Genomic DNA, 57671 nt, shown 5'->3' with positions numbered 1-57671 from the left:
CAGCGGCTGTACCTGACCCGGTCCGAGTCCCGCAGCATGTGGGGCCAGAGCCAGTTCAATCCGGCCAGCCAGTTCATCGAAGAGGTCCCGGCCGAACTCATCGACTGGAAGCGCGAAGGCACGGCCCGCCCGACGTTTGCGTCCGCGGGCAGCTTCGGGTCCAGCCGCTACGGCGGATCGCACTGGGGTGCCGGGGCCTCCGGCGGCCAGGACATCAGCAACATGCGCGGATCGGTGCCCTCGATCACCAGCGCCAAGACGCGGGCCGGACGCGTGCAGCCGCAGAAGGAAGTCATTGCGCTGTCCATCGGCGACAAGGTCAACCACGCCAGCTTCGGCAACGGGACGGTTTTGGGCCTCGAGGGAGCCGGCGACAAGACGGTGGCCAAGGTGAAATTCGACGCCGGCGAGAAGCGGCTGCTGCTGCGCTATGCGCCGCTGACCAAGATGGGCTGACCTCCGCTGGGAGATTAGCCACGTTTGCGACCGCGCATTTGGCAGCGGCATGACGGGGCGCTTACCGTTCTTATCCATGGACCACGTGGACATTAGGACTTTGGAACGGCTGGCAACCCCCGATTTTTGGCTTGACAAGCCGCTGCGCGTTTCGCTGATCCTGCTGGGTGGATTCCTGCTGAACATGGTGCTGCGGATGGTGATCAAACGCGTCACCGGAAAGATCGCCGACGGCGAGACCGCCAAGCTGGACAAATTCGACCCTGCGGCGCCCAAGAACACAAAAGACCCGCGCTACTGGCTGATTCAGGACTCGCCGATCGCCGCGGTTCGCCGGGCCCAGCGCTCGAAGACGATCGGATCGGTGCTGCGTTCGATCACCACCATCGTGCTGGCCAGCATCACCGCGCTGATGGTGCTCACGGAGCTCGACTTCAACCTCGGCCCGGTACTGGCCAGTGCCGGCATTGCCGGCGTCGCCATTGGTTTTGGCGCCCAGACCCTGGTCAAGGACTACCTGTCGGGCCTGTTCATGGTGGCCGAAGACCAGTACGGCATCGGCGACGTGGTCGACTTGGGCGAGGCATCCGGCACGGTGGAGTCTGTCGGCCTGCGGGTCACCCAGGTGCGCGCCGTGGACGGCACGCTGTGGCACGTTCGCAACGGGGAGATCTTGCGGGTGGGCAACTCCTCGCAGGGCTGGGCGCGGGCCGTGCTGGACATCCCGGTACCGTACGACGCCGATGTGGAGAAGGTCTCCGAGTTGATTCTCAAGACCGCCATGGAACTGCGCATGGACGAGGACAACCGCAGGCTGATTTTGGACGACCCGGAGGTCTGGGGTGTGGAGGCGCTGACCGGCGAATCCGTGGTGATCCGGCTGGCCATCCGCACCAAACCGTTGGAACAGTGGGCGATCGCGCGCAAGATGCGGGCCCGCCTGAAGGAAGCCTTGGCCGCAGAAGGCTTGCGCATTCCGCTGCTGAACCAGACCGTGATCAGGGGCAGTGCACCGTCCGCCGCTATAGCGCAGGGTGGCGGCGCCGCACAGGCCGACGATGCCGCCCAGGGTGGGGACACCGCCGTCGCCCCTCGGGAAGATAGCGGCAAGCGTTAGCCGTGCCGCCCCGTTACCCCAAGCCGTGACGATTCTACAAGTTGTAGAAGTGTGCCCTTGGCCACTAAAGCGGTACTCTGGGACCGGCGCCCGAGGCCAAAGGGGCTAGAGTTCCCCATGGAGCACTGCAGGCATCCGCACCCCGTCCGTGGTCACCGCCACGGCCAACCGCGGATGCCGCTCCGAGTCAGAAACGACTTCGACGTAGAAGGACACAACCCGTGGACCTGTATGAATACCAGGCGCGCGATCTCTTCGAGGCACACGGAGTACCCGTGCTGGCTGGAATCGTTGCGTACACCCCAGAAGAAGCCAAGACCGCTGCTGAGAAAATTGGCGGCGTAGTTGTCGTCAAGGCTCAGGTGAAGGTCGGAGGCCGCGGCAAGGCCGGTGGCGTCAAGGTCGCCAAGACCCCGGACGAGGCGTTTGAACACGCTTCCAACATCCTCGGCATGGACATCAAGGGCCACACCGTCAAGAAGGTCATGATCGCCCAGGGCGCCGACATCGCCGAGGAGTACTACTTCTCCGTGCTGCTGGACCGCTCGAACCGCAACTACCTGGCCATGTGCTCGGTGGAGGGCGGCATGGAGATCGAGCAGCTGGCCGTGGAGCGCCCGGACGCCCTGGCCAAGGTTGCCATCGACCCGGCCGTGGGTATCGACCAGGCCAAGGCCGACGAGATCGTCGCCGAGGCCGGCTTCGCCGAGGACCTTCGCCCCAAGGTCGCCGAGGTCATCATCAAGCTCTGGGACGTATTCATCAAGGAAGACGCCACCCTGGTTGAGGTCAACCCGCTGGTCAAGACCGGCGCCGGCGACATCGTCGCCCTGGACGGCAAGGTCTCGCTGGACGAGAACGCCTCCTTCCGCCAGCCCGGCCACGAGGAGCTCGAGGACAAGGACGCCGCAGATCCGCTCGAGTCCAAGGCCAAGGAACTGGACCTGAACTACGTCAAGCTCGACGGCCAGGTCGGCATCATCGGCAACGGCGCAGGCCTGGTCATGTCCACCCTGGACGTCGTCGCCTACGCCGGCGAGAAGCACGGCAACGTCAAGCCCGCCAACTTCCTGGACATCGGCGGCGGCGCCTCGGCCGAGGTCATGGCCGCCGGCCTGGACGTCATCCTCAACGACCAGCAGGTCAAGAGCGTGTTCGTGAACGTCTTCGGCGGTATCACCGCGTGCGACGCCGTGGCAAACGGCATCGTCAAGGCCCTGGAAATCCTGGGCGAGAAGGCCACCAAGCCGCTGGTTGTCCGCCTGGACGGCAACAACGTGGACGAAGGCCGGCAGATCCTGCTCAACGCCAACCACCCGCTGGTCACCCTGGCCCTGACCATGGACCAGGGCGCCGACAAGGCCGCCGAACTGGCCAACGCCTAAGGACCGAGGAACTAAAACATGTCTATCTTCATCAACAAGGACTCGAAGGTCATCGTCCAGGGCATCACCGGCGGCGAAGGCTCCAAGCACACGGCACGCATGCTGCACGCCGGCACCAACATTGTTGGCGGCGTGAACGCGCGCAAGGCCGGCACCACGGTCACCCACGGCGAGAAGACCCTGCCGGTGTTCGGCACCGTCAAGGAAGCCGTCGCCGAGACCGGTGCCGACGTCTCCATCGTCTTCGTCCCGCCGGCCTTCACCAAGGACGCCGTGGTCGAGGCGATCGAGGCCGAAATCGGCCTGGTCGTGGTGATCACTGAGGGCGTGCCGGTTCAGGACTCGGCCGAGTTCTGGGCGCTGGCGCAGTCCAAGAAGGACGCCGACGGCAACCAGATCACCCGCATCATCGGCCCGAACTGCCCGGGCATCATCACGCCGGGCGAGTCGCTGGTGGGCATCACCCCTGCGAACATCACCGGCAAGGGCGGCGTGGGCCTGGTCTCCAAGTCCGGCACCCTGACCTACCAGATGATGTACGAGCTGCGCGACCTTGGCTTCTCCACCGCCATCGGCATCGGCGGCGACCCGGTCATCGGCACCACCCACATCGACGCCCTGGCTGCGTTCGAGGCCGATCCGGATACCAAGGCGATCGTGATGATCGGCGAAATCGGCGGCGACGCCGAGGAGCGTGCCGCCGAGTACATCAAGGCCAACGTCACCAAGCCGGTTGTCGGCTACGTGGCCGGCTTCACCGCGCCGGAGGGCAAGACCATGGGCCACGCCGGCGCCATCGTCTCCGGCTCCTCGGGCACGGCCCAGGCCAAGAAGGAAGCCCTTGAGGCCGCGGGCGTGAAGGTCGGCAAGACGCCTTCCGAGACCGCGCACCTGCTGCGCGAGGTCTACCCGGACCGCGAGGAAGCCTCCAACCTCTAGGCCCCTCGCCAACAGCACCGAAGCCCGCCACCTGCGCAAGGTGGCGGGCTTCGCCGTTTCCGGCCGGCCACCGGGAGAGGTGGCTGGCTTCGCCTGTTCCCGGCGGCCACCGGGAGAAGCGGCTGGCTTCGCCTGTTCCCGGCGGCCACCGGGACCCGGCTAGGCTGGAAAGACACCCACTGCACAGGAGGTTACATGCGCGCTGCCATCATCCACGGACCGGGCGACATCCGGGTCGAGGAACGCCCCGACCCGGAAATCCTTGCCCCCACCGACGCGATCGTGCGCGTGAGGGCCACCTGCGTCTGCGGTTCCGACCTGTGGCCCTACCGCGGCATCCGCGAGCCGGGCAAACCGCATCCCATCGGCCACGAACTCATCGGCGTCGTCGAGGCCACCGGCGACGCGGTGCGGACGCTGTCGGCCGGCGACTTCGTGGTGGCCCCGTGGGCGATCAGCTGCGGCGAGTGCCCGCCCTGCCGCAACGGCGTGCAAACCTCCTGCGAACACCGGGCCAGTTGGGGAGGCCGCGACGAGCACGGCCTGCCGGTCGACGGCGGCCAGGGCGAAGCCGTGCGCGTGCCCCACGCCGACGCCACCTTGGTGGCGGTGCCGGGCGTGACCGATCCCGGCGAAGAACTGGCCAAGAGCCTGCTCACGCTCTCCGACGTGATGGGCACGGGACACCATGCGGCCATCAGCGCCAAGGTTGGTCCGGGGCGCACCGTCGTCGTCGTGGGTGACGGCGCCGTCGGACTGTGCGGAGTGCTGGCAGCCAAGCGGCTGGGGGCCGAGCGGATCATCGCGATGTCCCGCCACGACGACCGGGCGGCACTGGCGCGCGAATTTGGAGCGACAGACGTCGTGGCGGAACGCGGCAAGGCCGCCGCCGAAAGGGTCAAAGGGCTGCTCGGCGGCGTGCTGGCGGATTCTGTGCTCGAATGCGTGGGCACGGCGGAGTCGATGGACCAGGCGCTGCGCTGCACCAGGCCCGGCGGATCCGTCGGTTTCGTGGGTGTCCCCGCAGGCGGCGCCGAACTGCCCATCGGGGTGCTGTTCTCCAAGAACATTGCCGTCGCCGGCGGCGCCGCGCCCACCCGCGAATACCTTCCGGAACTCCTCGAGGACGTCCTGGCCGGGAAGATCAACCCCGGCAGGGTCTTCGACGTGGTCATGCCCCTCGCCGACGCCGCTGAAGCTTACCGGGCCATGGACGAACGCCGCGCCATCAAGGTGCTGCTGCGGCCCTAGCCGCGGCCAGGCTCCCCGCCAGCGCAGACAGTCAGCCGCGCAGGCGTTCCATGCCGGGATCGACCAGCGGTTCGGCGGCGACGGTGGCCGGAATGCGGCGGCCGAAGTACTCGATCTCGACGCCGTCTCCCTCCGCGGTTTGGGCAGGAAGCCAGGCGTACGCGATCGGCCGACCCACCGTGTAGCCGAAGGCCGCGCTGGTGACGTAACCGGACGGGATGTCGTCCACGTATACCGGCTCCTTGCCCAGCACCACCGACCGGCCGTCGTCGATGGTCAGGCAGCGCAGCCGGCGGGCCGGAGCGCCCGCGGCGGCCAGCGCGGCATCGCCGACGAATCCGCCCTTGTCCGACTTGACCGCAAACCCGAGACCCGCCTCCTCCGGCGTGTGCTCGGTGGTCATGTCGGTGCCCCAGAGCCTGTACCCCTTTTCCAGCCGAAGGCTGTTGAACGCGGCCCGCCCGGCGGCGATGATCCCGTGCTCCTGCCCGGCCTCGAACAGCGCGTCCCAGAGCCTGAGCCCCTGGTCGGCCGTGGTGTACAGTTCCCAGCCCAGCTCGCCCACATAGGAGAGCCGCATCGCGGTGACGGTCAGGCCGGCAATGCGCACCTGGGCCGTGCGGAAGTACTTGAGCGAGTCGTTGCTGAAGTCGTCGCTGCTGACCTTGGCCATCACTTCGCGGGCCAACGGCCCCCAGAGCCCGATGCAGCAGGTGCCGGCGGTGATGTCCTCGACCCGCACCCACTGGGCCGGGTCGGCGTGCGACTGTGCCGCTGCCTCGCCGCGCAGGTACTCGTAGTCGGCGTTGTTGTTAATTCCTGCCTGGAACCGCTCCGGCGCCAGCCGGGCCACCGTGATGTCGCTGCGGATGCCGCCGCCGGAATCCAGCAACAGGCAGTAGGTCACCGCCCCGGGTTTCTTGTTGAGCTGCCCGGTGCCCAGCCGCTGCAGCAAGGTCAGGGCGCCCGGCCCGGACACCTCCACCCGCTTGAGCGGGGTCATGTCATACATGGCGACGGCGATGCGCGTCCTCCAGGCTTCGGCCGCGGCGATGGGGGAGTGGTAGCGGGCCGCCCAAGCATCGCGCTCCGGTTCCCGCCAGTCCTGCGGCAGCGCCGCCAGCAGCGCCGCGTTGGCCTCGTACCAGTGCGGCCGCTCCCAGCCGCCGGATTCCAGGAAGACCGCGCCGAGCTCTTGCTGGCGGCCGAAGAACGGGCTGGTGCGCAGGTTCCGCGGGGATTCGCGCGGCTGCAGCGGATGCAGCACGTCGTAGATCTCCACGAAGTTCTGCTGCGACGTCTGGCTGATGTACTCCGGCGCCAGCTGCACATCTTCGAACCGGCGCACCTCGCATTCATGCAGGTCCGTCCGCGACCGTCCGTCCACCAGCAGCTCTGCCACTGCCTTGGCCACGCCCGCCGAATGGGTGACCCAGACGGCTTCGGCCAGGTAGAAGCCGGCAACCTCCGGGGACTCGCCGATCAGCGGACCGCCGTCGGGGGTGAAGGAAAAGACGCCGTTGAAGCCGTCGGCGATCTGCGCGCCGTGGAGTGCCGGCAGCAGCCGCAGGCTTTCCCGCCAGGACGGTTCGAAGTCCTCCGGCGTGAAATCCAGCCGCGACGGCATGCGGTCTTCGGACACGTCCGCCGGCGGGACGGCGGAGAGTTCGCCCAGGTTCACCGGCATGGGCCGGTGCGCGTAGGAACCGATGCCCAGCCGGTCGCCGTGCTCGCGGAAGTACAGGTCTGCGTCCTGATGGCGCAGGATCGGCAGCCGGGCGCCGTTGGGCAGCTCGTTCCGACCGGCCAGCGCGGGCAACGCCGAGGTCTTGACGTACTGGTGAGCCAGCGGGAGCAGCGGCACCGTCATGCCGGCCATGGCGCCGATCTTCGGCCCCCAGAACCCGGCACAGCAAACCACGATGTCGGCGGGCACCCTCCCGGCGTCGGTCGCCACCGCGGTGACCCGTCCGCCGTCGTGCTCAATGCCCGTCACGGTGGTGGAACCGCGGAACTCGACGCCGGCGGCGGAGGCGCGGGCGATCAACAGCCGGACGGCGCGGGCCGCGAGGGCCAACCCGTCGGAGGGGATGTGCAGGCCGCCCAGCACGCTCCCGGCCGGCAGAAGCGGATGGTGCTTCTCGCACTCATCCGGATCGATCAGCCGGGCCTCGACGCCCCAGGACGCGGCGAAGCCGGCCTTGCGCTTGAGGTCTTCGAACCGCGCTGGCGTGGTGGCCACCTCCAGCCCGCCCACCTGGTTGAAGCAGGAGATGCCGTCGGCCGTGAGCGAGCGCATTTTGCCCACGGTGTAGCCGGCGAATTCGGTCATGGTCTTGGACGGATTGGTCTGGAACACCAGGCCGGGGGCGTGCGAACTCGACCCGCCGGCCAGATGCAGCGGGCCCTGCTCCAGGACGGTCACGTTCGTCCAGCCGCGGGTGGCCAGTTCGTCCGCCAGATTGGCGCCGACGATCCCTGCTCCGATGATGACGATGCGCGGGGTAGTGCTCATGCGGTAATGCTCCTTGAGGTAGCAGGGCGGGGCAAGGGATGAAGGGTCAGGCGTTTGTGAGGTGCGGCGGGCGCCCCGGTTGCACCGGTCCGCCCGCCGCAGGGCGGCCTAGGCGGGCGGAGACGCTGCCGGGCACTTCCCTTCGGGACAGGTGTCGTCGCATTCATGCTTGGTGACCAGATCGAACCTGCTGCCGCCGTGCTGGCCCACCCCGGAACGGATGGCGCGCTCCACCACGGAATCGGCCAGCCGTCGGCGCAGCGCCAAGGGATCACGGCGCAGGTCCTTGGCCAGCGCGATGCACATCAGCAGCATCACCAGGACGAACGGCAACGCCACCACGATGGTGATGTTCTTGAGTCCGTTCAAGGCTTCGGCCGGCTGGTCTCCGCCGGCGAGCAACATCACCGCAGCCACCCCACCGGTCAGCGCACCCCAGAAGATCACGACGCCGCGGGAGGGCTCTTCGGCCCCGTTGGAACTGAGGGAAGCCATCACCAGCGAGGCCGAATCGGCGCCCGTGACGAAGAAGATCCCCACCAGCACCATCGCCAGGATCGCCACCGCGCCGGCCAGGATGTTCGGCAACGGCAGGTTTTGCAGCAGATCGAAGAGGGCGCCGTCGAAGGAGATGGTCGGTTCGCCGTCGACCATGTCCACCAGCCCGTCGCCGGTATCCGGTGTGGCATCCGCCGCGGCCTGCACGCCGAAGCTGGCGCCGCCGAAGATCGCGAACCAGGCGACGCTCACGATGCTTGGCACCAGCAGCACGCCGGTGACGAACTGGCGAATGGTGCGGCCGCGGCTGATCCGGGCAATGAACATGCCGACGAACGGTGTCCAGGACACCCACCAGGCCCAGTAGAACACCGTCCAGCCGGACATCCAGCTGCGCAGCGCCTCGTCGCCCACCGCTTCCGTGCGGGAGGCCATCTCGGCCAGGTCGCGGGCGTAATCCCCGACGGCGGCCGGCACCAGGTTCAGGATGAACAGCGTGGGGCCTGCCAGGAACACAATCAGCGCCAGGATTACGGCCAGCACCATGTTGATGTTGGCCAGCCACTGGATGCCGCGGCGGATTCCGGAGACGGCCGAGGCGATGAAGCATGCCGTGAGCACGGCGATGATGACCACGAGCACGCCCGTTGCCAGCTCGCCAACCCAGCCGTTGAAGGCCAGCCCGCTGCCGATTTGCAGGGCGCCAAGGCCGAGCGACGCGGCGGTGCCGAAGAGGGTGGCGAAGATGGCCAGGATGTTGATGAACTTTCCTGCCGGTCCCTCCACCGTCTTGCTGCCGAACAGGGAGGTGAAGATTGCCGAGATCAGCTGTTTGCGGCCCAGCCGGTAGGTGCCGTAGGCCATGGCAATGCCGACGACGGCGTACATCGCCCACGGATGCAGTGTCCAGTGGAACAGCGAGGTGGCCATCGCCGTCTGGATGGCCTCTGGCGTCTGCCCGTCGACGGTTCCGGGCGGCGGGGCGATGTAGTGGTACATCGGCTCCGCCACGCCGTAGAACATCAGGCCGATGCCCATGCCGGCAGCGAACATCATGGAGATCCAGGAGATGGTGCGGAACTCCGGCTTTTCGCCGTCCTTGGACAACGGGATGTTGCCGAACCGGCCGATCGCCAGCCACAGCACAAAAACCACGAAGAGCGAGGCCAGCAGAATGAACAGCCAACCGGTATTCTCCATCACCCAGTTCAGGACGGTGACCGAGGTGGTGCCGAGGTGCTCGGTGGCCAGGAAGCCCCAGGCTACGAACGCGACGGCGAGGACGCCTGCCACGGCGAAAACCGTCTTGTCCAAGCCACCGCTCGTCCGCTGCCTGCCCGCGACAGCCTGCTCGTTCTCGCTCGCACGAAGCTCGGCCAGGATCCGGGCGTCGTCCTCGGTGTCCTCTCGCCCCGGCGGCGCGGCAAGCGGTCCGCCCGAGGGCTCCTGGCCAAGCACCTGCCGGACCTCGTTGTCGGGTGGGCCATCATCAACTGCAAGATCTTTGTTCACTGACATGTAAGTTCCTTTGTTGGATGACGAAGGCCCGGCTACACGTGCCCGTCGACCCGCAGGCCGGGCGGGAGATTCGGGACCTCTTCTGATTCCTGGACCATGATGATGCCGTCCACGACGGAGACGCCGTGGACGCGGACCGGGAGTTTGGCCGGCGGCGCGTCTACTACGCCGGTGCGCAGATCAAACTTCGACGCGTGCAGCGGGCACTCGACTTCGCAGCCCTCCACCCAGCCGTCCGCAAGCGAGGCGTCTTGGTGCGTGCAGGTGTCGTCGATGGCAAAGAGTTCGCCCTCTTCTGTGTGGAAGACAGCGATGGGAGGCGAGGTATCCAGCCGGATGGCGTCGCCGGGGGCTAGTTGGCTCAACGGGCAGGCTTTGTGCATGGAGCGGCTTCTTTCGCAACGCCACAGCGTGGCAAGTTCCGTCATGAACAACGTTGTCCACGATAGGCAACAGTGTGCCGGGTCACGATCTGTTGTCAAGGGTCTTGGGAAAATCTTCATCCACTTGACGTCGTGAACCCTTGACACCAGGGGAATCTTTCTTCACTCTGTTTCACATAGCGCATCGAGTTGCGCAGTGTGCTGCTTGTTGGAACTGCCGTCGATCCTCCTGCCGTGAAAGGCCTACCCATGCAGACCCTCGTCATCATTGGAGCTTCGCTGTCAGGGCTCTCTGCCGCCCGGGCAGCACGCGCCCAAGGTTTTGCCGGCCGCCTGATCGTCGTTGGGGAGGAAATCCATCCGCCCTACGACCGCCCGCCGCTGTCCAAGGACTTCCTGGCCGGCCGGATTTCGGAGGCGGACTTGGCGCTGGTCGCCGGGGACGACGAGTTGGACGCCGAATGGATCCTCGGTGTGAAGGCCGTAGGCCTCGACCCTGAGTCGATGACCGTATCCCTCAGCGACGGACGGAATCTCTCCGCGGACGGATTTGTCGTGGCCACCGGCTCCTCCGCCAGGGTGCTGCCCGAAGTCGATGGCTGCAAGAACGTGTTCACCCTCCGCACGCTGGACGACGCCCGGGCGCTGCGCGGGCACCTGCTGCCCGGTCGGAAAATGGTGGTGATCGGGGCGGGTTTCATCGGCGCCGAAACAGCTTCGACGGCCCGTGCAGCGGGACTCGACGTAACCGTCGTGGAGCGGTCCGCTGCTCCGTTGTCCGGAGCCTTGGGCGCAGAGATGGGGGCGGCCGTCGCCGGACTGCATTCGGCCGGTGGGGTGGAGATGCTGTGCGGCAAATCCATCCGGTCCTTCCGGACCAGCGGCGGAAACGTCAGCCACGTGGTGCTCGACGACGGACGGGAGCTTCCCGCGGACATCGTGTTGGTGGGCGTTGGTGGGCAGCCGAACACCGACTGGCTGCTCGGCTCCGGAATCCGGTTGGGCAACGGCGTGCTCTGCGACTCGATGGGCCGCACCAATCTCCCCTCGGTGGTGGCCGTCGGCGACTGCGCGGCCTGGTGGAACCCGCGGGCAGGGGCGCACGAACGTGTTGAGCACTGGACCGGAGCCCTTGAGCAACCTGCCGTGGCGGTGGCAGCGCTGTTGAATGACGCAGCGGCAGCGGCGCCGGTGAATCCGCCCTATTTCTGGTCCGACCAATACGGCTCGCGAATTCAGTTTGCCGGCCATGTGCACGGACACGACCGGGTTGAGATTGAGCACGGCTGCGTCGAAGACAACAGTTTCCTGGCCGTCTACTACGCCGGAGCCGACCCCGTTGCCGTGCTGGGCGTCAACCAGATCCGCCAGTTCACCAGATGGCGCAAGTTCCTCAACCGGGAAGCCGAACGCTCCATGGACGCACGGTCGGGCGAGTTCGCCACCGCCTCCTGATCCGCATCACCAATTCCCTCCCTGCCAGTTCTGCCCAAAGGAGTTCGCATGACCGCCGAGATGGTTTCGGATAGCTTGATCGCCACCTTGCCCGGCCGGACTTACGTCGACGACGACGTCTTCCGTGCTGAGCAGGAACACATCTTCGAAGAGATGTGGTTCTGCGCGGTCAGGTCGGCCGATCTGGACAAGCCCGGCGCCTACCAAACCGTGCAGATCGGGCGCGAATCGGTCATTGTCACCCGCAACCGCAAGGGTGCGGTTCGGGCGTATTACAACATCTGCCGACACCGCGGCGTCAAACTCTGCGTGGACGAAAAGGGGGAGGCGGGACGTTCTTTCCAGTGCCCGTACCATGCCTGGACGTACGACTTCGACGGCAAGCTCATCGCTGCGCCCAACTTGACCAAGATGCCGGACATCGACCGGCAGAAGTACGGGTTGGTGGACGTCCCGGTTCGCGAATACCTGGGCTACGTGTGGTTGTGCCTCGCGGATGAACCGCCGTCGTTCGACCAGGATGTGGTCGGGGCGATCGAAGAGCGGTTGGGCGACGCCGGCGCAATCGACGGCTACGACATCGCCAACCTCAGCCTGGGCCGGCGGATCACCTACGACGTGAAGGCCAACTGGAAGCTCATCATTGAGAACTTCATGGAGTGCTATCACTGCGCAACCATCCATCCGGAGTTGACGGAGGTGCTGCCGGAGTTCGCCGACGGACTGGCCGCACAGTACTTCGTGGGCCACGGCGCCGAATTCGGCGAGGACGTCAAGGGCTTCACGGTGGACGGGTCGGAAGGCCTGGAACGGATTCCGGGCATCGCCGACGACCAGGACCGGCGGTATTACGCCGTCACGATCAAACCCACGGTCTTCGTCAACCTAGTGCCGGACCATGTGATCATCCACCGGATGTTCCCGCTGGCCGTGGACCGGACCGTGGTGGAATGCGACTGGCTGTACATGCCCAGCGTGGTGGAAGCCGGAAAGGACCTCACGGCCTCCGTGGAACTCTTCCACCGGGTGAACCAGCAGGACTTCGATGCGTGCGAACGCTGCCAGCCGGCGATGGGATCAAAGATCTACGCAAACGGCGGCGTGCTGGTGCCCAGCGAGCACCACATCAGCGCCTTCCACGCGTGGGTCACGGACCGCTTGTCGGTGGAACCCGCGGACGCCGTCGTCAGCTGCCAGCGGCCGGCGGCGGGGCGGTCAGATTTCCCGTGAGTGGCCCATCCGGGCGCTGATGTCCTGCCCGGCCTGCTTGATGTCCTCGACCAGCCCGTCAATCTGCTCGGGCTTGAACCGGAAGGCCGGGCCGGAGATGCTGACCGACCCGATAACGGTTCCCAGGTGGTCCCATACCGGAACAGCAATGGAATTCAGGCCGATCTCGAATTCTTCCTCGACGACGGCGTAGCCCTGGGCGGAGACCTGGAGCAGTTCCTTTTCCAGTTTCTGCCGGGAGGTGATGGTGTTCGCGGTCTGCGCCGGCAACCGGGTTTCCTTGACGATCTTTAGCCGGTCTTCGGACGTGAGCCCCGCCAACAATACTTTCCCGCTGGATGTGGCGTGCAGGGGCGTCAGGCTGCCGATCCAGTCGTAGGTCGCCAAGGTGGACGGACCTCTGGCCTGGTCCACGTTGACGGCGAAATTGGAACGCAGGACTGCCAGGTTCACGGTTTCCTTGTACTGTTCTGCCAGTCGTTCCAGCACCGGCCGGGCCTCGCGCACCAGGCTCAGGTTCCCCGGGATCGAGTTCGCGAGCCGCAGGATCCCAAAGCCCAGCTGATATTTGCCGCGCTCGCTGTTCTGCTGCACCATGCCGCGCTGGTCCAGCGATGCCAGCAGCCGCGAGGCGGTGGACTTGTGGACGCCCATTTCCTCGGCGATGTCGCTGACACCGGCAGCGCCACGGCGCGCCAGGATCTCGAGCACGGTGATGGCGCGGTCCACAGACTGCACGCCGCGGTTCAGGTTCTCCGGCGACGCCTCGTCGTCGAACTCTTCAGGATCGGCCATAGGACCATAATCTCATTGCCTGCGCGGACGTGGGGCCGCCGCGGAGGGAATGATCCGGAGCGCCGTCAGTCCGACGTTGCCTCGGGGGAGCGGGCGGCCCGGGCGGCACGGTGTGAGCCGAAGGATGAGTAGTCGGCCGAGCCGGGCTCTCCCCAGACCACGAGCACCCGCAGGGGTCCGCCGCCGGTGTTCGCCAGATCGTGCTCAGACCCCACCGGGGCGAGCACGGCGTCACCCGGGTGCAGACGGTGGACCCGGCCGTCCACGGTCATCCGGGCCGTTCCTTCCATCACCACGTAGAGTTCTTCGAGCGCGCGGACGCCACTGGGATGGGAATGCATGCCTTCGGTCCCGCCCGGCGGCAACTCCCACGTCTGAACCGCCACGGGCAGGCGGGACTGATCCTGAAACAGCCACTGCATCTTCACCGGGGCGCTGCCTTCGTGGAGGTTGTAGGCGAAGGCGAACTCGCCGCGTCGTTCCAGCAAGTTAGGTCTCCTCGCCGGCAGGCAGTGCTGCTGCGGGGTGGCTCCCCATCCGGACCGAAACCTGGCGAGCAGCTTGGCGGCAGGCTTCGGATATTGTGCCCAACACGTCTTCGGAAATCCGGAATCGGGGCGCAGCAAGCATGACGCAGCCGGCAACGTTTCCGCGGTGATCGAAGACAGGAGCAGCAACGCCGACTTCCTCCGGTGACGTCTCGCCGTAGTTGGTGGCCAGGCCATTGGCTGCGACCTCTTGGAGCCGGACGGTGTAGGCATCCAGGGCGCCGACCCCGCTGTCGGGGAGGATCACGTCCCCTTGGGCGATCAGGCTACGGACCGTGTCCGAGCTGACTTGCGCCAGGAAGACCTGGACGGACGAGCTGAGAGCTGTGTTGTACCTGGTACCCAGAGGGGTCGTGTGTTTGACCTGCTGTGGGCTCGCAATTTGTTCGACGCAGACCGACTCGCTGCCGTTCCAGACCATCAGCGCGCTGGTCTCGCCGATGCGGTCCGTGAGTTCCTGCAGCACCGGATACGCTGCCCGGCGCACATCGAGATCGGCGAGCAGGGGGCCGGTCACGGCGATCAGGCCGAGGCCGAGTTTGAACCGGCGCGTCGACGGATCCCGCTCGACAAGATCCTCCTGCTCCAGTGTGGCCAGGATGCGGGAAACCGTGCTCTTGTGCAGTCCCACGCGAGAGGCAATTTCGGTGACGCCCAGCAGCGGCGTTTCGACACTAAAGCAGCGCATCACCTCGATCGCATTCAGGATGACGGAGGTCCCGCGTGCATCGGAGGAACCGGCAGTGCCCTTCTTGTTGGTGGCATCTGCAGTTTTATTCATAGTGCGTTCCATTCTTGCCAGTTAAAAGGCAGTACGGCGCAACCGGTTCCAGTTGCGCCGCACAGCATTTCACCAGCCCGAGACGGGTCAGGCGTCGATGATGTTGTGTTCGGGGCCGAAGCCGAATTTGGTGATGTTCTCGGCGCCGTTTTCGCCGATCACGAGGATGTCGTGTTCGCGGTAGCCGCCGGCGCCGGGTTCGCCGTCGGCGACGGTGATCATGGGTTCCATGGAGACGACCATGCCCGGTTCCAGCACGGTCTCGATGTCTTCGCGCAGTTCCAGGCCTGCTTCGCGTCCGTAGTAGTGGGAGAGGACGCCGAAGGAGTGGCCGTATCCGAAGGTGCGGTTCGGGAGCAGTCCGTGGCCGATGTAGATCTCGTTCAGCTCGGCGGCGATGTCCTTGCAGACGGCGCCGGGCTTGATCAGTTCCAGGCCGCGGCGGTGGACTTCGACGTTGATGTTCCAGAGTTCGAGCGAGCGTTCGTCCGGTTGGCCCAGGAACATGGTTCTCTCGAGTGCGGTGTAGTAGCCGGAGGTCATGGGGAAGCAGTTCAGGGACAGGATGTCTCCGCGCTGCAGTTTGCGGGTGGTGGCCCAGTTGTGGGCGCCGTCGGTGTTGATGCCGGACTGGAACCAGACCCAGGTGTCGCGTACCTCGCGGTGCGGGAAGGTGCGGGCGATTTCATGCACCATGGCCTCGGTGCCGATCAGCGCGACTTCGTATTCGCTGATGCCTTCGCGGATCGCGGCCTTGATGGCCTCGCCGCCGAGGTCACCGATGCGGGCGCCGTGCTTGATGACCTCGATCTCTTCGGCCGACTTGATCATCCGCTGGCGCATTGCGTCCTGCGAGACGTCGAGCAGTTCGGCGCCCTCGAACGCGGCCTGGATGCGCTGGCGGGTCATCAGCGGCAGGGCGTCGTCTTCGACGCCGAGGCGGCGTGCGGTGACGCCGCGCTGGCGCAGTGCTTCCTGCAGGGCGAAGTAGAAGTTGTCGCGCTTCCAGTCCGTGTAGACGATGTTCTCGCCGTAGCTGGTGCGCCACGGCATGCCGGCGTCGATGTTCGCGGTGACGGTGACCGAGTCGTCGGCGGTGACGACCAGGGCGTAATTGCGGCCGAAGGTGGTGTAGAGGAAGTCCGAGTAGTACTTGATGCCGTGGTAGCTGGTCAGGATCACGGCGTCCAGGTCCTTGGCGGCCATGATCTGGCGCAGGCCGCTCAGCCGGCGTTCGAACTCGGCGTCGGAGAAGGTCAGCTGCTGCTTTTCGCCGATGTGCAGAACCTTCAGGCGTTCGAGCTCGGAAACCGAATTCGTGGTCGATGCTTCGAGGGACATGATGACTCCTTCTGGGTGTGTGGGCCAAGTGGCCTGGAGGTACCGGCCCGTCCTCGGCGATGCCGGAGGGGGATAAATGCCAGCTAAAGAAGGTGCGGAACTGTTGCATTTACTGCAACTCTGTTGCGTTGAGTATGTCTTGTGATGTGCGCCACGTCAAGAGTTGCCGTGCCGTGAGCGGGTCATCGTTTGAGCTGAAGTTCCTGAACGATGTCCATGGCAAGAGCGTCTACGACTTGGTCGAACAGGAGCTTGCCTTTGACGGCGTCAGAGCCAGTGGGGGAGGAGAGGCATCCGGTGGCAGGCGTCCGCGAGGCAACGACGGGCAGGCGGTCGAACCTGGGCAGGTCTGCGGGTGGGTGGTCGACGCTTCGTTCCAGGTTCACCAAGCTGGGCTCCAAGTGCAGCATGAGCGATGTCTCCAACACTCCGCCGTGTTCGATCTCCCATCCGGGGAAGCCGTTGGGATAGACGGTCTGCAACGTCTCCTGGGAAACGTAGTCCCAATAGGACAGCAGCAGCACGCTGCGGTCGTCGCCCTGGCAGATGCCCAAATCGCCGAGCGCGAGATCTATGCCTTCGTAGAGGAACTGGTAGTTCTCGAAGTGGCCGTTGACGAAGACGATGTTCCTCACGCCCTGCCGGAAGAGCGAAACCGTCAGGCTTCTCGTGAGGCCGATCATCGTTGCAGCATCGAGGCTCGTGGTGCCGGCAAGATGATTGCCTCCGCCAGATTTTTGCTGGGACTTGTAGCCGTAGGTGATGGGCTGTGCGACCAGCGCTCCGGCAGCCTCCGCAACAGCCGCGGCGATGCTGGTCGATAACAAGGCGTCTGTCCCCAAGGGCAGATGCGGCCCGTGCTGCTCCAGGGCTCCGACCGGGACCAGTACGACTCCGCCGGAGCCGGCGTTCAGCCATTCATTAAAGGTATGGGCGTCGGTTTCGGACATGTGGATACTGGATGGGCGTGCCGGCGTGGGCAGGTCTGGATCCATTCTGCTTCTCCTGAAGGGTGCGGGCTCGGCGGGGCGGCGGCCCCGCCGAGCCATTGGTGGTGGGGCTAGTCGATCTGCCGGGTGGGCAGTCCGTCCGCGTCAACGAAGTCGTCTTCGACGCGGTGGTTGGGGTCGTTGATTTCCTTCTCGAGGCGTTTCACTTCCTTGTTCCGTATCCTCAGCCGCCGGATGAGGTTGGCGATCATGAGGAGTATGACGAACGCGAAGGGGAAGCCGCCGATGATGGTGCCGGTTTGCACTGTGTCCACGACCGAGGTGCCGCCGATGGACAGCAGGATCAGCGCCACGGCGGCGATGCTCGCTACGAGGACCACGCGGAACCAGGGGCCGGACTTTTTCGGCGCCGACACGAACTCCGCCAGGGCGTAGGCGCCGGAATCGAGGCTGGTGACGTAGTAAGTGGCGACGAGGATCGTGGCGACGACGAGGAGCAGCCCGCCGACAACCGGAATCATGGTGAGCATGGAGAACAGGCCGCTGGACGTGTCCGCGGCGACATCAGATGAAATGGAGCGGTCCGAGATGTTGTCGTAGTGGATGGCGGTCGAGCCGAGGATTCCCACCCAGACCATGACGATCAGGGAGGGGACGACGGTTACTCCGATGACAAACTCGCGGATGGTCCGGCCGCGGGAAATCCGTGCGATGAATCCGGCGACGAACGGTGAGAAGGCGATGACCCAGCACCAGATGAAGACGGTCCACCACCCGTTCCAGCTGTCCTGCCAGGATTCCAGGGGGGCGGCTGAGGTTGGCGCATCCGTCCAGAAGCTCATCGGGATGAAGTTGTAGAAGAACGAGCCGAAGGTCTGCGACATGTTGGAGATAATGAAGGCCGCCGGCCCGAAGATAAAGACGGCTGCCATGAGGACGATGCTCAGGATTGAGTTCGCTTCGCTGATGCGCTTCATGCCCTTGTTGACGCCCAGGAAGGCGGACACCGCCGTCAGACCGCCCAGGGCAATGATGACGCCTATCCAGAGTGCGGGCCCGGACGGCAGGCCGGTAAACGAGGAGAGGCCGGAGGTGAACTGCAGGGCGGCGAATCCGAAGGAGGTGGCCAGCCCGAGGACCGTGGCCATGATGGCCAGGAGCTCTACGACGACCCCCGCGCCACGCTGGGCGCGCTTGGGCAGAATATCCACCGTGGCTTCCCGGAAGGTGAGGGTCTTGCCCAGATTATGGTGCGAGTATGCCAGGCAAACCGCTACGACGCAGTACATGGCCCAGGCGGTCAGCCCCCAGTGGAAGTACGTCCACACCATCCCGCCCTCGCCGGCGGCGGCAGGAATAACAGGGGTTTCATCGCGGAGCATGATCGGTTCGGCGACGGACCAGAAGATCAAACCGATGCCCTGCCCGCAGGCGAACAGCATGGAGTACCACGCGAACTTGCTGTGTTCAGGCTTGGCCTTGGGGCCGCCCAGGCGGATCCTGCCCACCCTGCTGACCGTCAGCCAAACACAAACGACCACAGCAATGATCGAATAGAGGACAAAGAGCCAGGTGAAGCCCGAGGTAACGAACGTGCGCAGTTGTCCGATCACATCCGCGGCGCCGCTGGGATTCGTGGTGACGGCGACAATGAGGGCGATGATCAGGACGGGCGGCAGGATTTTGATGATCGCCCGATCAAGCGGCGGGATTAGTCGGCCACGGAATCGCGGGAGTTCTACTGTGGACGGCACTGCCTTGTGCCCGGCCGTGGTCTTTTCCTCGGCTTGGTCGGGAGTGACTGCGGTGTCATCCCCGGCCCCGGCAGGAGTGGTGCCAATGGGTTGTTGTTCTTGCTCATGAACGGACATGCCAGCGTCCCTTTCGGTGGGCGACCAATACGTGGTCGGCTGCGATGGTGTCTATCGGGTGAGGAGCAGGGTGACGCAACATGATGTTGCAGTAGCGGCAACACAGTTGCAGCAAAGCATACAGTGAACGAAGTCACAGTCAAGGGGAGGTTCTTGGCGTCAACTGGTGCTTGGGGTGGCCCCTGCATCGGGGCGCAGATCGCCTTGGCGCAACCGGACTGTTTAGGGAGGGCGCTTATTGGGTTCAACCGCCGGTCGGTGTCCATTAAAGAATGATCGAGTGTGCCGGCGCTGGAATCAGGAGGAAGTGTTTGATTCAGCACGTGCTCGTGGCTGCGTGCGGCGGGACCCAACGGTCCTGCCGCACGCAGCCTCGCGGCATCAGGCGTCGATGATGTTGTGTTCGGGGCCGAAGCCGAATTTGGTGATGTTCTCGGCGCCGTTTTCGCCGATCACGAGGATGTCGTGTTCGCGGTAGCCGCCGGCGCCGGGTTCGCCGTCGGCGACGGTGATCATGGGTTCCATGGAGACGACCATGCCCGGTTCCAGCACGGTCTCGATGTCTTCGCGCAGTTCCAGGCCTGCTTCGCGTCCGTAGTAGTGGGAGAGGACGCCGAAGGAGTGGCCGTATCCGAAGGTGCGGTTCGGGAGCAGTCCGTGGCCGATGTAGATCTCGTTCAGCTCGGCGGCGATGTCCTTGCAGACGGCGCCGGGCTTGATCAGTTCCAGGCCGCGGCGGTGGACTTCGACGTTGATGTTCCAGAGTTCGAGCGAGCGTTCGTCCGGTTGGCCCAGGAACATGGTTCTCTCGAGTGCGGTGTAGTAGCCGGAGGTCATGGGGAAGCAGTTCAGGGACAGGATGTCTCCGCGCTGCAGTTTGCGGGTGGTGGCCCAGTTGTGGGCGCCGTCGGTGTTGATGCCGGACTGGAACCAGACCCAGGTGTCGCGTACCTCGCGGTGCGGGAAGGTGCGGGCGATTTCATGCACCATGGCCTCGGTGCCGATCAGCGCGACTTCGTATTCGCTGATGCCTTCGCGGATCGCGGCCTTGATGGCCTCGCCGCCGAGGTCACCGATGCGGGCGCCGTGCTTGATGACCTCGATCTCTTCGGCCGACTTGATCATCCGCTGGCGCATTGCGTCCTGCGAGACGTCGAGCAGTTCGGCGCCCTCGAACGCGGCCTGGATGCGCTGGCGGGTCATCAGCGGCAGGGCGTCGTCTTCGACGCCGAGGCGGCGTGCGGTGACGCCGCGCTGGCGCAGTGCTTCCTGCAGGGCGAAGTAGAAGTTGTCGCGCTTCCAGTCCGTGTAGACGATGTTCTCGCCGTAGCTGGTGCGCCACGGCATGCCGGCGTCGATGTTCGCGGTGACGGTGACCGAGTCGTCGGCGGTGACGACCAGGGCGTAATTGCGGCCGAAGGTGGTGTAGAGGAAGTCCGAGTAGTACTTGATGCCGTGGTAGCTGGTCAGGATCACGGCGTCCAGGTCCTTGGCGGCCATGATCTGGCGCAGGCCGCTCAGCCGGCGTTCGAACTCGGCGTCGGAGAAGGTCAGCTGCTGCTTTTCGCCGATGTGCAGAACCTTCAAACGCTCCAGGTCTGCGACGGTGCTGGTGGTGCTGGGGGTGATGGTCATTGAATCTCCTTCGTGGTGTTTCTGGTACGGGACAGGTGGTCTTGGGATGCGTGCCGCCGCGCCGTGCTGATGTGTGGCCCGGCAGGGCTAGGCCGTGGGCGCGGGAATTCTGTTCTCCGGTACAAGCTGCGCGCCGGTGTCGTCGGAGTTATCTGTTTCGACTAATGCTGTTTCGCAGTCGCCGTGGTTATCCAGGTACTCCTGGTCGGAGCTATCCTGCTTCAATCCGAGTGGGATTCCGGCGGCGATCCGCGAACGGAACCGGGGATACCCGAGCAGGAAGTACACGGTCGCAGACGTAACGCTTCCGCCCAGCCACGAGAAGTCAATGCCCCCGACGGCGCTTCCGAGGGGTCCCTGCAGGACCGGAACCGAACCGTACATGCACATCCAGGTCATGAAGATACCGGCGAAAAAGGCGATGAAGGCCGCCGGGTTGAAGGCTTTGAGCTGGGTGTCGGACGGCGAGCGGAAGAGGTAGCTGAAGTTCTTATGGTGGCGCTCAAAGACGAAGTAATGAACAGCCATGATCCCGCCCCAGGTGGCGACCCACGCTGCGATCGCGATGATCCAGTTGTGCAGCATGTGGGCAAAGTCAGTCGCGAACATGAAACCGATGACCGCCGCCATTGCCAAGCCGCCGACGACGATGGACAGCTTCTTGCGGGAGATTTGGATGTCCAGGGCCTGCGTGGCGACGCCGAACGTGTACATGTTGATGATGTTGGTTGCGATGGGTCCGTGGATGACCAGCAGGATCACCGGAATGGCGAATGCTCCGTAGCTTTCCACGATCAGCTGGCCAGGATCGGCCGTGCCGTTCTTTGTCGCCAGGCTGGCGCCAAGGACGCCGAGCCAGACCACCGGGAGGAACTGTCCGAGGACGCTGACCACATAGAGCTTTGCGGGCCGGATCTTTTTGCTCACGAAGCGGGAGTAGTCGGGAGCGTAGGTGAACCAGCCGATGCCCCAGCCGATGCCGATGGCGGTCATGATCGAGGACATGGCAGCGATTCGCGGCATGCCGGTGAGAACCTCGCCCACGGGTCCCTGGTAGCTCCAGTCGATATCCAGCTGCGTCCATGCCACGATCGACATGGCAATGAGGACCAGGACGGTGGGCGGCATGGTGATCCGCTCGAAGCGGGAAATGGCACGGTAGCCGCGGTAGCAAATGGCCACCTGGATCGACATGATGACGGCGGCCGTGCCAATGCGCCAGCCCAAGTTGGAGGCCGCGGGATCGACCCAGCCGATCATTCCGAACAGCGCCATGATCAGGTCCAGAATGACCCACGTGTTGACGGCGGACCAGCCGATGGCGATCACAGCCTGGATGGCTGCGGGCAGGTAGGCGCCCCTGCGGCCGAACGCTCCGCGGGCCAGCAACATGCCGGTGGCTCCTGTGCGCTGCCCGAGGATTACGAAGAACCCAAAGCCAAGCATGCCGATGACATTGCCGGCGATGAGTACGGTTAGGGTATCGGCAAGGCTCAATCCGAGGTGAATGCCAAGGGCGCCCAGGATCCAGTTAATCGGGGCGACGTTGGCACCTGCCCAGATCCAGAACTGGCCGGAAAGCTTGGTGGTGCGGGCCGATTCGGGAACCGGCTGGAGAATGTCTTCTACGTGCTGGGTGGCCTGTTCGGATTTAGTGGCGGATCTCTGGCTCATGCGGGTCTCCTGACGATTGCAACGCGAGGCGGGAGCAGGACTCCACCCAGACTATGGGTGATGCAGCTCACAGCGTATATTCAGACCGTAACCACTTAGGTTCCCAACAGGTGACACATTGTCGCTTCGGCATCGTTTTCGGGCGTTTGAAGGAAAAAATCATGGTCGTGATGTTGTCGGATGTGCTGGAGCTTGAACTGATGCAGCGGGCCAGTCCGGTGGTTCGGGCCGGCAGAAGCCAGATCCCGGCCGGCAAAGTCAGGTGGGTGCATTCGAGCGAAGTGCTGGAGATAGCGCCGCTGCTGCGGGGCCAGGAGTTGCTTCTCAGTGGTGGGGACGCCCTGTTAAACCTCAGGCCGGCCGCGCAGCACGAATATATCCGCAGCCTGGCGGCCCGGCATGTGACGGCCTTGGCCATCCAGACCGCGGGCTCCGGCCGCTCGCTGTCCGACGAGCTCGTGCAGACGGCGGAGGAGGCCGGGTTGCCGCTGATCGAACTGCGGCGCGTAGTTCCGTTCGTGGAAATTGCGGAGGAGGTCAACCGGCAAGTCGTTTCTGAGCATGTTACGGCCCTGCAGACGGCGGATTCCATCTCGCAGCGCCTGGCGGGGCACCTGGCTTCTTCCGGTCCGGCGCTGGGCCCGTTGGTCGGGATTGTCTCGCAGGCGCTGCGGATCGAGGCGGCACTGCTGGACCCCAATGGCACCATCCTGGAGTTCGCCGGCGGCTTCCCTCCCGATTCCACATCTGTGGACGTGGAGTCGGACATCTTCGTTGGCAGCCTGCTATCTGCCCGGCTGCGGCTTCAAAGCCGGCGGGACGTCACCCCGGAGTTGCTGAAGACGGTGGGGGAGCGGATCGGCGGCATTCTGGCCCTCGCCGTGTCCCAGCAGCACCGGCCGACAGCGCAGCAAATTGCCCACACGGCCCTGATGCGGGCCGTCGTCGGCGGCGCAGGCGCCTCCCAAATCCAGGAACTGTGCGACGCGGCAGGCCTGTCGACCGTGCAGCCGGCCTTTGTCATGGTGTTCCGTCAAATCGGTCTGAGCAGCGTACGCGGAGTGGCCGGAAGGATCCTCACAAAGCGGTGTCCCGACGCCCGGACCTATCTGGACGGCGAGAGCCTGTGCGCCTTGGTCCAGCTCAGTATCAGCGGCACGCGCCGGGAGCGACGGGAGATCTTGGAGGGGTTGCGCGCGGACTTCCGTGGCTTGGCGGTGGCGGGCGCGGTCGGGCCGACGGTGGCCACGCCGTTGGATGCCCACTCGTCCCTAGTCGAGGCCAGGCTGACCCAGGCGGTGGGGCCCCCTGATGACCTGGAAAGCAACATTCGTGACTGCGAGGATTTTGTCCTGGAGCGGCTGGCGGCCCGGGAGCTCTCCGGGCCGGTTGTCGGGCGCATCACCCAGGAACTGCTCGGTGAGCTGCTGGACTATGACCGCAGGCGGGGTACGCGGCTGCTGGACACCCTCGAAGCCTGGCTCATGAGCGGATGCAATTCCGCCGAGACTGCGCGGGTCCTCTTTGTGGAACGCCAAACGCTGCATAAGCGGCTGCGCAAGATTTTCGATCTCATCGGCGGGGACCCTCGTGGCAGTGCCAAGATGCCGGGACTCAACCTGGCGGTCCACCTCGCGAAGAATCCCTCTCCCGGCGGGCAATAGCGCCTGGGCAGGCGGAGCGGGCTACAGTACCGCGCGGATGGCCTGTTCGAAGCCTGCGATGTGCTCGAGAGCGAGGCGGGCAGCGTGGTCGGCATCGCCGTCGACAATTGAGTCCAGTAGTTCCACGTGCTCGGTGATGTGGCCGGCAACGGACGGCACCTTATCCAGCACCAGGCACCAGATCCGGGTGGCCAGGTTGTCCAGCCGGATCAGCGTGTCCTCAAGGTAGGGATTGCCGGCGGCGCGGTAGATGGCCCGGTGCACGCTGAGGTCGTAACGCATCAGGTCGTGCTTGTCCGGGAGGCGGTCTTCGAGCTTCCCGATGTCCCGGGCCAGCTGCGAAAGCTCGCCTCGCATGGCCTCGCCGGCAGACTCCGCGGCCTTCCGGGCGGCCAGCGGTTCCAGCACCCGGCGCAGCTCCGAGACGGCGGCCAGTTCGGTGATGTCCACGATGGTCGCGAAGGTGCCGCGGCGCGGATAGGAGATGACCAGGTGGTCGATCTCCAGCTTCTTCAGGGCCTCGCGCACCGGGGTGCGCCCGAAGCCCAGTTCTGCCGCCAGCTGTCCGTCGTTGATCGGGGCGCCGGGGCGGATATCCAACATGATCAGCTTGTCCCGCACCGCACGGTAGGCCTGCTCGGCCAGCGACAGCGGCTCGGTTCCGGCATCGGGTTCCGCGGTGATACTCATGATGCTCCTGACTCGTCCGTGGCCTGTTTCGGGATCCCGCCAGCTCGAAATGCGCTGTTGGAAGGGCCCTCTTGACGTCTTGTGATCCCCATCATACTATTGCAATCAGTTCTGATATATCAGTCAAATATTAGTTTGATTGAGCAGGTTCTTAAAAGGAGAAGTCGGATGGTGAACACCCTGACAACCGGATTGTCCGCAGCGGATCCCGAGGTCGCCGGCGCCATTGCCCGGGAGCTGGAGCGCCAGCAGTCCACGCTGGAAATGATCGCGTCGGAGAATTTCGCCCCCACCGCGGTGATGGAGGCCCAGGGCTCGGTGCTGACGAACAAGTACGCCGAGGGCTACCCCGGCCGGCGCTACTACGGCGGCTGCGAACACGTGGACGTGATCGAGCAGCTGGCCATCGACCGGGTCAAGGCACTGTTCGGCGCGGAAGCCGCCAACGTCCAGCCGCACTCGGGTGCGCAGGCCAATGCCGCGGCCATGTTCGCGCTGCTGTCCCCGGGCGACACGATCCTGGGCCTGAACCTGGCGCACGGCGGGCACCTGACCCACGGCATGAAGATCAACTTCTCCGGCAAGCTCTACAACGTCGTGCCCTACGGGGTCTCCGAGTACGACCACAGGATCGACATGGCAGAGGTGGAACGCCTCGCCGTCGAGCACAAGCCCAAGCTGATCGTGGCCGGCTGGTCCGCCTACACCCGCCAGCTGGACTTCGCGGAGTTCCGCCGCATCGCGGACAAGGTCGGCGCCTACCTGATGGTGGACATGGCGCACTTCGCCGGCCTGGTGGCCGCCGGGCTGCACCCGAACCCAGTGCCGTACGCCGACGTCGTCACCACCACCACGCACAAGACGTTGGGCGGTCCGCGCGGTGGCGTGATCCTGTCCAAGCAGGAGCTGGCCAAGAAGATCAACTCCGCGGTGTTCCCCGGCCAGCAGGGCGGCCCGCTGGAACACGTGGTGGCTGCCAAGGCGGTGGCCTTCAAGTTTGCCGCCTCCGACGAGTTCGCGGACCGCCAGCAACGGACCCTCGAGGGCTCGCAAACGCTGGCCCAGCGGCTGCTGGCCGACGACGTTGCGGCCGCCGGCATCAGCCTGGTCAGCGGCGGCACCGACGTGCACCTGGTCTTGGTGGACCTGCGCAACTCGGAACTGGACGGCCAGCAGGCCGAGGACCGGCTGCACTCCATCGGCATCACCGTCAACCGCAACGCCGTGCCGTTCGATCCGCGCCCGCCGATGGTCTCCTCCGGCCTGCGGATCGGAACCCCTGCCTTGGCCACCCGCGGCTTCGGCGCCGCCGAATTCACCGAGGTGGCAGACATCATTGCCGCCGCACTGACCCGTGCACCAGACGCGGAGCTGCTCACCGAGCTGCGCGGCCGCGTGGCCCTGCTGGCGGAGAAGTTCCCGCTGTACCCCAACCTGAACGCCGAGCCGAACGGAGCCGAATAATGGCCGATCTGCTGCCCGAGCACCCGGACTTCCTCTGGCGGAATCCGGAGCCGAAATCCTCTTACGACGCCGTGATTGTCGGCGGCGGCGGCCACGGCCTGGCCACCGCCTACTATCTGGCCAAGAACCACGGCATGACCAACATCGCGGTCTTGGAGCGCGGCTGGCTGGCCGGCGGCAACATGGCCCGCAACACCACGATCATCCGCTCCAACTACCTCTGGGACGAGAGCGCGGGAATCTACGAGCACTCGCTCAAACTCTGGGAGCAGCTGCCGGAGGAACTCGAATACGATTTCCTCTTCTCGCAGCGCGGCGTGATGAACCTGGCGCACACCCTGCAGGATGTCCGCGAGAGCATCCGGCGGGTGAACGCCAACCAGCTCAACGGCGTGGACGCCGAGTGGATCACCCCGGACCAGATCAAGGAACTGTGCCCCATCATCAACACCGGGGACGACATTCGCTACCCGGTGATGGGGGCGACCTACCAGCCCCGCGCCGGCATCGCCAAGCACGACCACGTGGCGTGGGCCTTCGCCCGCAAGTGCGACGAGATGGGCGTGGACATCATCCAGAACTGCGAGGTCACCGGATTCATCAAGGACGGCGACCGGGTTGTCGGCGTCGAAACCAGCCGCGGCCGGATCAACGCGGGCAAGGTAGGCCTGGCCGGTGCGGGACACAGCTCGGTGCTGGCCGAACTCGCCGGCTTCGAGCTGCCCATCCAGTCCCACCCGCTGCAGGCGCTGGTCTCCGAGCTGCACGAGCCGGTCCACCCCACGGTGGTCATGTCCAACCACGTCCACGTCTACGTCTCCCAGGCGCACAAGGGCGAACTGGTCATGGGCGCGGGCATCGACACCTACAACGGCTACGGCCAGCGCGGCGCCTTCCACGTCATCGAGGAACAGATGGCCGCCGCCGTCGAGCTCTTCCCGATCTTCGCCCGCGCCCACGTGCTGCGGACCTGGGGCGGCATCGTCGACACCACGATGGATGCCTCGCCGATCGTGTCCAAAACGCCGATCGACCAGCTCTACGTGAACTGCGGCTGGGGAACCGGCGGCTTCAAGGGGACGCCCGGCGCCGGCTACACCTTCGCCCACACCATCGCCACGGACGAACCGCACCCGCTGAACGCCCCGTTTGCCCTGGACCGGTTCGAGACCGGACACCTCATCGACGAACACGGCGCCGCCGCCGTGGCCCACTAGGAAGGAAGACCGAGATGCTTCTGATCGAATGCCCCTGGTGCGGGCCGCGCGACGAGACCGAATACCACTACGGCGGCCAGGCCCACGTGGCCTACCCGGCGGATCCGAACCAGCTGAGCGACGCGGAATGGGCCAAGTTCCTCTTCTACCGCGCCAACCCCAAAGGCCTCTTCGCCGAACGCTGGGTGCACAGCACCGGCTGCAGGCGCTGGTTCAACGCGGTGCGCGACACCGTCAGCTATGAATTCAAGGCCGTGTACAAGCCCGGCGAGAAGCCACCGATCGACCTCGGCAGCCTCGCGGGTGCCAAGGCCCAGCCAGCCGAAGGAGGAGCGAAATGACCGCCCCCAGCAACCTCGCCAACCAGTCGCAGCGGCTTGCCGCACCCGCCGGCGCCGCTGCCCGGATCGACCGGACCAAGCCGCTGAACTTCACGCTCGACGGCCACACCTACACCGGTTACGCCGGGGACACCCTGGCCTCCGCGCTGCTCGCGGCCGGGAAGGTCACGGCGGGCGACTCGCTCTACCTCGGCCGTCCGCGCGGCATCATGTCAGCCGGCGTGGAAGAGCCCAACGCCCTGGTCAAGGTCAGCGCCCGCTACGCCGGGCACGTTGACGAGTCCATGCTGCCGGTGACGGCCTTGGAACTGACGGACGGCATGGACGCCAAGCTGCTGAGCGGCCTGGGCCAGCTGGACCCCCGGACGGACGAGGCCGTCTACGACCGCAAATACGTGCATACCGACGTGCTGGTGGTCGGCGCCGGCCCGGCCGGTCTCGCCGCAGCCCGCGAGGTAGCCAAAAGCGGTGCGCGCGTGATCCTGATGGACGAGCAGCCGGAGGCCGGCGGCTCCCTGCTCTCGGGCCGCGCCGAGATGATCGACGGCCGCCCCGCGCAGGAGTGGGTCGACCGGACCGTCGCCGAGTTGTCCGCCGCCGACGAGCTGACCTATCTGCCCCGCACTACGGCGTTCGGCAGCTACGACAGCAACTTCATCGTGGCCGTCCAGCGCCGCACCGACCACCTGGCCGGCGAGCTGGGAGCCGGTGTCTCCCGCGAACGCATCTGGCACGTCCGGGCCAGGCAGGTGGTGCTCGCCACCGGCGCGCACGAACGTCCGATCGTCTTTGCGAACAACGACCGCCCTGGCATCATGTTGGCCTCTGCAGTCCGCAGCTACCTCAACCGGTACGCGGTGGCAGCCGGCAACCAGGTGGTCGTCGCCACCAACAACGACTCGGCCTACAAACTGGTCGCGGACTTGTCCGCGGCGGGCATCAAGGTCGCGGCCGTGGTGGAGGCGCGTACCGAAATCGGCGGCGACGCCGCCGAGACGGTCCGCGCCGCCGGCACCCGTCTGATCACCGGCAGTGCCGTGGTGGACACCGAAGGCCAGAACGACGGCGGAAGGATCAGCGCCGTCGTCGTGAGCGGTCTGGATGCCGAAGGTCAGCTGGCTGGGGAACCGGAAACCATCGAGGCGGACCTGCTGGCGGTCTCCGGCGGCTGGAACCCGGTGGTGCACCTGCACAGCCAGCGCGAGCGCCGCCTGGCCTGGAACGACGAGCTGGCGGCCTTCGTGCCCGGCCTCGCGGTCAAGGACCAGCAGACGGCCGGCGCCTGCAACGGAACCCTGGATCTGGCCGGCAGCCTGCAGGAGGGTGCCGCCGCCGGCGCCGCGGCGGCCACCCGCGCCGGTTTCAGCGTGGACCCGGAGGTTCCCGCGGCCGCCGCCGAAACCGTCTCCCCGATCCGGCCGCTGTGGCTGGTCCCCGCCCCCGACGGCGAGGCCGCCGGGTGGAAGAACCACTTCGTGGACTTCCAGCGCGACCAGACGGTTGCGGACGTGCTGCGTTCGACCGGGGCCGGCATGCGCAGCGTGGAGCATGTGAAGCGCTACACCTCGATCAGCACCGCGAACGACCAGGGCAAGACCTCCGGGGTCAACGCCATCGGCGTCATCGCCGCGGCGCTGAACAATTCCGACGTCGGAAGCATCGGCACCACCGCCTACCGCGCGCCCTACACTCCGGTGGCGTTCGCCGCATTGGCCGGCCGGCAGCGCGGGGAGCTCTTCGACCCGGCGCGGCTGACCTCGATCCACCCATGGCACGTCGCCCACGGTGCGCTGTTCGAGGACGTCGGACAGTGGAAGCGGCCCTGGTACTTCCCGCAGCCGGGCGAGGACATGGACGCCGCTGTGCTGCGCGAATGCGCCGCCGTCCGCGAATCCGTCGGATTCATGGACGCCACCACGCTGGGCAAGATTGAGATCCGCGGCAAGGACGCCGGTGAATTCCTGAACCGGATGTACACCAACGCGTTCAAGAAGCTGAAGCCGGGCCTGGCCCGCTACGGACTGATGTGCACTCCGGACGGCATGATCTTCGACGACGGCGTGACGCTGCGCCTGGACGAAGACCGCTACTTCATGACGACCACCACCGGCGGTGCGGCCAAGGTGCTGGACTGGCTGGAGGAATGGCTGCAAACCGAATGGCCGGAGCTGGACGTCGTGTGCAACTCGGTCACGGAGCAGTACACCACCGTCGCCGTCGTGGGCCCGAAGTCCCGCGCGGTCATCGCCAAGCTGGCGCCCGAGCTGGACCTGGACAACGACGCTTTCCCCTTCATGGCGTTCAAGGAAACCACGCTGGCCTCCGGCATCCCCGCCCGCATCTGCCGGATCTCGTTCTCCGGCGAACTGGCGTTCGAGATCAACGTGTCCTCCTGGTACGGACTGAAGGTTTGGGAAGACGTGGCCGAGGCCGGTGCGGAGTTCAACATCACCCCGTACGGCACCGAGACCATGCACGTGCTGCGCGCCGAGAAGGGCTTCATCATCGTCGGCCAGGACACGGACGGCACGGTCACCCCGCAGGACGCCGGGATGGAATGGGTGGTGTCCAAGGCCAAGGACTTCGTGGGCAAGCGTTCCTACACCCGCGCCGATAACCTGCGCGAGGACCGCAAGCAGCTGGTCGGGGTCCTGCCGGTGGACAAGTCGTTCCGCCTGCCGGAGGGCGCGCAGCTGGTCAACCACGGAACCCGGATCGCACCGGCCGAGGCGCCGGTGCCGATGGAGGGGCACGTGACCTCCAGCTACCACAGCGCCGCGCTGGGCCGCAGTTTCGGGCTGGCCCTGATCAGGAACGGCCGCAACCGCATCGGCGAGACGCTGCAGGCACCCGTCAACGGGCAGCTGGTGGACGTCGTCATCGCAGAACCCGTACTCTACGACCCCGAAGGGAGCCGTCGTGATGGCTGAACAGGTCATAACCAACATTGCAGCACTGCGCCGCAGCCCGCTGGCGCACTTGACCGAGGCAATCGGCCAGGGCGCCGTGGCCGGCGAACGTGGCGTCAGCCTGCGTGAAATCCCGTTCCTGAACATGGTCGGCCTGCGGGCCGAGCCGGGATCGGCCGGCGCGAAGGCGCTGGAGGCCGCCACCGGGCTGCCGCTGCCGTCCGCCCACGGCCAGGTTTCCGGCGGCGCGGACTCGACCGCCATCCTGTGGCTGGGGCCGGACGAGTTCCTGCTGGTCGGGCCCGAGGGCACGGATGTCACGCCGGACCTGACCGCCGCCCTCGGGGGAGAACCGGGCGCCGTCGTCGATCTGTCCGCCAACCGCACCACGCTGGAACTCTCCGGGCCCTCGGCCCGGCTGGTGCTGGAGAAGGGCTGCCACGCGGACCTGCACCCGCGGATGTTCCGTCCCGGCACGGCGATCACCACGCAGCTGGGCCCGGTGCCGGTGCTGCTGTGGCAGACCGCGGAGCAGGACGGCGGCCAGGTCTACCGGATCATGCCGCGGGCCTCGTTCGCCGACTACACCGCCCGCTGGCTGCTGGATGCCATGACGGAGTTCGCCTCGCCCGAGGTCGATTGAGATGGCACTGAGCGCGCTGGACCTGTTCTCGATCGGCATCGGACCGTCGTCGTCGCACACGGTGGGGCCCATGCGGGCCGCCCGGCAGTTCGCCGCGTCGCTGGCGGCCGACGGGCTGCTGGAGGCGGTGGCCCGGGTGAAGTCGGAGCTGTTCGGCTCGCTCGGTGCCACCGGGGCCGGCCATGGATCGGACAAGGCCGTGATCCTGGGCCTGCAGGGCGAGGACCCGGAAACCGTTGACCCGGACGCCGCGGACGCGCAGGTGGAGGAGGCAGCGGCCGGGCGAAAGCTGAGCCTGGCCGGCACGCACCCGGTGGAGTTCGACCCTGCGGCCGACGTGGTGCTGCACCGCCGCCGTTCGCTGCCGGCGCACCCCAACGGGATGACCTTTACCGCGTACGACGCCGGTGGCTCACCGCTGCGTGCATCCTCCTATTACTCGGTGGGCGGCGGGTTCGTGGTCACTGCCGAAGAGGCCGAGGGCGCGGCGGAAGAGTCCGCGCGCGGAAGCGATGCCGGGGACAACGAGCGGCTCCCGTACCCGTTTTCCACCGCCGCCGAACTGCTCTCCCGCTGCCGGGAGGCCGGGACGTCGATAGCCGGCGTGATGCTGGCCAACGAGCTCACGTGGCGCAGCGAAGCCGAGCTGCGGGCCAACCTGTTGCGGATCTGGGACGTGATGCAGGAGTGTGTGGAAAACGGCTGTACCCGCACCGAGGAGACCCTGCCCGGTTCACTGTTGGTCCGCCGTCGTGCCCCGGGACTGCGGCGCAGGCTGCGCGCCGCAGAGGCGGCGCTGGCAGCGGAAGGCACACCCAACGCCGATCCGCTGTGGGCGATGGAGTGGGTAAACCTGTACGCGTTGGCGGTTAACGAGGAAAACGCCTCCGGCGGGCGGATTGTCACAGCGCCCACCAACGGCGCGGCCGGAATCCTGCCCGCCGTGCTGCACTACTACACGAGGTTCGTGCCCGGCGCAGACGACGATGCGGTGGTGGATTTTCTGCTCACCGCGGCAGCCATCGGCATCCTGTTCAAGACCAACGCCTCGATCTCCGGGGCGGAGGTCGGTTGCCAGGGCGAGGTCGGATCAGCCTGTTCGATGGCGGCCGGTGCTTTGTGCGCGGTGCTCGGCGGGACACCGGAGCAGGTGGAAAACGCCGCCGAGGTCGGAATCGAGCACAATTTGGGGCTGACCTGTGATCCGGTGGGCGGCCTGGTGCAGATTCCGTGCATCGAACGCAACGCCATTGCCAGCGTCAAGGCGATCAACGCCGCCCGGCTGGCGCTGGCCGGCGACGGCGACCACAGGGTGTCCCTGGATATGGCCATCAAGACCATGCGGGATACCGGTGCGGACATGATGTCCAAGTACAAGGAGACGTCGCGCGGCGGACTGGCCGTCAACGTCGTCGAATGCTGAACAGCCAACGCTGACTTGCCAGCGCTGACTTGCCAGCGCTGAACCTCCAGCCGGACGGCAGTCCCGGCAAGACTGCCACACGAAAAGCCAGACCGAAAACGGGGTAGCAACATGCCGATCCACCACGAGCACATCCTCACCCTCGACTGCCCGGAGCGGTTGGGGATTGTCCACGCGGTCTCCGGTTTCCTGGTGGAGCACCGCCAGAGCATCCAGGAGCTCAAGCAGTTCGACGACAGGCGGGACGGGCATTTTTTCATGCGCACCGACTTCGCCGGGGAGAACGGCGGAACCAACTCCACGGAGCGGCTGCGCGAGGCGTTTGCGCCGTTGGCGGAGCGGTACGGGATGGCGTGGCAGCTGGAACCCAAGGGCCGCAGGCGGCGGGTGCTGGTGATGGTGTCCAAGTTCGGGCACTGCCTGAACGACCTGCTCTTCCGCTCCCGGATGGGGGAGCTGCCGGTGGAGATCGTCGCGGTCGTGTCCAACCATCTGGACCACAAGGGGTTGGTGGAATGGCATGAGGTTCCGTACTACCACGTGCCGGTCACGCCGGAGACGAAACCGGCCGCCGAAGCCGAACTGCTGCAACTGATCGATGCCCACAACGTGGAGCTGGTAGTGCTGGCCCGCTACATGCAGGTCCTCAGTGACCATCTGAGCCGGGAGCTGACCGGCCGCACCATCAACATCCACCACTCCTTCCTGCCCAGCTTCAAGGGGGCCAAGCCCTATCACCAGGCCTACGAAAAGGGAGTGAAAACCGTGGGGGCCACCGCTCACTACGTTAACGCCGAGCTCGATGAAGGCCCGATCATCGCCCAGCAGACGGTGGAAGTCGACCACACCTTCGGGCCGGAGGACCTGGTCGCCGCCGGCCGCGACACCGAGTGCAAGGCCCTGACCAACGCGGTCAAGTGGCACTGCGAAGGCCGGGTCATCCTGCACGGAAACCGCACCGTGGTGCTGCGCTAAGAGCGCGGGGTGGATGGTTGCCCACCCGCTTGGCGGCCAATGGACCTATCGTGCCGGCGCCGTCGCCACACGGAGACCCTGACGCCCCGACCTTTCTCGCTCGGTCATGGCTCGGCGCCGCTCGTCGATCGGCACCGGTCCTCCCGCTGGTTCTGCCTGCCGGTGTGACGTTCCTCAAATTCTTGCAGGAATGAATGTTTGCACTTGTGCAAAGAGTGGCGGCGCTGGCACACTGGTTCGGTGAGTCAACTAAATTCCCTGCGTGAGCGCAAGCGCGCCGAGTGCTGGGCAGCCCTGCATGATGCCGCGGCGGAAGCGGCTCTGGAAGAGGGATTCGAGGCCGTCACGGTGGATGCGGTCGCGCTCTCCGCCGGGGTTTCCCCGCGCACTTTCTTCAACTACTTCACGTGCAAGGAAGACGCGGTACTGGGCCTGCGCGAGCCGGTGCTTGACGATGCCATGCTGGCGAAATTCGACGTCCACGCCAATCTGCTGGATGAAGTCGGCAAGTTGATGCTGGCGGTCACCCGCTCCATCCAAGGCGGTGACGACGCCACCCGCCACCGGATCCTGCGCAAGTACCCGCACCTGCTGCACCGCCGCGTCCAGTACGTCGTCAAGGTGGAGCAACTGGTCACCACAGCGGTCTCCGAACTGCTCGCCGGCTCCGACCGGCTCGCGGACGCTGAACGAATGCTGGCCACACATCCTGTCGGCGGGCAGTACACCGCCGAAGACGCCGCCCGCATGCTGGTCATGACGGCAGGCGCAGCTCTCCGCTTTGCCATGCAAAAAACCATGTCCCAACCCACCCTGGAATCTCAGACCGAGGCCCTCGAACACAGCCTGGCCTTGCTGCGTGCAGTTCTGAAGGAATCCGAATGAAGAACGACAGCCGACAGGCGCTACAGCGCCCACCGGTATCCGCGACGTCCCGGCCGGGGCAGCATGGCCACAGCCATGGCAACCTGCTGCTGGTGTTCGTTGCGCTGATGATGGCCATGTTGCTGGCCGCCCTGAACCAGACCATCCTGGCGACCGCACTGCCCACCATCGTGGGCGAGCTCAACGGCGCCAACCTGATGCTCTGGGTGATCACCGCCTACATCCTGGCCGCCACGGTCATGATGCCCATCTACGGCAAGCTGGGCGACCAGATCGGCCGTAAATACCTGCTGGTCGCCGCGATCATCATGTTCTTGATCGGCTCGGTCATCGGCGCCCTGGCGCCGGACATGGGCTGGCTCATTGCTTCCCGTGTGGTGCAGGGGCTGGGCGGCGGCGGACTGATGATCCTGTCGCAGGCCATCATTGCCGATGTGGTTCCCGCCCGGGAACGCGGCAAGTACATGGGCGCCATGGGCGGAGTCTTTGCGTTCTCCTCCGTGGTCGGACCGCTGCTGGGCGGCTGGTTTACCGAGGGACCGGGCTGGCGCTGGGCGTTCTGGTTCAACATTCCGGTGGGCGTCTTGGCCTTGATTGGCGCGCTGTTCTTCCTGAAGTCCCGGCCGGTCAAGGTGCGGCCGAAGCTCGATCTCTGGGGCATGCTGCTGATGGCGGCCGCGACCACCGGCCTGGTCCTGGTGAGCAGCTGGGGCGGCAGCACCTTCGCTTGGTCCGATCCGGTGCTTATCGCCCTCATAGCGGGCACCGTGCTGGCCGCCGTCGGGTTCGTGCTGGTGGAGCGAAAGACCGCCGAACCCATCATCCCCATGTCCATGTTCCGCGACCGCAACTTCATCATGACCACCATTGCGGGCCTGCTGATCTCGGTGGCCATGTTCGGCGCCCTCGGCTACATGCCCACCTACTTCCAGATGGCTACCGGAGTATCGGCGACAGCCGCCGGGATGCTGATGATTCCGATGATGGCCGCGCTGCTCGCGTCGTCCATGATCTCCGGAATCCTGGTCTCCAGGACCGGCCGTTACAAATGGATGCCGGTGGCCGGTTCGGCGATCATGGCGGTAGCCCTGCTGCTGATGTACTTTGTGCGCGCGGACACGGCCGTCTGGGTGCTCTGCGTTTACCTGGGCCTGCTGGGCCTTGGCCTGGGCCTGAACATGCAGATCCTGGTGCTGATCGTGCAGAACTCCTTCCCGCTGCGGCAGGTGGGCACGGCGACGGCGGCCAACAACTTCTTCCGCCAGATCGGCGCCACGCTCGGCTCGGCCGTCGTGGGAAGCCTGTTCGCCCACCGCCTGGTCGACCTCCTCAACGACCGCCTGCCGGCCGCCGCCGTCGCGGCCACCGGAGGCGGCAACTCGCTGACGCCGGACATGGTCGCAGGCCTGCCCGCACAGGTGCACGATGTCATCGTCGAGTCCTACAACGAAGCCCTGATGCCGCTGTTCCTGTTCATGGTGCCGATGGCCGTTGTCGCCACCGTGCTGTGCATGTTCGTGGTGGAAAAGCCGCTGGCCACCGCACTGGAGTCGGACGTCCTGGCCGAGGCAGCCGCAGAGGGGAATATCGCGATCACCTCCGCGACCGAGGGCAACCAGCCGCCGAACACGGACCTGCGCCAGGCCGAAGCCAGCAACAGGTAGCGCCCGGGGGAGCCCGCACCGCTCTGAGGCCGCGTGGGCGGTGGCGGGCAACCCAGCGTGCGAAGCCGGCCCGGCAGCGGTGGCGGGCTGGCCTGACCCCGCGGTTATGCTGGCTGCATGGGAGCGTCAGCGGCACTGCACAAGGAACCGCGCGTCATCGAGATTGAGTCGCTCGAGCACTTCGACCGGCTCGTCGACCGGGCGCCGCGGGCCAGGGCAACGGAGGACGGCGAGCGGCGGCCATCGGGAGGCCCGCGGCCAACCGGGGGACCGGGGCCCGGCGGGGGACCCCCGTCGATGAACGGCTGGCACTTCCAGTCGGTGGATCTCACCGGCCGCACCGAGGCCCTGCGCAGCATGGACCCGGCCGGAGCGATGTTCCTGGGCTGCGCGTTCGAGGCCGCCACCGAGGAGTGGCTGCACCGCAACGGTGCGCTGATCTTCCCCACGCTGCCCGGCGTCCCGTTCGACCCGTACCGCGGCCAGGTCTACACCGCCGCGGAACTCTACAGCGGGCTGGACACCGGACCATACGAGGGGACGCTGGACGCGCAGGTCTACGCCTGGTCGTCGCGCTCCGCCACCCGCCACGACCTGGACTCCACCCTGGCGGCAAGCCTGCACGACCATGCCATCGGCGACGCCATGGAGGCGCTGTTCTCCACCGTATTCGCCGGTCGGAGGATGGTGGGAGTGATGGGCGGGCACGCCGCCGCCCGGGGCAGCACCATTTACGACGGCGCCGCCCGGCTGGGCAGGCTTCTCGCCAGGGAAGGGTATGCCGTGGCGACCGGTGGCGGTCCGGGCGCGATGGAGGCAGCCAACCTGGGCGCCCGCCTCTCCGCGGCCGGCGACGACGAGTTCGCGGGCGCGCTGGAACGGCTGGCCGGCGTCCCCGGCTTCCGGCCGTCCATTACCGACTGGGCCCGCGCCGCGGCGGACGTGCTCGCCGAGGCCGGACCCGGCGTCGCGAATTTGGGCATACCCACCTGGCACTACGGGCACGAGCCGCCGAACCTGTTCGCCACCCACGTTGCCAAGTACTTCGGCAACGCCCTGCGCGAGGCGGTGCTGCTGCAGCGTTGCGACGGCGGCATCGTGTTCCTGCCCGGCGCCGGCGGCACGGTGCAGGAGATTTTCCAGGACGCCTGCGAAAACTACTACGCCACCCCGGAAGCGCTCTCGCCGATGGTGTTGGTCGGGCGCACGTACTGGACCGAGGAGCTGCCGGCCTGGCCGTTGCTCCAGGCGCTGGCGCGCGGGCGGTCCATGGAGGGCGCGGTGCATCTGGTGGACACCGTGGAACAGGCCCTGGACGTTCTATAGCTCGGGCACGCACTCGCCTTGGCCCAGCAACGACAAACCGGTGAGGTCGCCGTCGGCAAAAGTGAGGATGTCGTGCGAGGCCTGGGCGTACATCAGCTGGGTGGGATCATCGACGTGGTCCAGGCCGATCAGGTGGCCCAGCTCGTGCATGATGATGGCCCGCGCGGCGTCGTTGCCCCCGGGCGAACCGAGCAGCTGGCGGAACTGCGGGGTGTCCAGCTCGATCTGGCCCGACACGTAAGCGGAAACCCCGCCCCGCGATGCCCAGCCGCTGCCGCCCAATCCAATGGTCGGGCCGGCCAAGGAGGGGCTTTGCTCCGGGTCGGACCAGGCGATCAGCACCGGCGCCCAGCGCTCGCCGTAGCGTTCGGGCTGGTAGGACCGGCGCCGCTCGGCGGGCTGTTCGGTGGTGGTCCCTTCGTAAATGAACTGCAGGCCGGTGGCCTCCGAGACGTGTTCCACCGCCTCATGGACCAACTCGGTGCTGCCCTCGGGAGACCCTGCCGTACGGACCACATAGCGGACCGGGCGGCACGGGTCGTAGGCGATGTAGTCCTGCCTGGTCGACGGCGAGGCCAGGAAACGGTAGGAGTTATTTTCCTCGTAGACCGGCGCGGGCACCCCCAGCGGTTCGTCCGCAACGTCGACTCCCGACGGCGGAAACCCGCCGTGGCCCGGACCCTTGACAGCGGATCCGGCGTCAAACGGAACACCCTCAAGGGCGGCGGCCCCGCCGGGTTGCACCGCTGAGGCGAGCCGTGGTTGTGCCATCCAGATGAAGGCCCACGCGGCCAGCGCCGCAGCCGCGGCCAGCAGGAGGAACTTGCCGAACGGTGACGGGCCGCCGCGCGGGTTCGGTTCGGCCTTTGCGGCCGGGGCCGGCCAGGCCGGTATGGGCTGCTTCCCGGGGACGCGACCCTGCCGCGCCGTCGGGTTGATCCAGACCTGCCCCTGGCCCGCGTGCGCACGCGGGCGCGCGGCGGAGTCCGCCGGGACCAACTGTGGTGCCTGCCCCGTCCCGGATCCCGGCACATGCCGGCCCCCGCCCGGTGCATGGCCCGGGCCCCCGGTCGGTGGCCAACTCATGGTCCCCCTTGGCGTGGCGGACGGCGGTGCATCCTTGCCCCGCTTGCCTCAGGGTAACCAAAGCGTGCGACAAACGGTAGGTGTCTGGACAATGGCCGGCAGGTGAACAAGCCGGCCACCGACGCGGGATCAGACCGCCGTGGTGCCGAACAAGGAACCCAAGAGGTAGGTGGCCAGGGCCGCACCGAAGCCGATCGCCAGCTGCCGCAGGGCACGCTTGAGCGGCGAGGCCCCGGACAGCAGGCCCACGATTCCGCCGGTCACCAGCAGTGCCAAGCCGACCAGCACCAGTGCGACCACGACGGCCGCGGTGCCCTGCATGCCGAAGATGTAGGGCAGGATCGGAATCAGCGCTCCGCTGGAGAAGAACAGGAAACTGGAGAGGGCAGCGTTCCAGCCGGTGCCGATCTCCTGATAGTCGTTGATGTACGTTTCCGGCGGCTGCAGGGACAGGCTCGGATCGCAGTCGCAGTCCAGATAGCCCATCCGTTCGGCGGCACGGTGTTCGGCAGCTTCCGGAGTCATGCCCCGCGCGCGGTATACAAGCACCAGTTCGTTCGCGTTCAGGTCCAGGTCCGGTGCTGCCTGCAGGGTGATCTGGGTGGGGCGGGTGGCGGAGAGCAATTCGCGCTGGGAGCGCACGGAAACATATTCGCCGGCGCCCATGGACAGCGCCCCGGCGAGGAGGCCGGCGAAGCCGGCGAACAGGATGAATCCGCTGGAGACCCCGGTGGCACCGATGCCCATGATCAGCGCCAGGTTCGAGACCAGCCCGTCGTTCGCGCCGAAGACCGCCGCGCGGAAGTTGCCGGAGAGCCGGGCGCGGCCGCGGGTGGCCAGGCCGCGGATGACCTCTTCGTGAATTAGTTCATCGGCGGCCATCGCCTCGGTCGCAGCGGGCTCACTGCCGTAGGGGGAGCGGCTCTCGGCCCGCTGTGCCAAAGCCAGCACGAACACCGAGCCGAAGCTGCGGGCCAGGAACCGCAGCACGGTGCGGCGCAACGACGGCCGCAGCCCTTGCCCGGCGTGCTCGCCCAGCAGATCGCGCCAGTGTTTCTCGTGCCGGCCCTCCGCGTCGGCCAGGGCCAGCAGAATCTCGCGCTCCTCGCCGTCGCGGCGCCTTGCCAGGTCGCGGTAGATGGCGGCTTCGGCGCGTTCGTCGGCCAGATAGCGGCGCCACAGCCGGATGTCTGATTTCGACGGCGATGCTTTGCCGTCGGGATAGGAGTCCATAGGGTCGGGGCCGGCTGGATCGGGGCTCGTTGTCACGCTGCTCCTGAGTCGGACCGGAGACGGTTCGACGATCTCCGGTCAGTTAACCATCAACTGACCGAAGGTCTCGCTCGCCCGGGCGCAGCGGTTCAGGCGGTACCTGCCGTGCGCTCAGGTGGACTGCCGGGCCGCACACGCTGGCCAGTATGTCGACAGGCCTCCACGCCCAGTGCGCGTTACGCGCGCGGCGGTGGAGCTACTCCCCTTCGCAACCTCCATTGTAGCCGGTCGGGGCGGCCCCTTAAGGACCGCCCCGCCGTCGGCGTCTCCTACCGCGACATGGACAGGAGCCTCAGCGCGTGGCGACCTCGTCGGGGCCCTCGACCGGGACTTCCTCCGTTGCCTGCCCCGCCACCCGGCGGTCCCACGCCTGCCGCACGGCGGCATCGGTGGGCTTCGTGAGCAGCGAAACCGCCACGTAGACCAGCGCGGAGGCGATCAGGCCGTAGTAGATGGGCTCGTTGGCATAAACGCCGGCATATTGTTCCTCGGCGTTGACCTCCAGCACGATCATGGTGGTCAGCGTGACGATGGTGCCGGCCGCCATGGACCACGCGGCGCCCAGGCCGGTGCCGCGCTTCCAGACGAGCCCGCCCAGGATTGCGACCAGCAGGCCGCCCACCAGGATGTCGTAGGCAATGGTCAGCGCGGCGACCACGTCCTGCACCACGATGGCCAGCAGGATCGAGACCGCACCCAATCCGAAGACCCACCACCGGTTGCCGGCCACGTCGTGTTCGGTGTTCTCGTGGTCGTAGTGGACGTGCTTGCCGAACCAGGAGGCGACGAACGGCACCACGTCGGCGCGCGCCACGGTCGCCGCGGCAATCAGGCAGCCGGACGCCGTCGACATCATCGCGGCCACGGCCGCGGCCAGCACGATGCCGCCGATGCCGATGGGCAGCAGGTTCATGGCCACGTCCGCGTAGACGTCGTCCTCGACTTCGATGGCGGGCAGCGCCACGGAGGCCGCCATGCCGATCATGGCGCCGGCGGCTCCGTAGAGGATGCAGTAGATGCCGGCCGTTGCGCCGCCCCAGCGGGCGACCCCGGGGTTGCGGGCGGTGAAGACGCGCTGCCAGATGTCCTGGCCGATCAGCAGGCCCAGTGTGTAGACCACGAAGTAGGTGATGATGGTCTGCACGCCGATGCCGGTCAGCGAGAAGAATTCCGCATCGACGCGCGCGCGGATGCCGTCCAGCCCGCCGGCGGCCGACCAGGTGAACGGCAGCATCAGCAGGAAGACGCCGACGGTCTTGATGATGAACTGTGCCATGTCGGCCAGCGTGATCGACCACATGCCGCCGACCGTGGAGTAGATCAGCACAATGGCGCCGCCGACGGCGATGGACAGCCAGCGCTCCCAGCCGAAGAGCACCACCATGATGGTGGCGTACGCCCCGGTGGACGTGGCGCAGAGCATGAGCGTGTACGCCAGCATGACGATGCCCGACACCTTGGTGGCGTGCACGCCGTACCGCAGGGTGAGCATCTGTGCCACGGTGTAGATCTTCAGTTTCTGCAGGGTCGGGGCAAAGAGCAGGCTCAGCAGCAGCACGCCGGAGCCGATCGCGACCACCAGCCACATGCCGGAGATGCCCCACTTGTAGCCCAGGCCCACCCCGCCGACGGTGGAGGCTCCACCCAGGACGACGGCGGCCATCGTGCCGGTGTAGAGGACGGGGCCGAGACGGCGGCCGGCCACCAGGTAGTCGCTGGTGTTCTTGGTGCGGGTTTTGCCCCACCACCCGAAGAGCAGCATGGCGGCCAGATAGGCCACCACAATCACGACGTTGACGATTTGATTGTCCATGGGGGCTCCAAGCGAGAATAACGCGGGACGACGTGCCGGAAATTGCCTGGGAGGCAACAAGTGTTGAGTGTTAAGCTAAATGTGGCACGGGGCACAGGTCAACTCGGCAGGCTGCCGGGGCTTCGGCGGAGTGCTTCCCTGCCCGCGCATGCCGTGTCCGTCGACTCTGCACCCAGAAGGATGATTAGTGAAGGCACTGCCAGTCGAACCCAGCAATGACCCGGTGGCCATAGGATCGCGGATCCGCGCCGCGCGCCAAGGCCAGCGCATGACCATCGAACAGGTGGCGGATTCGACGGGGCTCACCAAGGGATTCCTCAGCCGGGTGGAGCGCGATTTGACCTCGCCGTCGGTGGCATCGCTGGTCACCCTGTGCCAGGTGCTGTCCATTTCCATCGGGGACCTCTTCTCGATGCCGGAAACACATGTTTCGCGCGCGGGGGAGGGGCCGCGGATCAACTTGGGCGGCGAAGGCATCAAGGAGGAGTTGCTCACCGCCCGGCACGAGCGCCGGCTGCAGATCATCCGTGCCGTCATCGAACCGCGCGGCCGCGGGGAAGCCGATCTCTACTCGGTGGACTGCGACGTGGACGTCCTGCATGTGATCGCCGGCAGCATCACCCTGGTCTTCACCTCCGAACGCTATGAACTCGGCGCCGGCGACACCATTTCCTTCTCCGGCCGGGAGCCGCACACCTGGATCAACGAGAGCGACGAAGAGGCCATCGTCACCTGGACGCTGGTCCCGGCGGCCGCACGCTAGTGTGCCCGGACCGCGCGCGCTGCCGCGCGCTAGTGAGCCCGGACCGCGCGAGCGCTCGTGCTACCCGGGCCGCGGTCTTGACTGTTACCCCCACCACAAATAACATCTCAGGCAACAGATGTTGCACATAAGGCAACCACGCCGAGTCGGTCGCAGCCCGCTGACGCCGCCCCGAACCGCAACTGACCCGCCGCCCGCGATCCGCATTTGACCCACCGCCCGCGTCCCTCAGAGGAGAACCATGGAAGAGCTTCGTGTGGAAGCCAACGGCCATCTTGGCCCGATCGATTCGTCCCGCATCCCGCGTTACGCCGGAGCCGCCACCTTCGCCCGGCTGCCCCGCTTGGACCAGGTGCAGCAGGCGGACATCGCCGTCGTCGGCGTCCCCTTCGATTCCGGCGTTTCCTATCGTCCCGGCGCCCGCTTCGGCGCCAACCATGTGCGCGAGGCCTCGCGGCTGCTGCGACCGTACAATCCCGCCTGGGACCTCAGCCCGTTCGAAGAGGTCCAGGTGGCCGACGCCGGCGACATGGCCGTGAACCCGTTCAACATCAACGAAGCCATCGAGACCATCCAGCAGAACGCGCTCGACCTGACCGCGTCCGGCACCAAGCTGGTCACCCTCGGCGGCGACCACACCATCGCGCTGCCGCTGCTCCGCGCGGCCGCCGAGCGTGCGGGCGGTCCTGTCGCCATGCTGCATTTCGACGCGCACCTCGATACGTGGGACACCTACTTCGGCGCCGAGTACACGCACGGCACTCCGTTCCGCCGCGCGGTGGAGGAAGGCATCCTGGACACCGAGGCCATTTGCCACGTGGGCACCCGCGGCCCGCTCTACGGCAAGAGGGACCTCGACGACGACCATCGTTTCGGTTTCGGCATTGTCACCAGCTCCGACGTCTACTACGAGGGCGTCCGTGACGTGGTGGCCAAGCTGCGCGACCGGATCGGCGACACCCCGCTTTACATTTCGGTCGACATCGACGTGCTGGATCCGGCCCACGCACCCGGCACCGGAACCCCGGAGGCCGGCGGCATCACCAGCCGCGAGTTGCTGGAAATCATCCGCGGGTTCCGCGGCATGAACCTCGTCGGCGCCGACGTGGTGGAAGTGGCCCCGGCCTACGACCACGCGGAGATGACAGGGGTGGCCGGCAGCCATGTGGCCTACGAACTCGTCTCGTTGATGGCAGACAACGCTGCCGGCGGCGGGTCCGGCAACGGCTACAGCGCCCAGGCGCTGAAGCGCGCCGGCGCCACGGTGGGCAGCGGCAACGGATCTGATCAGGGGTCCTTCGAATGACAGAAACAGGGAAAGCCCCCTCCACCGAAGCGGTCTCAGCCGGACCGACCGTCCGCAATGGCGGGGACCTCGTCGTCGAAACCCTCAGCGCCTTGGGCGCGACGACGGTGTTCGGCATTCCGGGACAGCATGCCCTGGGCTTGTTCGACGCCTTGTCCCGGTCGTCGCTGCACTTCGTCTCCTCCCGGGTGGAGAACAACTCCGCATTCGCGGCGGACGGGTTCTCGCGTGCCACCGGCGAGGTCGGCGTGCTGTTCCTCTCCACCGGCCCCGGGGCCTTGACCTCGTTGGCCGGGCTGCAGGAGGCCTATGCCACCGGCGTGCCGATGGTGGTCATTGCCAGCCAGATTCCGCTGGAAGGCTTGGGCGCGCGCCGCAAGGGCATGCTGCACCAGCTCGACGACCAGAAGGCCTCGGCGGCCAATGTCACCAAGAGCCAGCGGTTGATCCAGCACGCTTCCGGCATTCCGTCGGCCATCCAGGACGCGTGGACCGAAGCGATCTCGTCGCCGCAGGGCCCGGTCTGGGTGGAGGTGCCGCAGAACGTGCTGCTGGACCCGATCATGGTGCCGCCGGTGGAGGACGCGTTGGCCGAGGCATTCGACAATCCGCCGCGGACCGAGCTGGTCAAGGAAGCCGTCCACTGGCTCTCCGAAGCCAAGCGCCCGGCCATCATCGCCGGCGGCGGCGCCCGCCGGGGCAAGGCCGAACCGTGGCTGCGCTCCATCGCGGAAAAGCTGCGTGCCCCGGTGGTCTGTTCGCCGGGCGGCAACGGCGCGTTCCCGTGGAACCACGAGCTCTCGCTCCAGTCTTGGGTCGAGGACCGGTACGTCACCGACGTCCTCGAAGATGCCGACGTGCTGGTGGTCGTGGGCTCGTCGCTGGGCGAAGTGACGAGCAACTATTTCACGATGGAACCGCGGGGACGGATCATCCAGATCGACGCCGAACCCCGGGTCCTCGAATCCAACGGCCCGGCCCTGGGCATTCGCGCAGACGCCGGCCAGGCACTGCAGGCGCTGGACGCAGCCCTCTCCGGCAATCCAGGCAACGGACCCGACTGGCACGGCCAAACGCCCGAGCAGCTGGTCAAGGACACGCTGGCCAGGGTCCAGGCGCGCCTGGACAGCCAGGATCTGGCCAAGGAGCGGACCTTCATGGCGGATATCCGCGAGGCCGTGCCAAACGACATGCAAACCTTTTGGGACATGACCATCTCCGCCTACTGGGCCTGGAGCTGCTGGGACTCGCGGGACGGGGAGTTCCACTCAGCCCAGGGCGCGGGCGGCCTGGGCTACGGTTTTCCCGGCGCCATCGGCGGCAGCGTCGGCCTGGCCAGCCAGGGAAAGACGGCCCGCGTGCTGGCCGTCTCCGGCGACGGCTCGGCCATGTATTCGATCAGCGAGTTGGCCACCGTCCGCCAGCACAACCTGCCGGTCACCTGGCTGATTGTGGACGACGGCGGCTACGGCATTCTGCGCGAATATATGGAAGGCGCGTTCGGCCGGGCGACGGCCACGGAACTGGCCCGGCCGGATTTTGTGGCCCTGGCGCAGGCCTTTGGCGTGCCGGCTCGCCGGGTGGCGCCGGAAGATATTGGCCCCGCGCTTCAGGAAAGCTTTGCCGCCGAGGGACCGAACGTCGTCGTCGTGGAGACCCTGCTCAAGATGTTCGCCCCCACGCACGTCTGACCCCGCCCCAGGCCGTGGGGCCCCAGCGCAGCGTTCAGGCCGGCACGCTCGCCCCTCCGCCCCGGGAGTCTCCCCGTGGGCGGGGGGCCTGGTAATCATCCGGACGGCTCAGGCCAGGAACGCGACCAGCCTGTCCTCGAGCGCAGCAAGATCGCCGGTCTTCTTGAACTCGCACTCCCAGACGGTGAGGACCTGCCAGCCCGCCGCCTCCAGCGCCGACCGCTGGGCTTCGTCGCGGGCCGCCGTACGCGACCGTTTGGCTTCCCAGAACCCGGCGTTGGACTGCGGCGCATGCCGGCCGACCTTGCAGTCATGGGCGTGCCAGAAGCAGCCGTTGACGAAGATCACCTTCCGCCGTCCGGCGAAGACCAGATCCGGTTTGCCCGGCAGCTTCGCGCCGCCTGAGCTGCCATGCAGGCGGTAGCGGTATCCCCTGGCATGCAGCAGTTTGCGGACCACCAGTTCGGGTTTGGTGTTCTTTCCGCGGATCTTGGCCATGTTGGCGCTGCGCTGCTGCGGGGTCAGCGAGTCGGCCATAGCTAAAGTTTAGGGGAACAACGGAACCGCCCGGCGGGCCGCCGGCCGCCAAGGTACGCCGTTCCCGCGTCCTGGAAACCCGGCTGCCGCTGCTAGGTTAAACCTAAGCGGCATGCGAAGGCCGCCCCTTACCTTCGAAAGGACCTTCGATGCGCTTGATCGGCACTTCGGACATCAAGATCTTCCCGCTCGCTCTGGGCGGCAACACCTTCGGCTGGACCTCCGACGAGTCCGGTTCGCAGCAGGTGCTGGATGCCTTCACCGAGGCCGGCGGCAACTTCATCGACACCGCGGACAGCTACTCCGCATGGGTTCCAGGAAACCGCGGGGGCGAATCCGAGGAGATCATCGGCCGCTGGATGACGGACCGGAAAAACCGTGAATCGGTGGTCATAGCCACGAAGGTCGGCGGGCATCCCGAGCTCCAGGGACTGTCGGCGGTGAACGTGGCCGCTGCCGCCGAGGCTTCGCTGCAGCGGCTGGGCACCGATTACATCGACTTGTACTACGCCCATTACGACGACGAGGGCACCCCGTTGATCGAGGCGGCCGCCGCCTTCGACGCCCTGGTGCGGGAAGGCAAGGTCCGCCAGATCGGGTTGTCCAACCTGTCCCCGGAGCGGATCACCGAGTGGATGAACATCGCACTGCAGAACGGCTTTGCGCTGCCGGTCGCGCTGCAGCCGCACTACAACCTGGTGGCCCGCAAGGACTACGAACAGGGCTATGCTCCGTTGGCCCGGGAGCACAACCTCTCGGTGTTCCCGTATTTCTCGCTGGCAGCGGGTTTCCTGGCGGGCAAGTACCACTCGACGGATGACGCCGACAGCAGCCAGCGCGGGGGCATGCTCCGTGATTACCTCACGGTCGAGGGCTTCGCGGTGGTGGACGCCTTGGAGACGGTCGCCCAGTCACGCGGCATCTGCCTCACGACGACGGCGCTCGCCTGGCTGCTGACCAAGCCCGGCATTACCGCGCCGCTGGCCAGCGCACGCACGCCCGAACAGCTGCCGGACCTGATGGCCGCCACGGATGTGGAGCTGACCGCCGAGGAAGTTGCCGCCTTGGACCGGGCGTCGCGGCCCTTCGCCTGACCGGCCCTTAACGACGACGGCGACGCCCGTGGGCATCGCCGTCGTCGGTGGCGGAAGCTCCGCCGTCGTCAATGGTGGGTTACAGCCAGCCGGCCGGATCCACAAGCTGACCGTCCTTGACCACCTCGAAGTGCAGGTGGCAGCCGGTGGAGTTGCCGGTGGTGCCCAGCTGGCCGATGACCTGGCCCTGGGCGACCTTCTGGCCCAGCGAAACGCCGATCGACTGCAGGTGGTTGTAGGTGGTCTTGAGGCCGCTGCTGTGCTCAACCACAATGCGGTTGCCGCCGCCGCCGACCTGCCAGCCGGCCTCAACGACCTTGCCGCCGTCGGCCGCATGAACAGGGGTGCCGCAGGCCATGGCGTAGTCAATGCCGGTGTGCAGCTCGCCGGCTGCCCCAGTGATCGGGTTCTGCCGGTAGCCGAAGCCGGAGGTCTGGTTCATGTTCGGGATCGGAGCGGCCAGCTTGCCGGTCGCAAAGCCGGCGGTCTTCGCCTTAGCTGCGGCGGCCTTCTTGGCTGCGGCGGCCTTCGCCTTCTTCTCCGCCGCGGCCTTCTTGGCGGCAGCTTCCTTGGCCGCAGCTTCGGCCTTGGCCTTCTTCTCCGCCTCGGCCTTCTTGGCGGCCGCTGCCTTTTCGTCGGCCTTCTTCTTTTCGGCGGCCGCGGCGGCAACCTGGGCTTCCTCCTGGGCAGCCTTGCTGTCTACCTTGGCCCGGTCAAACCCGAGTTCGGCCTCCTTGGCGGCCTGAATCTGCATGGGGCTTTGCTCCGAGGCTCGGTCAGTGCCAACATCGGCGGTGCCGCCAGCCTGGGCCACCGGAACCACTGCCGCGGCCAGGATGCCGGCGGCAACCGCAGCCAGGCCGGTCTTGCGGGCGAGGGAGTAGGCCGCCGGGGACGCTTCCCCTTCGCGGCGGGCAGGGGAGCCCTCGGTAGAACGGGTGATCTTCTTCCAGGTCGAACGGGAGATCTTGGACAGGGAGTTCGTGGGGGTGTCGGAACGGCGACGACCGCGCACAGGGTTTTTCACAGGGTTTCCTCTCTTGCGCCTGCGAAGTTAGCTGTCGGATTCGAGCGAGAGTTCACTCGGTCCTGCCGGCAGTCGGATGTCAGAGTCGGACTGCGCTGGTGAGGACTTCACCCCAAGGTGCCCCCAAGCACCGTAAGTGGTTCCTCCGCCCCTGCCTTCGATGTAAAGCTCGAATACTTCTGGCCCGCTGGCAGGGTTCGACGGGCGGGCCAGATGCCTACCTAGATAGATAGGAACAAACTCAAAATTACCGGAGCGACACGCGGCGTTACAAATTCGTTATCCGTGTTCCTCATCACCAGAAGCGCGTTAGGGCGGTGGTGATTCCTTCAATCAGGCCGAGTATTGAATGCACCCCGAAGCTCATGGCGCGCTGGGCCGTTACCGGAACCCGGCCGGGAAGTGAGGGGCCCTCACGACGACTGGAACCCCCCCCGCCGGGAAGTATCCGCGCCGCCGGGCAGCCTCCAGTTAGCATTAGCGGCCCGGCGCGCGCCAAGCCTTCGCAACGCTGCTCCCTGGAAAAATCTACGCAGCGGATCGTGGCGGCGCAGATCGCCGAAGCGGCGAAGGCCTGCCGTGATGAACGTAACAAGCAGGGCTGGCGCCCGATGCAGCCCCGTACCGGTCAGGCAGGCTGGCGCAGCAGGCCAAGCCCGGCGGCCAGGTGCGGTCCCGGCCGGCCACCCCGGTCCCGGCCGGCCACCCCGGTCCCGGCCGGCCACCCCGGTCCCGGCCGGCCACCCCGGTGCCGGCGGTCCCGGTCCCGACGATCCGGAGACGACCCAGACCGAAAACCCCAAGCTAGAGCGCGGCCGCTCCGGCCTCCGCCACGGACTGGTCCTGCTCCCCGGAGCCGCCGCTGACGCCGATCGAACCGATCACCTGGCCGTCGCGGGAAAGCGGGATGCCGCCGGCGAAGATCATGATCCGGCCGTGGTTGCTGGCATGGATACCGTAGAACTGGCTGCCCGGCTGCGAGTTGTCGCCCAGGTCCTTGGTCTGGATGTCGAACGCCCGCGAGGTGAATGCCTTGTTGATTGAGATGTCGATGCTGCCCAGCCACGCCCTGTCCATCCGCACATGGGAGACCAGGTTCCCGCCGGCGTCGGCCACGGCAATATTCATCGGCTGGCCGATCTCGGCGGCCTTGGCTTCCGCGGCGGCAATGACCCGGCGGGCATCTTCCAGAGTGACGGTGTCCATGTTTGCTCCTAAATCCAAAGCCTCGTTGAGGCCTAGCTGATGTAACCGTTGGGATTGAGCACGTATTTGGTGGCGGCACCGGCGTCGAACTCCGCATAGCCCTTCGGCGCGTCCTCCAGGGGGATGGCCGTGGCGTTCACGGCCTTCGCGATCTGCACCCTGTCATGCAGGATGGCCATCATCAGGGCGCGGTTGTACTTCATCACCGGGCACTGTCCGGTGGTGAAGGAGAGCGACTTGGCCCAGCCGGTGCCCAGCGAGAGCGAGAGCGAGCCCTTCTGTGCGGCCTCATCGATCCCGCCCGGGTCGCCGGTGACGTACAACCCCGGGATGCCCAGCGCACCGCCGGCCGCCGTGACCTCCATCAGCGAGTTCAGCACGGTTGCCGGCGCTTCCTGGGCGTCCTTGCCGTGCCCGCGGGCCTCGAACCCGACCGCGTCCACGCCGCAATCCACCTCCGGCACGCCCAAAAGCTGCTCGATCTGGTCCTTCGGATGGCCTTGGGAGACGTCCACGGTCTCGCAGCCGAAGCTGCGGGCCTGGGCGAGGCGGCCTTCGTTCATGTCCCCGACAATCACGACGGCGGCGCCCAGCAACTGCGCACTGGCGGCGGCGGCCAGCCCGACGGGTCCGGCCCCGGCAATGTACACCGTGGAGCCGACCCCAACGCCGGCGGTGACGGCGCCATGGAAGCCTGTGGGGAAGATGTCGGAGAGCATGGTCAGGTCCATGATCTTCTCCAGTGCCTGGTCCTTGTCCGGGAACTTCAGCAGGTTCCAGTCGGCGTAGGGCGCCAGCACGTACTCCGCCTGGCCGCCCACCCAGCCGCCCATGTCCACGTAGCCGTAGGCGCTGCCCGGGCGCTCCGGATTCACGTTCAGGCAGATGCCGGTCTTCCGCTCCTTGCAGTTCCGGCAGCGTCCGCACGCGATGTTGAAGGGGACGGAGACAATGTCGCCGACCTTGATGAACTCCACGTCGGAGCCAACTTCCACGACTTCGCCAGTGATCTCATGGCCCAGGACCAGGTTCTTCGGGGCAGTAGTGCGGCCCCGGACCATGTGCTGGTCGGAGCCGCAGATGTTCGTGGCAACGGTGCGCAGGATCGCTCCGTGCGATACCTGCCGGCCCACGTTGTCGGGGTGGACGCCCGGCCCGTCCTTGAGCTTGAAGCTCGGATAGTCGATGTCGATCACTTCGACCTTGCCGGGTTCCTTGTAAGCCACTGCTCGATTGCTGCTCATAGGGATTCTCTCTGATCCGGAGTCAAGGGTGGTGGGTGCCACGGTAGCCCTTTCGGCCGGGGGCTGGCTAGGGTCGGGGCCTCTTGCCCCTGCAGTCCTGCAACTCTTGTGGCCGGCAATGCCCTCAACAAGTGGGGCGAGCAGACGCTCGGCGGGAAGCGGATGTGGGGCCCGCATGGATTTTCCTGCAGCTGCACGACGCCCCGCCGCGCCAGGCGTGCCGACCGCGCCGTCCGCCGTCGGGCATGTTCCGGAATACCGACCGTCCGCTGTCGTCCCGCCCTTGGAATAATCCTGGCGGTGCCTTGGTTGACCCATATAGATGCGATTGCATGAAGAAACAAGGAGGGCCTCAGTGTCAGAGCGCAAGATCGTTGTTATATCCGCCGGACTCGGCGTACCGTCCTCCAGCCGGATGCTGGCCGACCAACTGGCTGCCTCTGCCGTGGACCAGTTCCGCCTGAAGGGCGTCGAGGCCGAGGTCCGAATGGTGGAACTGCGTGATTACGCTGTTGATATCGCCAACAACATGGTGACAGGCTACGCCGCGCCGAAGCTGGACGAAGTGCTCAAGGCAACGGTGGCAGCGGATGCGCTGATCGTGGTGACCCCGGTCTTCAGTGCCTCCTACAGCGGGCTGTTCAAGTCCTTCTTCGATGTGGTCGAGCCGCGCGCGCTCGCCGGTAAGCCGGTGCTCATGGCCGCCACCGGCGGCAGCGCCCGCCACTCCCTGGCGCTCGACTACGCCGTCCGTCCGCTGTTCAGCTACCTCAGGGCCCGCACGGTGCAGACAACAGTCTTCGCCGCACCGGAGGACTGGGGTGCCGGCGAGGCCGGAACCGGCGGGCTGTCCGAGCGTTCGGACCGGGCGGCCGCAGAACTGGTCGACCTGGTGGAGGGCGCTCCGGTAACCGAGCGCGGCCGTGGCGGCGTCGAATCCAAAAGCTTTGAGGAGATCCTAGCCAGCGTCGGTCACTGAATGAACGTCCACCGCTGAGCATGACGAAGGCCCGGTCGGGAGTGGTTTAGCGACGCGCACCAGCGCAGCGCAACCACCCGGACCGGGCCTTTGCCGTGGCTATAAGCGTTCCGGATCTTTGTCCTAACCCAGGCATGGGCTGCCCTCGCGGTGCCTCGCCGGGGCTTTAACGACGAGGCACCGCCGTTAGGCCGGTTGTCCGGCGCAACGGCGGTGCCTGGGTCAAGCTCCGTGCCTGGAGCTCGGCCGGCAGGTGTTACTTGACGGGGGTGATCAGCGCGGAGGCGCCGGCGCGGGCGGCATCGAAACGGGCGGCGACGTCGGCCCAGTTGACGATGTTCCAGAACGCCTTGACGTAATCGGCCTTGACGTTGACGTAGTCAAGGTAGAAGGCGTGCTCCCACATGTCCAGCATGAGCAGCGGGATGGTGCCCACCGGGATGTTGCCCTGCTGGTCGTAGAGCTGCTCGATGACCAGGTTGCCGCCCAGGGGCTCGTAGGCCAGCACGGCCCAGCCCGAGCCCTGCAGGCTCAGGGCTGCGGCGCCGAAGTGGCCGCGGAACGCGTCGAAGGAGCCGAAGTACTCATCGATGGCGGAGGCCAGCTCGCCGGTGGGCTTGTCGCCGCCTTCCGGGGAGAGGTTCTTCCAGAAGATCGAGTGGTTGGTGTGGCCGCCCAGGTGGAAGGCCAGGTCCTTGGACAGCTTCGGCACGTTGCCGAATTCGCCCTTGGAGCGGGCCTCGGCCAGCTGCTCCAGCGCGGTGTTCGCGCCGGCCACGTAGGTGGCGTGGTGCTTGGAGTGGTGCAGCTCCATGATCCTCGCCGAGATGTGCGGCTCCAGGGCCGCGTAATCGTAGTCGAGCTGGGGCAGTTCGTACTTGCTCATGTTCTTCCTCTCGTCGGAATTACTGTGCGGGAAACTACTCAGTGCACACTTCCGCCCGGCGCGGGCCGGGGTGGCCCGCGGGGCTGCCTCTTCACATTCAAACATGTCTGCGGCCGGCACTGTAGCCGGACCATCGCTAGGAGCTTAAGCGAGGCTCATCCGGGCAGCCGCAAAGTCCCGCGAAGGCCCCGAGCTCCTCCAGGCCGGCGGGCAGGGCGGGCAAGTAATCGGTCAGGGCCCGCGAGCGCACGATGACGGCCCGCCATTGTCCGCGCGACACGGCGACGTTGTTGCGGTTCCGGTTCAGCACGAATTCCATGCCGCGCGGTGCCTCTGCCGCGGCGGACACGGCGGTGGACACGATCACGACCGGCGCCTCCTGGCCTTGGAACTTGTCGACCGTGCCCACCCGGACCTCCGCCAGCCCGGCGCCGTCCAGCACGGAACGGATCAGCTGGACCTGGGCGTTGTAGGGTGCGACCACGAGAATGTCCGATCCGCCCAGGGCGCGGGGGCGGGCCGTGCCGTCTTCGCGCCAGGGCAGGCCCACGTGCCGGCGGACCTGGGCCAGTACTTCGGCGGCTTCTTCGGGCGACGATGTGGCGTTGCCGTGGTGGTCCACGTAAACGCATTGCACCCCGGGCGGAGGTCCTTCCAGCTGCCGCAAGGCGGCGGCCGGCGCCGACTTGAGCCGGCCCTCGTAAGCCAGGACGGAGACGGCCCGGCATAGGTCCGGATGCATGCGCCAGCTCAGGGCGAGGAAATAGCCCAGCTCCGGCGGCAGCGTGGCATGGCCGTCAGAGAGCCACCCGAGTGCCGACTCGTCGACCGGTTCGGGATGCGTGCCTTGGGTCACCTGGGGCAGTTGCTGCGGATCGCCCAACAGCAGCAGGCGCTTGGCGGCCCGGGAAACCGCCAGGGTGTTCGCCAGCGAGAACTGGCCGGCTTCGTGGATGACCAGCAGGTCCAGCGACTTCGGCGGGACAGCAGAGCCTGTCATGGTCCATGCCGTGCCGCCGACCAGCGCGCCTCCGGGGGACGCGAGCAGCCGTGCCACATCGTCATTACTCCGGTTGGGCCAGGGAAGATCATGGTCACCGTTGGGTTTCTTGGCAACTACTTCCGGCGGCACTCCGGCCTTTTCGATGGCGGCGCGCAGCATGTTGTCCACCACGGCATGTGACTGGCCGACGACGCCGACCTTCCAGCCCCGGGCCACCAACCGGGCCACGGCGTGCGAACCGACGTACGTCTTGCCGGTACCCGGCGGACCCTGGACCGCTAGGTAGGAATCGTGGAGATCTGCGACGGCGGCAGTGATCGCGTCAACATAGCCGTCCGGATGGTCCTGGACCTCGGGCAGCCGTGGCAGGGTGGCCAGTCGCGGCGGACGTCGGCGCAGCAGGTCCAGCGCCGGTTCGGCAGGGAAGCCGGGCAGCGTGCCGGCGACCGCGGCGGCGAGGTCCGCGAGGGCCTGGCGGATGGAGGTGGTGCGCAGCGGCTGGTCCGGCGTGAGCGCCACCGGGGGCTCAATGTACTCGTCGGCACCGCGCGGCAGCCGCTCCTTCACCAGAAGCGTGTCCTTTTCGCCGTCCGCACCCAGTTCCAGCACTTCGGCGCCGAAGCAGAACGCACGGTGATTGACGCCGTCGTTCTGGTCACAGAGAAACGCCGGGAAGGGCTGGTCGTAGAGCCGGCAGAGCAGGCTGCCTTCCTTGATGGTGGATCCCGGGGCCAGCCGGCCGGTGAGCCGCAGCACGCGGACCGGGTTGCTGCGCGACGTCGGCCTCTCCCACTCCGAAACCACGCGGGCCGAATCCACGGTGAAGACGTCGCGGGTATCCGCCCAGTCCTCAAACGGGGCATCGAGCCGGTCGAAATGCGCCCACCAGTACTGCTTGTCTTCCCGCCGGTGGTAGCCGACCGCGGCAGCGACCATGGCGACGGCCTGTTCATCGGCGGACAGCGTTTGGTTCCGACGGGCGGCACTTTCGGCGGCGGCCGCGACGTAGTCCTGCAGCCGCCGCTCCTCTGGCTGCAACGGCTCCTCCTCAGCAGCCGACGTCCCACTCACCGAGGATGCAGCAACCACCGCGGGGGCAACCATGCGCCCCGGCACAACGCCGCGCTCGGCCGCCAGCCGCAGAAGCCAGTTGCGCAGTTCCAACGTGGAGAGGCAGTCGTATTCGTTGTAGTCGGCAATGCTTTTCAGGACCGTGTCCGCCTCGGCGTCGTTGCCGGCGTCCCTGGCCGCACAATAGCGGGCGTACGCGACCACCGAGGCTCCGGCGTCTTTGACATCGCCGGAGCGCAGGTTGTCGCCCATATACAAGGGCTCGAGCTTCTTGATGCTGTAGGAGTTTTCCGAGATCCGCAGGCTGTGCCGGACCGTGTCGTACAGGTCCACCAGGATGCCCTCGCGCAGCAGGTCATCCACGGCTTCCTCGCCCACCAGGTGCTGCAGCGACAGCCGGCGCAAAGCGGCCTTCTCGTAGTTGGCGTAGTGGTAGATGTGCATCCCCGGATACTGGCGTCGCCGATCGGCGACATAATCCAGGAAGTCCGCCAGCGCCTGCCGTTCGCCTGAGCGGCTGTGCGCCCAGAAGGGTTTGAACGGCGGGGCCGCGCCGGCAGCCGGCGGATTCTCGACCACGCCGAAAAGGTACTCCAGGCCCCACACGCCGTCCTCGTCCTGCCAGAGCGGGTCGCCCTCGAAGTCGAAGAAGATGTCGCCGGGGTTGGGCGCAGTCAGGCGCGACAGCGTGTGCTGCTCCAGCACGCGGTACGAAACCTCGTGTTCTCCGCCGTCCTTCCGGTAAGTCACCCGGCCGTCCGGCTCGATGGAGCCGGTCTGCATCCGCGCCTGATCGCGGAGCCGGGCCAGCGAACCGTCGGGCGCTTCGCCAGCGGGAAGTTCCAGGGCGGCCAACTGGTCGATGGTGAAGATTCCTGCCGCGCGGAGTTTGCGGCGGCGCAGCGTGCTCATATTCGCCACCAGCAGCAGGTCCCGGTGTAGCTCAACCTGTTCGGAACAGTAGTTGCAGCGGCCGCAGGCGCCGACTCTTTCGTCTCCCCAACGGACCGGCTCCGGCTGTTCGCGGTGCATGGCGACCAGGTCCAGGAACCTGGCCCGGCGCTCGCGGAAGACCGGCAGCAGGTCGGTGAGGCTGTGGTCGCTGTGCTGCCGGTCGCCCAGCACCAGCGTCACGGTGGGAGCCGCGGTTATGCCGGCTTGGAGGAGTTGGTCGCCGTACGCGGCCAACTGCAGCAGCGCCGTGACCTTGGCGTGGCGGGCGAGTTTGGTGTCATAGACCGCGTAGGCGGCAGCTCCGCCGTCGTCATGGGTTTTAACCAGGAAATCCGAACGTCCATGGAACCGGCCGTCGAAGAAGGACGCCTGGAACACCACGTCTGCGCCGGAGCGCAGCGCCGCGATCGACTCGGCGTGCTTGGCCTGCAAGTCCTTCCGGGTGTAGCTACGGGTCTCGGCGATCTCCACGACGCCGGCGCCGAAGGTGTCGCGGAAGTGCTGCAGTACCCGGTGTTCGTGCAGATCGCCCAACTCCGCCGTGCGCTCGAGCATCTCGTCGCGGCCAAAATCCGCCACGGGGGAGCGCCCCAGCTTCTCGTCCAGCTTGCGCAGCAGTTGGTACTCGCACTGCGCGGCGATGACGAGGTCGCTGGCTGTGTAGATCAGATCGCGGTCAGCCCCGTCGACGTCGGAGTCGAGCAGAAACACGGTGCCTCCTTCAAGCAGGTGCGCAGGTGCCAACCCGGCCGGCGGCGGGTCCCCCCAACGATAACCCGCCGCCAGCCGGCGCCTGCCGGCACTTAAAGGTCTACCGCCCGGCACCGACATTTTCGCGAAAGGGGCACGGCCGCCCGGCCCTCGGTGCCTGTTACGCGATGTGACTTCAATCTCCAACGGCCCGGTAGCCGAACTGGCTATACTTCCAAAAGCTTCAAGAACTGTGGCCGCCAAGCTCCGACTTGGCCACATACCAACCCCACGCTCGTTGGGTGGTTCGGATGACGAAGCGGCCCGCATCAGCCCTTGGCTACCGGTGCGGGCAAGAGCACGCGAAAGGACGCGGCGCCCGGCGCCGGCTGCCATGGACATCCCTTACTCCGCGCAACTTCAGGTCTTGAGCCTGGCCGACTATGACCAGGTCTCCGCAGCGCGGGAGGCCTTCGTGGACTTCCTGCTGGATGCCGGGCGGCAAGCCCGCGGGCAGCAGAGCGACATCTCCGCGGCACAATGACCACGCGGACCGCGCCCACCGCGAATACCCCCGGAAGCACGTGGACCGGGCCCGCGCCTACGGCCCCTGGAAGCACGCGGACCGGGGCCGCGCCGACGGCCAATGCGCAGGCGCCTGCCGCGGCTTCCATACCGCGGCGCGCCCGTGGGCTGCTGTTGGACACCGACGTCGTGGTCGAGCTCAGGCGCGAAAGCCCGGACTCCGCCGTCGTCGACTTCCTGCAGCGGCGCCGCCGCTCCCGGGTCTACATTTCCGCACTGACGCTGGGGGAGCTGCGCGCGCTGAGCACCCAGGACGAGGCGCTGACCGGGCAGGCCGACGCGTGGCTGGCCGCGCTGACCGCGCGGTTCTCGGCATTTATCCTGCCGGTGGATCAGCAGGTGGCCGAGGCATGGGCGCCGCTGGCCATCCAGGACGTACCGGCCGTCGAGTCGCTGATCGCCGCAACGGCCTCCCGGCATTGCCTGACCGTGGTGTCCGGCAATGCCGAGGGGTACCGGCGGCTGGCGGTAGAAGCCTGCGACCCCTGGGCGCCGGCCCGGGACGGCTAAGTCGTGCCTCGCCGGGGCCGGGACAGCTAAGGTGTGCAGGCCGGTCCGACAGCTAGGTCGTGCGCGCCGCGGTGCAGGAAGCTTCGCGGCGCGGAAGACCCGCGTGGTGGAAGGCCGGGCGCCGGCCGACGGGTACGCCGTCGGGCATGCGGCAGCCCGCCGGCGGGAGCACACGCGGGCACCGACCCCTGTGACCAGCCGGAGGGCCTATGCGAACGGACACACTCGCGGGCGACTTCCCCGCCGAAGGGTGCCCGTGCTGCGCCGAACGGTCCCGCTAGTGGCCCCTTCGGCTATTTACCGACCGGGCGTTCGGAACGCGTGAGAAACTAGACGGGGTCCGGTGACGGGCGGCACTCTTGCCGCCCGTTTTTCTGCGGACAAGCCCCATCACGGTAAGGAATACATGGC

At 66.8% G+C, this 57671-nt stretch carries 46 protein-coding genes and 2 riboswitches (1 of these 48 running past the window's edge); of the genes, 25 read left to right on the top strand and 21 right to left on the bottom strand.

Translation table 11 applies throughout. The features are described 5' to 3' along the window. From pcrA to AC5RVD_RS08645, 5 genes are all read left to right on the top strand, one after another. Positions 1-456, top strand: partial view of a DNA helicase PcrA gene (gene pcrA / locus AC5RVD_RS08665; protein ID WP_494126696.1) — the 3' portion only. It extends 1941 nt beyond the left edge of the window; only the last 456 of its 2397 coding nucleotides appear in the window; the start codon falls outside the window, past its left edge; its stop codon occupies positions 454-456. A 76-nt stretch (positions 457-532) separates the two neighbouring features. Continuing rightward, complete coding sequence (locus tag AC5RVD_RS08660) at positions 533-1573, top strand: mechanosensitive ion channel family protein (RefSeq protein ID WP_494112923.1); 1041 nt, start codon at positions 533-535, stop codon at positions 1571-1573. A gap of 221 nt (positions 1574-1794) precedes the next feature. Next, positions 1795-2958 (top strand): ADP-forming succinate--CoA ligase subunit beta, encoded by a 1164-nt coding sequence (sucC, locus tag AC5RVD_RS08655; RefSeq protein WP_494112924.1) that lies wholly within the window; start codon positions 1795-1797, stop codon positions 2956-2958. Between the two features lie 18 nt (positions 2959-2976). Further along, the gene (gene sucD / locus AC5RVD_RS08650; protein WP_494112925.1) at positions 2977-3897 is read left to right on the top strand and encodes a succinate--CoA ligase subunit alpha; all 921 of its coding nucleotides are present in this window, start codon (positions 2977-2979) and stop codon (positions 3895-3897) included. A 195-nt stretch (positions 3898-4092) separates the two neighbouring features. Then, the gene (locus AC5RVD_RS08645; RefSeq protein ID WP_494126695.1) at positions 4093-5148 is read left to right on the top strand and encodes a zinc-dependent alcohol dehydrogenase family protein; all 1056 of its coding nucleotides are present in this window, start codon (positions 4093-4095) and stop codon (positions 5146-5148) included. Positions 5149-5179: 31 nt separating this feature from the next. Here the strand turns inward: AC5RVD_RS08645 and AC5RVD_RS08640 are convergent, their stop codons facing one another. The 3 genes from AC5RVD_RS08640 to AC5RVD_RS08630 all read right to left on the bottom strand — a co-directional run bounded on the left by AC5RVD_RS08640 (position 5180) and on the right by AC5RVD_RS08630 (position 10062). Beyond that, positions 5180-7663, bottom strand: a complete 2484-nt coding sequence (locus AC5RVD_RS08640; protein ID WP_494126694.1) for a GcvT family protein — start codon at positions 7661-7663, stop codon at positions 5180-5182. A gap of 108 nt (positions 7664-7771) precedes the next feature. Further along, positions 7772-9679 carry a BCCT family transporter gene (locus AC5RVD_RS08635; protein WP_494112928.1) on the bottom strand — a complete coding sequence of 636 codons (1908 nt, stop codon included), beginning with the start codon at positions 9677-9679 and terminating at the stop codon, positions 7772-7774. A 32-nt stretch (positions 9680-9711) separates the two neighbouring features. Continuing rightward, positions 9712-10062: a bifunctional 3-phenylpropionate/cinnamic acid dioxygenase ferredoxin subunit gene (locus AC5RVD_RS08630; protein WP_494112929.1), complete on the bottom strand. Its 351-nt coding sequence runs from the start codon at positions 10060-10062 to the stop codon at positions 9712-9714. Between the two features lie 249 nt (positions 10063-10311). On the opposite strand from AC5RVD_RS08630, the gene AC5RVD_RS08625 reads away from it, so the two are divergent. Next, positions 10312-11517 (top strand): NAD(P)/FAD-dependent oxidoreductase, encoded by a 1206-nt coding sequence (locus tag AC5RVD_RS08625; protein WP_494126693.1) that lies wholly within the window; start codon positions 10312-10314, stop codon positions 11515-11517. Positions 11518-11565: 48 nt separating this feature from the next. Then, complete coding sequence (locus AC5RVD_RS08620; RefSeq protein ID WP_494126692.1) at positions 11566-12747, top strand: aromatic ring-hydroxylating oxygenase subunit alpha; 1182 nt, start codon at positions 11566-11568, stop codon at positions 12745-12747. Here AC5RVD_RS08620 and AC5RVD_RS08615 read toward each other — a convergent pair. The 8 genes from AC5RVD_RS08615 to AC5RVD_RS08580 all read right to left on the bottom strand — a co-directional run bounded on the left by AC5RVD_RS08615 (position 12733) and on the right by AC5RVD_RS08580 (position 22342). Next, positions 12733-13542, bottom strand: coding sequence for an IclR family transcriptional regulator (locus AC5RVD_RS08615; RefSeq protein ID WP_494122371.1), 810 nt, complete (start codon positions 13540-13542; stop codon positions 12733-12735). The two genes, AC5RVD_RS08620 and AC5RVD_RS08615, sit on opposite strands and share 15 nt — an antisense overlap. A 65-nt stretch (positions 13543-13607) precedes the next feature. Next, a complete protein-coding gene (locus AC5RVD_RS08610) occupies positions 13608-14030 on the bottom strand; it encodes a cupin domain-containing protein (RefSeq protein WP_494126691.1) in 423 nt (140 codons plus the stop codon). A gap of 1 nt (position 14031) precedes the next feature. Continuing rightward, complete coding sequence (locus AC5RVD_RS08605; protein ID WP_494112934.1) at positions 14032-14871, bottom strand: IclR family transcriptional regulator; 840 nt, start codon at positions 14869-14871, stop codon at positions 14032-14034. 87 nt (positions 14872-14958) lie between these two features. Further along, positions 14959-16212 carry a M24 family metallopeptidase gene (locus AC5RVD_RS08600; RefSeq protein ID WP_494126690.1) on the bottom strand — a complete coding sequence of 418 codons (1254 nt, stop codon included), beginning with the start codon at positions 16210-16212 and terminating at the stop codon, positions 14959-14961. Between the two features lie 182 nt (positions 16213-16394). Beyond that, positions 16395-17162, bottom strand: a complete 768-nt coding sequence (locus AC5RVD_RS08595) for a creatininase (RefSeq protein WP_494126689.1) — start codon at positions 17160-17162, stop codon at positions 16395-16397. A gap of 110 nt (positions 17163-17272) precedes the next feature. Beyond that, complete coding sequence (locus tag AC5RVD_RS08590; protein ID WP_494122375.1) at positions 17273-19033, bottom strand: BCCT family transporter; 1761 nt, start codon at positions 19031-19033, stop codon at positions 17273-17275. A 381-nt stretch (positions 19034-19414) separates the two neighbouring features. Further along, a complete protein-coding gene (locus AC5RVD_RS08585) occupies positions 19415-20668 on the bottom strand; it encodes a M24 family metallopeptidase (RefSeq protein WP_494126688.1) in 1254 nt (417 codons plus the stop codon). Positions 20669-20755: 87 nt separating this feature from the next. After that, the gene (locus AC5RVD_RS08580; protein ID WP_494126687.1) at positions 20756-22342 is read right to left on the bottom strand and encodes a purine-cytosine permease family protein; all 1587 of its coding nucleotides are present in this window, start codon (positions 22340-22342) and stop codon (positions 20756-20758) included. A 161-nt stretch (positions 22343-22503) separates the two neighbouring features. Here AC5RVD_RS08580 and AC5RVD_RS08575 point away from each other — a divergent pair, with 161 nt between their 5' ends. Continuing rightward, on the top strand, positions 22504-24006 hold the full coding sequence (locus tag AC5RVD_RS08575) for a PucR family transcriptional regulator (protein WP_494126686.1): 1503 nt from the start codon (positions 22504-22506) through the stop codon (positions 24004-24006). 21 nt (positions 24007-24027) lie between these two features. On the opposite strand, the gene AC5RVD_RS08570 is transcribed toward AC5RVD_RS08575, so the two are convergent. Then, positions 24028-24696, bottom strand: coding sequence for a GntR family transcriptional regulator (locus AC5RVD_RS08570; protein WP_494122379.1), 669 nt, complete (start codon positions 24694-24696; stop codon positions 24028-24030). A 171-nt stretch (positions 24697-24867) separates the two neighbouring features. Here AC5RVD_RS08570 and glyA point away from each other — a divergent pair, with 171 nt between their 5' ends. From glyA to AC5RVD_RS08520, 10 genes are all read left to right on the top strand, one after another. Beyond that, positions 24868-26160: a serine hydroxymethyltransferase gene (glyA, locus tag AC5RVD_RS08565; protein ID WP_494126685.1), complete on the top strand. Its 1293-nt coding sequence runs from the start codon at positions 24868-24870 to the stop codon at positions 26158-26160. Then, positions 26160-27377, top strand: a complete 1218-nt coding sequence (locus AC5RVD_RS08560; protein ID WP_493987654.1) for a sarcosine oxidase subunit beta family protein — start codon at positions 26160-26162, stop codon at positions 27375-27377. The genes glyA and AC5RVD_RS08560 overlap by 1 nt, the downstream gene beginning before the upstream one ends. A gap of 14 nt (positions 27378-27391) precedes the next feature. Then, positions 27392-27718, top strand: coding sequence for a sarcosine oxidase subunit delta (locus AC5RVD_RS08555; RefSeq protein WP_494111564.1), 327 nt, complete (start codon positions 27392-27394; stop codon positions 27716-27718). Further along, positions 27715-30648, top strand: coding sequence for a sarcosine oxidase subunit alpha family protein (locus AC5RVD_RS08550; protein ID WP_494126684.1), 2934 nt, complete (start codon positions 27715-27717; stop codon positions 30646-30648). The genes AC5RVD_RS08555 and AC5RVD_RS08550 overlap by 4 nt, the downstream gene beginning before the upstream one ends. Continuing rightward, positions 30641-31270, top strand: a complete 630-nt coding sequence (locus AC5RVD_RS08545) for a sarcosine oxidase subunit gamma (protein WP_494126683.1) — start codon at positions 30641-30643, stop codon at positions 31268-31270. Before AC5RVD_RS08550 ends, AC5RVD_RS08545 begins: the two co-directional genes overlap by 8 nt. Position 31271: 1 nt before the next feature. Beyond that, positions 31272-32693 carry an L-serine ammonia-lyase gene (locus tag AC5RVD_RS08540; RefSeq protein WP_494126682.1) on the top strand — a complete coding sequence of 474 codons (1422 nt, stop codon included), beginning with the start codon at positions 31272-31274 and terminating at the stop codon, positions 32691-32693. Between the two features lie 111 nt (positions 32694-32804). After that, positions 32805-33668, top strand: coding sequence for a formyltetrahydrofolate deformylase (purU, locus tag AC5RVD_RS08535; protein WP_494111568.1), 864 nt, complete (start codon positions 32805-32807; stop codon positions 33666-33668). Positions 33669-33908: 240 nt separating this feature from the next. Beyond that, a complete protein-coding gene (locus tag AC5RVD_RS08530; RefSeq protein WP_494126681.1) occupies positions 33909-34553 on the top strand; it encodes a TetR family transcriptional regulator in 645 nt (214 codons plus the stop codon). Further along, on the top strand, positions 34550-36217 hold the full coding sequence (locus AC5RVD_RS08525; protein WP_494126680.1) for an MDR family MFS transporter: 1668 nt from the start codon (positions 34550-34552) through the stop codon (positions 36215-36217). The genes AC5RVD_RS08530 and AC5RVD_RS08525 overlap by 4 nt, the downstream gene beginning before the upstream one ends. Before the next feature lie 117 nt (positions 36218-36334). Beyond that, positions 36335-37543, top strand: coding sequence for an LOG family protein (locus AC5RVD_RS08520; RefSeq protein ID WP_494126679.1), 1209 nt, complete (start codon positions 36335-36337; stop codon positions 37541-37543). On the opposite strand, the gene AC5RVD_RS08515 is transcribed toward AC5RVD_RS08520, so the two are convergent. From AC5RVD_RS08515 to AC5RVD_RS08505, 3 genes are all read right to left on the bottom strand, one after another. Continuing rightward, entirely contained in the window at positions 37538-38629 is a 1092-nt protein-coding gene (locus AC5RVD_RS08515; RefSeq protein WP_494126678.1) for a matrixin family metalloprotease, read from the bottom strand. The genes AC5RVD_RS08520 and AC5RVD_RS08515 overlap by 6 nt on opposite strands. Positions 38630-38758: 129 nt before the next feature. Beyond that, complete coding sequence (locus AC5RVD_RS08510) at positions 38759-39862, bottom strand: VIT1/CCC1 transporter family protein (protein ID WP_494111760.1); 1104 nt, start codon at positions 39860-39862, stop codon at positions 38759-38761. 331 nt (positions 39863-40193) lie between these two features. Then, the gene (locus tag AC5RVD_RS08505; protein ID WP_494111573.1) at positions 40194-41714 is read right to left on the bottom strand and encodes a sodium:solute symporter family protein; all 1521 of its coding nucleotides are present in this window, start codon (positions 41712-41714) and stop codon (positions 40194-40196) included. Between the two features lie 187 nt (positions 41715-41901). On the opposite strand from AC5RVD_RS08505, the gene AC5RVD_RS08500 reads away from it, so the two are divergent. The 3 genes from AC5RVD_RS08500 to AC5RVD_RS08490 all read left to right on the top strand — a co-directional run bounded on the left by AC5RVD_RS08500 (position 41902) and on the right by AC5RVD_RS08490 (position 45474). Continuing rightward, positions 41902-42477: a helix-turn-helix domain-containing protein gene (locus AC5RVD_RS08500; RefSeq protein ID WP_494126677.1), complete on the top strand. Its 576-nt coding sequence runs from the start codon at positions 41902-41904 to the stop codon at positions 42475-42477. Between the two features lie 241 nt (positions 42478-42718). After that, a complete protein-coding gene (gene speB, locus AC5RVD_RS08495; protein ID WP_494126676.1) occupies positions 42719-43783 on the top strand; it encodes an agmatinase in 1065 nt (354 codons plus the stop codon). Then, on the top strand, positions 43780-45474 hold the full coding sequence (locus AC5RVD_RS08490; RefSeq protein WP_494126675.1) for a thiamine pyrophosphate-binding protein: 1695 nt from the start codon (positions 43780-43782) through the stop codon (positions 45472-45474). Before speB ends, AC5RVD_RS08490 begins: the two co-directional genes overlap by 4 nt. Positions 45475-45582: 108 nt before the next feature. On the opposite strand, the gene AC5RVD_RS08485 is transcribed toward AC5RVD_RS08490, so the two are convergent. Further along, a complete protein-coding gene (locus tag AC5RVD_RS08485) occupies positions 45583-46011 on the bottom strand; it encodes a very short patch repair endonuclease (protein WP_494111577.1) in 429 nt (142 codons plus the stop codon). Between the two features lie 149 nt (positions 46012-46160). Between AC5RVD_RS08485 and AC5RVD_RS08480 the strand changes: the two genes are divergently transcribed. Then, positions 46161-47105, top strand: coding sequence for an aldo/keto reductase (locus tag AC5RVD_RS08480; RefSeq protein WP_494126674.1), 945 nt, complete (start codon positions 46161-46163; stop codon positions 47103-47105). Between the two features lie 79 nt (positions 47106-47184). On the opposite strand, the gene AC5RVD_RS08475 is transcribed toward AC5RVD_RS08480, so the two are convergent. The 3 genes from AC5RVD_RS08475 to fdhA all read right to left on the bottom strand — a co-directional run bounded on the left by AC5RVD_RS08475 (position 47185) and on the right by fdhA (position 50582). Beyond that, entirely contained in the window at positions 47185-48132 is a 948-nt protein-coding gene (locus tag AC5RVD_RS08475) for a M23 family metallopeptidase (protein WP_494111579.1), read from the bottom strand. 3 nt (positions 48133-48135) lie between these two features. Continuing rightward, positions 48136-48312, bottom strand: a riboswitch (cyclic di-AMP (ydaO/yuaA leader). A 624-nt stretch (positions 48313-48936) separates the two neighbouring features. Beyond that, a complete protein-coding gene (locus tag AC5RVD_RS08470; RefSeq protein ID WP_494126673.1) occupies positions 48937-49338 on the bottom strand; it encodes a GlcG/HbpS family heme-binding protein in 402 nt (133 codons plus the stop codon). A 32-nt stretch (positions 49339-49370) separates the two neighbouring features. Continuing rightward, complete coding sequence (gene fdhA / locus AC5RVD_RS08465; RefSeq protein WP_494122396.1) at positions 49371-50582, bottom strand: formaldehyde dehydrogenase, glutathione-independent; 1212 nt, start codon at positions 50580-50582, stop codon at positions 49371-49373. Positions 50583-50937: 355 nt separating this feature from the next. Here fdhA and AC5RVD_RS08460 point away from each other — a divergent pair, with 355 nt between their 5' ends. Continuing rightward, positions 50938-51561 (top strand): FMN reductase, encoded by a 624-nt coding sequence (locus AC5RVD_RS08460; protein WP_494126672.1) that lies wholly within the window; start codon positions 50938-50940, stop codon positions 51559-51561. Between the two features lie 256 nt (positions 51562-51817). On the opposite strand, the gene AC5RVD_RS08455 is transcribed toward AC5RVD_RS08460, so the two are convergent. Continuing rightward, complete coding sequence (locus AC5RVD_RS08455; protein WP_494126671.1) at positions 51818-52447, bottom strand: superoxide dismutase; 630 nt, start codon at positions 52445-52447, stop codon at positions 51818-51820. A gap of 136 nt (positions 52448-52583) precedes the next feature. Next, positions 52584-56186 carry a TM0106 family RecB-like putative nuclease gene (locus AC5RVD_RS08450; RefSeq protein WP_494126670.1) on the bottom strand — a complete coding sequence of 1201 codons (3603 nt, stop codon included), beginning with the start codon at positions 56184-56186 and terminating at the stop codon, positions 52584-52586. Positions 56187-56407: 221 nt separating this feature from the next. Then, positions 56408-56530, top strand: a riboswitch (SAM riboswitch). Between the two features lie 29 nt (positions 56531-56559). Between AC5RVD_RS08450 and AC5RVD_RS08445 the strand changes: the two genes are divergently transcribed. Further along, entirely contained in the window at positions 56560-56709 is a 150-nt protein-coding gene (locus AC5RVD_RS08445) for a hypothetical protein (protein ID WP_494126669.1), read from the top strand. Then, on the top strand, positions 56706-57260 hold the full coding sequence (locus AC5RVD_RS08440; protein ID WP_494126668.1) for a PIN domain-containing protein: 555 nt from the start codon (positions 56706-56708) through the stop codon (positions 57258-57260). The genes AC5RVD_RS08445 and AC5RVD_RS08440 overlap by 4 nt, the downstream gene beginning before the upstream one ends. Positions 57261-57671 lie beyond the last annotated feature (411 nt).

Source organism: Arthrobacter sp. THG-b23 (genome assembly GCF_059091265.1).
Note: the sequence above shows the minus strand (reverse complement) of the source record. Positions and strands in the feature narration are given on the sequence as shown.

What these genes read in the sequence shown, in the direction of transcription:
- AC5RVD_RS08660 (WP_494112923.1), top strand. Translation starts at nt 533, where the DNA reads ATGGACCACGTGGACATTAGGACTTTGGAACGGCTGGCAACCCCCGAT.
- sucD (WP_494112925.1), top strand. Translation starts at nt 2,977, where the DNA reads ATGTCTATCTTCATCAACAAGGACTCGAAGGTCATCGTCCAGGGCATC.
- AC5RVD_RS08645 (WP_494126695.1), top strand. Translation starts at nt 4,093, where the DNA reads ATGCGCGCTGCCATCATCCACGGACCGGGCGACATCCGGGTCGAGGAA.
- AC5RVD_RS08640 (WP_494126694.1), bottom strand. Translation starts at nt 7,663, where the DNA reads ATGAGCACTACCCCGCGCATCGTCATCATCGGAGCAGGGATCGTCGGC.
- AC5RVD_RS08635 (WP_494112928.1), bottom strand. Translation starts at nt 9,679, where the DNA reads ATGTCAGTGAACAAAGATCTTGCAGTTGATGATGGCCCACCCGACAAC.
- AC5RVD_RS08630 (WP_494112929.1), bottom strand. Translation starts at nt 10,062, where the DNA reads ATGCACAAAGCCTGCCCGTTGAGCCAACTAGCCCCCGGCGACGCCATC.
- AC5RVD_RS08625 (WP_494126693.1), top strand. Translation starts at nt 10,312, where the DNA reads ATGCAGACCCTCGTCATCATTGGAGCTTCGCTGTCAGGGCTCTCTGCC.
- AC5RVD_RS08620 (WP_494126692.1), top strand. Translation starts at nt 11,566, where the DNA reads ATGACCGCCGAGATGGTTTCGGATAGCTTGATCGCCACCTTGCCCGGC.
- AC5RVD_RS08615 (WP_494122371.1), bottom strand. Translation starts at nt 13,542, where the DNA reads ATGGCCGATCCTGAAGAGTTCGACGACGAGGCGTCGCCGGAGAACCTG.
- AC5RVD_RS08605 (WP_494112934.1), bottom strand. Translation starts at nt 14,871, where the DNA reads ATGAATAAAACTGCAGATGCCACCAACAAGAAGGGCACTGCCGGTTCC.
- AC5RVD_RS08600 (WP_494126690.1), bottom strand. Translation starts at nt 16,212, where the DNA reads ATGTCCCTCGAAGCATCGACCACGAATTCGGTTTCCGAGCTCGAACGC.
- AC5RVD_RS08595 (WP_494126689.1), bottom strand. Translation starts at nt 17,162, where the DNA reads ATGTCCGAAACCGACGCCCATACCTTTAATGAATGGCTGAACGCCGGC.
- AC5RVD_RS08590 (WP_494122375.1), bottom strand. Translation starts at nt 19,033, where the DNA reads ATGTCCGTTCATGAGCAAGAACAACAACCCATTGGCACCACTCCTGCC.
- AC5RVD_RS08585 (WP_494126688.1), bottom strand. Translation starts at nt 20,668, where the DNA reads ATGACCATCACCCCCAGCACCACCAGCACCGTCGCAGACCTGGAGCGT.
- AC5RVD_RS08580 (WP_494126687.1), bottom strand. Translation starts at nt 22,342, where the DNA reads ATGAGCCAGAGATCCGCCACTAAATCCGAACAGGCCACCCAGCACGTA.
- AC5RVD_RS08575 (WP_494126686.1), top strand. Translation starts at nt 22,504, where the DNA reads ATGGTCGTGATGTTGTCGGATGTGCTGGAGCTTGAACTGATGCAGCGG.
- AC5RVD_RS08570 (WP_494122379.1), bottom strand. Translation starts at nt 24,696, where the DNA reads ATGAGTATCACCGCGGAACCCGATGCCGGAACCGAGCCGCTGTCGCTG.
- AC5RVD_RS08560 (WP_493987654.1), top strand. Translation starts at nt 26,160, where the DNA reads ATGGCCGATCTGCTGCCCGAGCACCCGGACTTCCTCTGGCGGAATCCG.
- AC5RVD_RS08555 (WP_494111564.1), top strand. Translation starts at nt 27,392, where the DNA reads ATGCTTCTGATCGAATGCCCCTGGTGCGGGCCGCGCGACGAGACCGAA.
- AC5RVD_RS08550 (WP_494126684.1), top strand. Translation starts at nt 27,715, where the DNA reads ATGACCGCCCCCAGCAACCTCGCCAACCAGTCGCAGCGGCTTGCCGCA.
- AC5RVD_RS08545 (WP_494126683.1), top strand. Translation starts at nt 30,641, where the DNA reads ATGGCTGAACAGGTCATAACCAACATTGCAGCACTGCGCCGCAGCCCG.
- AC5RVD_RS08540 (WP_494126682.1), top strand. Translation starts at nt 31,272, where the DNA reads ATGGCACTGAGCGCGCTGGACCTGTTCTCGATCGGCATCGGACCGTCG.
- purU (WP_494111568.1), top strand. Translation starts at nt 32,805, where the DNA reads ATGCCGATCCACCACGAGCACATCCTCACCCTCGACTGCCCGGAGCGG.
- AC5RVD_RS08525 (WP_494126680.1), top strand. Translation starts at nt 34,550, where the DNA reads ATGAAGAACGACAGCCGACAGGCGCTACAGCGCCCACCGGTATCCGCG.
- AC5RVD_RS08520 (WP_494126679.1), top strand. Translation starts at nt 36,335, where the DNA reads ATGGGAGCGTCAGCGGCACTGCACAAGGAACCGCGCGTCATCGAGATT.
- AC5RVD_RS08515 (WP_494126678.1), bottom strand. Translation starts at nt 38,629, where the DNA reads ATGAGTTGGCCACCGACCGGGGGCCCGGGCCATGCACCGGGCGGGGGC.
- AC5RVD_RS08510 (WP_494111760.1), bottom strand. Translation starts at nt 39,862, where the DNA reads ATGGACTCCTATCCCGACGGCAAAGCATCGCCGTCGAAATCAGACATC.
- AC5RVD_RS08505 (WP_494111573.1), bottom strand. Translation starts at nt 41,714, where the DNA reads ATGGACAATCAAATCGTCAACGTCGTGATTGTGGTGGCCTATCTGGCC.
- speB (WP_494126676.1), top strand. Translation starts at nt 42,719, where the DNA reads ATGGAAGAGCTTCGTGTGGAAGCCAACGGCCATCTTGGCCCGATCGAT.
- AC5RVD_RS08490 (WP_494126675.1), top strand. Translation starts at nt 43,780, where the DNA reads ATGACAGAAACAGGGAAAGCCCCCTCCACCGAAGCGGTCTCAGCCGGA.
- AC5RVD_RS08485 (WP_494111577.1), bottom strand. Translation starts at nt 46,011, where the DNA reads ATGGCCGACTCGCTGACCCCGCAGCAGCGCAGCGCCAACATGGCCAAG.
- AC5RVD_RS08480 (WP_494126674.1), top strand. Translation starts at nt 46,161, where the DNA reads ATGCGCTTGATCGGCACTTCGGACATCAAGATCTTCCCGCTCGCTCTG.
- AC5RVD_RS08470 (WP_494126673.1), bottom strand. Translation starts at nt 49,338, where the DNA reads ATGGACACCGTCACTCTGGAAGATGCCCGCCGGGTCATTGCCGCCGCG.
- fdhA (WP_494122396.1), bottom strand. Translation starts at nt 50,582, where the DNA reads ATGAGCAGCAATCGAGCAGTGGCTTACAAGGAACCCGGCAAGGTCGAA.
- AC5RVD_RS08455 (WP_494126671.1), bottom strand. Translation starts at nt 52,447, where the DNA reads ATGAGCAAGTACGAACTGCCCCAGCTCGACTACGATTACGCGGCCCTG.
- AC5RVD_RS08445 (WP_494126669.1), top strand. Translation starts at nt 56,560, where the DNA reads ATGGACATCCCTTACTCCGCGCAACTTCAGGTCTTGAGCCTGGCCGAC.
- AC5RVD_RS08440 (WP_494126668.1), top strand. Translation starts at nt 56,706, where the DNA reads ATGACCACGCGGACCGCGCCCACCGCGAATACCCCCGGAAGCACGTGG.